31 protein-coding genes and 1 pseudogene are annotated in these 43,473 nt (G+C 72.8%); 20 read left to right on the plus strand and 12 right to left on the minus strand.

The features are described 5' to 3' along the window. Positions 1–378 precede the first annotated feature (378 nt). Positions 379–876 (plus strand): Lrp/AsnC family transcriptional regulator, encoded by a 498-nt coding sequence (locus A949_RS0114875; protein WP_019356808.1) that lies wholly within the window; start codon positions 379–381, stop codon positions 874–876. Positions 877–888: 12 nt separating this feature from the next. Here the strand turns inward: A949_RS0114875 and A949_RS0114880 are convergent, their stop codons facing one another. Next, positions 889–1,524 carry a TetR/AcrR family transcriptional regulator gene (locus tag A949_RS0114880; RefSeq protein ID WP_019356809.1) on the minus strand — a complete coding sequence of 212 codons (636 nt, stop codon included), beginning with the start codon at positions 1,522–1,524 and terminating at the stop codon, positions 889–891. Between the two features lie 229 nt (positions 1,525–1,753). On the opposite strand from A949_RS0114880, the gene paaN reads away from it, so the two are divergent. Further along, on the plus strand, positions 1,754–3,460 hold the full coding sequence (gene paaN / locus A949_RS0114885) for a phenylacetic acid degradation protein PaaN (RefSeq protein ID WP_019356810.1): 1,707 nt from the start codon (positions 1,754–1,756) through the stop codon (positions 3,458–3,460). A 105-nt stretch (positions 3,461–3,565) separates the two neighbouring features. Here the strand turns inward: paaN and A949_RS33510 are convergent. Then, positions 3,566–5,295: pseudogene (locus A949_RS33510) on the minus strand (protein kinase domain-containing protein). 392 nt (positions 5,296–5,687) lie between these two features. On the opposite strand from A949_RS33510, the gene A949_RS0114895 reads away from it, so the two are divergent. Beyond that, on the plus strand, positions 5,688–7,310 hold the full coding sequence (locus A949_RS0114895; protein ID WP_026004655.1) for a protein kinase domain-containing protein: 1,623 nt from the start codon (positions 5,688–5,690) through the stop codon (positions 7,308–7,310). A 156-nt stretch (positions 7,311–7,466) separates the two neighbouring features. Next, positions 7,467–8,498 (plus strand): phosphotransferase, encoded by a 1,032-nt coding sequence (locus A949_RS0114900; RefSeq protein ID WP_019356813.1) that lies wholly within the window; start codon positions 7,467–7,469, stop codon positions 8,496–8,498. A gap of 294 nt (positions 8,499–8,792) precedes the next feature. Here the strand turns inward: A949_RS0114900 and A949_RS0114905 are convergent, their stop codons facing one another. Continuing rightward, positions 8,793–9,458: a response regulator gene (locus tag A949_RS0114905; protein WP_026004656.1), complete on the minus strand. Its 666-nt coding sequence runs from the start codon at positions 9,456–9,458 to the stop codon at positions 8,793–8,795. Between the two features lie 395 nt (positions 9,459–9,853). Here A949_RS0114905 and pdhA point away from each other — a divergent pair, with 395 nt between their 5' ends. The 5 genes from pdhA (at position 9,854) to A949_RS0114930 (ending at position 16,193) form a co-directional block, all read left to right on the plus strand. Further along, positions 9,854–11,329, plus strand: coding sequence for a pyruvate dehydrogenase (acetyl-transferring) E1 component subunit alpha (pdhA, locus tag A949_RS0114910; protein WP_019356815.1), 1,476 nt, complete (start codon positions 9,854–9,856; stop codon positions 11,327–11,329). Beyond that, positions 11,329–12,333 carry an alpha-ketoacid dehydrogenase subunit beta gene (locus A949_RS0114915; RefSeq protein WP_019356816.1) on the plus strand — a complete coding sequence of 335 codons (1,005 nt, stop codon included), beginning with the start codon at positions 11,329–11,331 and terminating at the stop codon, positions 12,331–12,333. The genes pdhA and A949_RS0114915 overlap by 1 nt, the downstream gene beginning before the upstream one ends. Positions 12,334–12,346: 13 nt before the next feature. Next, on the plus strand, positions 12,347–13,870 hold the full coding sequence (locus A949_RS0114920) for a dihydrolipoamide acetyltransferase family protein (RefSeq protein WP_019356817.1): 1,524 nt from the start codon (positions 12,347–12,349) through the stop codon (positions 13,868–13,870). Between the two features lie 296 nt (positions 13,871–14,166). Beyond that, complete coding sequence (locus A949_RS0114925; RefSeq protein WP_019356818.1) at positions 14,167–14,874, plus strand: GntR family transcriptional regulator; 708 nt, start codon at positions 14,167–14,169, stop codon at positions 14,872–14,874. Continuing rightward, entirely contained in the window at positions 14,871–16,193 is a 1,323-nt protein-coding gene (locus A949_RS0114930; protein ID WP_026004657.1) for an MFS transporter, read from the plus strand. Before A949_RS0114925 ends, A949_RS0114930 begins: the two co-directional genes overlap by 4 nt. Positions 16,194–16,378: 185 nt before the next feature. Here the strand turns inward: A949_RS0114930 and A949_RS0114935 are convergent, their stop codons facing one another. After that, the gene (locus tag A949_RS0114935) at positions 16,379–17,212 is read right to left on the minus strand and encodes a maleylpyruvate isomerase family mycothiol-dependent enzyme (RefSeq protein WP_026004658.1); all 834 of its coding nucleotides are present in this window, start codon (positions 17,210–17,212) and stop codon (positions 16,379–16,381) included. Between the two features lie 156 nt (positions 17,213–17,368). Here A949_RS0114935 and A949_RS0114940 point away from each other — a divergent pair, with 156 nt between their 5' ends. Further along, positions 17,369–18,166: a carbon-nitrogen family hydrolase gene (locus A949_RS0114940; protein ID WP_026004659.1), complete on the plus strand. Its 798-nt coding sequence runs from the start codon at positions 17,369–17,371 to the stop codon at positions 18,164–18,166. Between the two features lie 152 nt (positions 18,167–18,318). On the opposite strand, the gene A949_RS0114945 is transcribed toward A949_RS0114940, so the two are convergent. Together A949_RS0114945 and A949_RS0114950 are read right to left on the minus strand one after the other, a co-directional pair. Beyond that, positions 18,319–19,830 carry an FAD-dependent monooxygenase gene (locus A949_RS0114945; RefSeq protein ID WP_026004660.1) on the minus strand — a complete coding sequence of 504 codons (1,512 nt, stop codon included), beginning with the start codon at positions 19,828–19,830 and terminating at the stop codon, positions 18,319–18,321. 76 nt (positions 19,831–19,906) lie between these two features. Then, positions 19,907–20,536, minus strand: a complete 630-nt coding sequence (locus A949_RS0114950; protein ID WP_019356823.1) for an acyl-CoA-like ligand-binding transcription factor — start codon at positions 20,534–20,536, stop codon at positions 19,907–19,909. A gap of 200 nt (positions 20,537–20,736) precedes the next feature. Between A949_RS0114950 and A949_RS0114955 the strand changes: the two genes are divergently transcribed. Together A949_RS0114955 and A949_RS0114960 are read left to right on the plus strand one after the other, a co-directional pair. Next, positions 20,737–22,674, plus strand: a complete 1,938-nt coding sequence (locus tag A949_RS0114955; RefSeq protein ID WP_019356824.1) for an NHL domain-containing thioredoxin family protein — start codon at positions 20,737–20,739, stop codon at positions 22,672–22,674. A 22-nt stretch (positions 22,675–22,696) separates the two neighbouring features. Next, positions 22,697–23,659: a phosphotransferase family protein gene (locus tag A949_RS0114960; protein WP_019356825.1), complete on the plus strand. Its 963-nt coding sequence runs from the start codon at positions 22,697–22,699 to the stop codon at positions 23,657–23,659. A gap of 90 nt (positions 23,660–23,749) precedes the next feature. Here the strand turns inward: A949_RS0114960 and A949_RS0114965 are convergent, their stop codons facing one another. The 3 genes from A949_RS0114965 to A949_RS0114975 form a co-directional block, all read right to left on the minus strand. Beyond that, complete coding sequence (locus A949_RS0114965; RefSeq protein ID WP_019356826.1) at positions 23,750–23,977, minus strand: hypothetical protein; 228 nt, start codon at positions 23,975–23,977, stop codon at positions 23,750–23,752. Between the two features lie 189 nt (positions 23,978–24,166). Beyond that, positions 24,167–25,465, minus strand: coding sequence for a M18 family aminopeptidase (locus A949_RS0114970; RefSeq protein ID WP_019356827.1), 1,299 nt, complete (start codon positions 25,463–25,465; stop codon positions 24,167–24,169). Between the two features lie 139 nt (positions 25,466–25,604). Continuing rightward, entirely contained in the window at positions 25,605–27,431 is a 1,827-nt protein-coding gene (locus A949_RS0114975) for an acyl-CoA dehydrogenase (protein WP_019356828.1), read from the minus strand. A gap of 117 nt (positions 27,432–27,548) precedes the next feature. Here A949_RS0114975 and A949_RS0114980 point away from each other — a divergent pair, with 117 nt between their 5' ends. Then, entirely contained in the window at positions 27,549–28,142 is a 594-nt protein-coding gene (locus A949_RS0114980) for an SseB family protein (RefSeq protein WP_026004662.1), read from the plus strand. A gap of 180 nt (positions 28,143–28,322) precedes the next feature. Here A949_RS0114980 and A949_RS0114985 read toward each other — a convergent pair whose 3' ends face one another. Beyond that, the gene (locus A949_RS0114985; RefSeq protein ID WP_019356831.1) at positions 28,323–30,950 is read right to left on the minus strand and encodes a SpoIIE family protein phosphatase; all 2,628 of its coding nucleotides are present in this window, start codon (positions 30,948–30,950) and stop codon (positions 28,323–28,325) included. A gap of 117 nt (positions 30,951–31,067) precedes the next feature. On the opposite strand from A949_RS0114985, the gene aspS reads away from it, so the two are divergent. The 6 genes from aspS to A949_RS0115015 all read left to right on the plus strand — a co-directional run bounded on the left by aspS (position 31,068) and on the right by A949_RS0115015 (position 39,938). Then, positions 31,068–32,864, plus strand: coding sequence for an aspartate--tRNA ligase (aspS, locus tag A949_RS0114990; RefSeq protein ID WP_026004663.1), 1,797 nt, complete (start codon positions 31,068–31,070; stop codon positions 32,862–32,864). Between the two features lie 445 nt (positions 32,865–33,309). Continuing rightward, positions 33,310–33,573, plus strand: coding sequence for a hypothetical protein (locus A949_RS0114995; protein ID WP_019356833.1), 264 nt, complete (start codon positions 33,310–33,312; stop codon positions 33,571–33,573). 166 nt (positions 33,574–33,739) lie between these two features. Next, the gene (locus A949_RS0115000) at positions 33,740–35,845 is read left to right on the plus strand and encodes a PhoX family protein (RefSeq protein ID WP_019356834.1); all 2,106 of its coding nucleotides are present in this window, start codon (positions 33,740–33,742) and stop codon (positions 35,843–35,845) included. 241 nt (positions 35,846–36,086) lie between these two features. Next, complete coding sequence (locus A949_RS0115005) at positions 36,087–37,427, plus strand: NAD(P)/FAD-dependent oxidoreductase (protein ID WP_019356835.1); 1,341 nt, start codon at positions 36,087–36,089, stop codon at positions 37,425–37,427. Positions 37,428–37,559: 132 nt separating this feature from the next. Continuing rightward, positions 37,560–38,549 carry a zinc-binding dehydrogenase gene (locus A949_RS0115010; RefSeq protein ID WP_019356836.1) on the plus strand — a complete coding sequence of 330 codons (990 nt, stop codon included), beginning with the start codon at positions 37,560–37,562 and terminating at the stop codon, positions 38,547–38,549. Positions 38,550–38,762: 213 nt separating this feature from the next. Beyond that, positions 38,763–39,938 (plus strand): magnesium and cobalt transport protein CorA, encoded by a 1,176-nt coding sequence (locus A949_RS0115015; protein WP_019356837.1) that lies wholly within the window; start codon positions 38,763–38,765, stop codon positions 39,936–39,938. Between the two features lie 104 nt (positions 39,939–40,042). On the opposite strand, the gene A949_RS0115020 is transcribed toward A949_RS0115015, so the two are convergent. Continuing rightward, positions 40,043–41,446: a GntP family permease gene (locus A949_RS0115020; protein ID WP_019356838.1), complete on the minus strand. Its 1,404-nt coding sequence runs from the start codon at positions 41,444–41,446 to the stop codon at positions 40,043–40,045. 43 nt (positions 41,447–41,489) lie between these two features. Then, positions 41,490–42,002, minus strand: a complete 513-nt coding sequence (locus A949_RS33515) for a gluconokinase (RefSeq protein WP_037706466.1) — start codon at positions 42,000–42,002, stop codon at positions 41,490–41,492. A gap of 485 nt (positions 42,003–42,487) precedes the next feature. Here A949_RS33515 and A949_RS0115030 point away from each other — a divergent pair, with 485 nt between their 5' ends. Then, positions 42,488–43,156, plus strand: a complete 669-nt coding sequence (locus A949_RS0115030; RefSeq protein WP_037706469.1) for a FadR/GntR family transcriptional regulator — start codon at positions 42,488–42,490, stop codon at positions 43,154–43,156. The last annotated feature ends 317 nt before the right edge of the window (positions 43,157–43,473 follow it).

A 43,473-nucleotide genomic window follows, 5' to 3' on the forward strand; every position in this document is an offset into this window, starting at 1 on the left:
GGACGCGGTACGGCTCCGCCTCGGGGAGGAGCGGCGCGGCCTCGGTGCGGGGGCGCCACGAGGGGGGAGGGGCGGGGGCGTAGGTTCCTGGCTGCTCTAGGACCGTCATGACGAGCACCTCCTCGTGGGGCGGGCTGCGGCGCGTGCGGGCTGCGGGTACGCCCGGTGCGCGCCGGCCTTCTGGCGCGCCGGCCTGCCGATGGCCGTACCACCGGCAGGCCGGGCCGGTGACCGCGTGGGCCACCCCTACCGATTGTTCGGTCGACGGCACATTTTGGCTACGGGTGGCCTTCGCCTGTGGACAACTGGCCCGCAAAACCGTTCGATGTCCGCAGAGTGTCCATGCGGGGGAGGCGAAGGACCGTGCGGGGTGAACATATGGCCAACGGCCCCGGGGACCCGGACCCACCGGCCGGGCACCGGCTTCCCGCCCGGCCGCTGGACTCCGTCGACCGGGACATCCTGCGGCTGCTGCGCGCGGACGGCCGGGCGTCCGTGCGGTCGGTCGCCGAGCGGGTGCACGTCTCCCGCGCCAACGCGTACGCGCGCATCAACCGGCTGATCGACGACGGGGTGATCCGCGGTTTCAGCGCCCGCGTCGACCAGGAGCGCGCGGGCCACGGAGCCTCGGCCTACATCACCCTCAAGATCGTCCAGGACTCCTGGCGCAGCGTCCGCGAGAAGCTCCGGGAGCTGCCGGGCGCGGCCCACATCGCGCTGGTCAGCGGGGACTTCGACGTGCTGCTGCTGGTGCACACCCCGGACAACCGGGCCCTGCGGGACCTGGTGCTGACCCGCATCCAGTCCATGCCGGAGGTGCTGAGCACCCGCACGCTGCTGGTGTTCGAGGAGACCGACCTGGAGCCGGGCCCGTAGCCCCGCGGGCTCTCAGCCGGTGCGCAGGCCCGCGAAGGCGGTGCGGACGACGGCCTCGGCCACCTCGGCGCTGCTGGTGCCGGTGCCGCCCGCCTCGGGCGTCGTGCCGTCCGCCGCGCCCGGGTGCCCCGCGCGTTCCGGGCGGTACCACTCGGCGATCGAATTGATCATGCCGAACAGCAGCCGGGTCGCGAGCCGGGCGTCGACATCGGCACGCAGGTCCCCGTCCGCCGCCGCCTGCTTGACCAGCTCGGCCACCCGCTGGTCGAACTCCCGGCGCCGGGACATCGCCCAGATCTCCGTCTCGGTGTTCCCGCGCACCCGCAGCAGCAGCGTCACGTACGGCAGCTCGGCCAGCAGCACCTCCACCGTGCGGCGGGTGACGTGCTCCAGCCGCTCCACCGCCCGCCCCTCGCGCGCCCGGGGCTCCTCCAGGACCGCGAACAGCTCGTCGAGCGCCCGGCTTATCCCCCTGCGCAGCAGCTCTTCCTTGCCGCGTACGTGGTGGTAGATGGACGACTTGGAGATCCCGGCCGCCTGGGACAGGTGCTCCATCGAGGTGCCGTCGTAGCCCCGCTCGTTGAACACCCGCACGGCGACGGAGAGCAGCGAGTCGGGCGTGTAGGTGTCGCGCTTGACCGTGGGCATGCGGCCGATGCTAGCCGGGCCGTCCCCCGGTGCCGCCGGGCGCCGGGAGGTGGGACGCGCGCCCCGCGGCGCCGGGCCCCGCGCGGGGTGCCGAGCGGAGTTTTCCACAGCTTCCCGGGCCCCCTTGCACCGACCGATCGTTCGGTAGCAGTATCTACCAGGTGAGCGGCTCCGGCAACGCCGTGCCCACCCCGCATTCCGTCCCAGCTCAGCGAGGAGTTGGTCCTGCGTGACCACCGGTATCGGAACGACCACTGCCCAGCTCGTCGACACCCACCGCCCCACCCTGGACCGCGCGCTGGAGGCCATCGCGGGCCGGGAGTTCTGGACCCCGCACCCCGAGCACCCGAAGGCGTACGGCGAGGGCGCGGCCGAGCAGGGCAAGGCGGCCTTCGACGCGCTGTGCGGCAGCCGCTTCGAGCTGCCCGGCCAGCCGGTCTCCGGCGAATGGGTGGCCACCGAGGTGTCGCCGTACGGGCCGGAGCTGGGTATCTCCTACCCCCGTATGGACGAGGGAGCCGTCGACGCCCTGCTGCCGGTCATGCGCGGCGCGCTGCCCGCGTGGCGGAAGGCCGGGGCCGAGGTGCGCGCCGCGGTGTGCCTGGAGATCCTGGCGCGGATCAGCGCCCGCACCCCGGAGTTCGCGCAGGCCGTGATGCACACCAGCGGCCAGGCGTTCATGATGGCTTTCCAGGCCGGCGGGCCGCACGCTCAGGACCGCGGCATGGAGGCGGTGGCCTACGCCTACGCGGAGCAGGTGCGCACCCCCGCGCGGGTCAGCTGGGAGAAGCCGCAGGGCAAGCGCGACCCGCTGCGGGTCACCAAGGAGTTCACCCCGGCCGGGCGCGGTGTCGCGCTGCTGATCGGCTGCAACACCTTCCCCACCTGGAACGGCTTCCCCGGGTTCTTCGCCTCGCTCGCCACCGGGAACGCCGTGCTGGTCAAGCCGCACCCGCGAGCCGTGCTCCCGCTCGCGCTGACGGTGCGGATCGCCCGCGAGGTCCTCGCGGAGGCGGGCTTCGACGCCGATCTGGTGGCGCTGGCGGCCGAGGCGGAGGGCGACGGCATCGCCAGGGACCTGGCCGTCCGGCCCGAGATCCGGGTGATCGACTACACCGGGGGCTCCGCGTTCGGCGAGTGGCTGGAGTCCCATGCCCGCCAGGCGCGGGTCCACACGGAGAAGTCCGGTGTCAACACGGTCGTCATCGACTCCACCGACGACTACCAGGGCATGCTCGCCAACCTCGCCTTCTCGCTGTCGCTCTACAGCGGTCAGATGTGCACCACGCCGCAGAATCTGCTGATCCCGGCGGCCGGCATCGCCACCGAGTCCGGGCCCAGGAGCTATGACGAGGTGGTGGCCGACCTGGCGGCCGCGGTGGACAAGCTGCTCGGCGACGACGCGCGGGCCAACGCGCTGCTGGGCGCCCTGGTCAACGAGCAGGTGCGTACGCGGCTGGAGGCGGCGCCCTCGCTGGGCGAGGTGGCCCTGGCCTCCCGCACCGTGCAGAATCCGGAGTTCCCCGACGCCACGGTGCGTACCCCCGCGATCGTCAAACTGGACGCCACCGAGCCGGAGTCCGAGGGCGCGTATCAGGACGAGTGCTTCGGCCCGGTCTCCTTCGCGGTGGCCGTCGGCTCCACGGAGGATGCGCTGGAGCTGCTGCGGCACACGCTCCAGGCGAAGGGCGCCATGACGGTCGCCGGATACACCACCTCCTCCGAGGTGGCACGGCAACTGGAGGAGGTGTGCTTCGACGAGCCCGCGCAGCTCTCCCTCAATCTGACGGGTGGCGTCTACGTCAACCAGACGGCCGCCTTCAGCGACTTCCACGGTTCGGGTGGCAACCCGGCGGCCAACTGCACGCTGTGCGACGGGGACTTCGTCTCGGGCCGGTTCCGCGTGGTGGAGGTGCGGCGGATGGCGGAGGACTGACGAGCATGTCCCCGGGTGCGGACACCCGGGGACATGTGAAGGCGCTGCGTCCGTGCGGACCGCGGACCCTGGCCGTCTTACGGAACCCGGCCGCGCGGCCGGACCTCAGTCCGCGGGCTGGCCCGTGGAGACGGTCAGGTCGATCTTGTCCTTGTCCGGGTCGAAGTCGTCGAGGTAGTCCGGGGTCTGCTCCAGGACGGTGTTCTTGCCCCACACGTTCTCGTCCTCGGTGGTCACCTCGCCGAGCTTCCACCCGGCGGCGCGCAGGCACGCCTTGACCGAGGTGAGGTCCTTGTAGGTCAGCTCGGGGACCATGACCTTGCTCTTGTCGCTGTAGGACTTCGTGGCGTCGGTGCAGCGGGTGGAGTCGATGGTGCGGCTGGTGTCCGGGCCCTTGTAGCCGCCCGAGTCCGAGCCGCCGTCGTCGCCGCCGCTGTCCCCGGAGCTGCCCGCGGGGTCGGCGCTCTGGGTGGGCTTCGGCTTGGCGGTGGGCTTGGGGTCGGGGTCGGCCCCGCCGCTGTCGGTGAGTCCGATGATCACGAAGACCAGGGCGACGATGACGGCGACGGCGGCCAGACCGTACCCGGCCATGGCACCGGCCGACGGCTTTCTGCCCGAGCCGCCGTTGCCCGGGCCGGAGCCGGTCGCGTTCATCGTGTAGGGCGGCGGGGTGGCGGGGCCGCCGCTGCCGTAGGACGACTGCGGGTATCCGTAGCCGGGTGCGGGGGAGGTCTGGGTGGGGGGCGGGGGGTGGAGGGCCCGAAGCCCCCGCTGTTGTACGGCCCCGGCTGCTGTCCCGGCTGCCCCTGCGGCTGGTAGGGCGTCTGCACGCCGCCCTGCTGGGGCTGGGAGGCCGCGTCGACCGGCGGGAAGACGGCCTGTCCGACCCCGGCACCGCTGTTGGCGGGCGGTCCGCCGCTGATGATGATCGGCGAGGCGCCGGAGGCGACCCCGGAGCCGCCGATCCGGTTGGCCTCGTCGTGCATGGCCTCGGCGGAGGGGAAGCGCTCGTTGGGGTTCTTCTTCAGGGTCCGGGCGACCAGCGCGTCCACGGCCGGGGGGATGGACTGGTTGATGGAGGAGGGCGTGGGCGGCTCCTCCTGGACGTGCGCGTAGGCGATGGCCAGCGGCGAGTCCGCGTCGAACGGCAGCCGCCCGGTGAGCAGCTCGAAGAGCATGATGCCGACCGAGTACAGGTCGGAGCGGGCGTCCACCCCGCGGCCGAGGGCCTGCTCGGGGGAGAGGTACTGCGGGGTGCCGACGACCATGCCGGTCTGTGTCATGGAGGTCACACCGGACTGCATGGCCCGGGCGATGCCGAAGTCCATGACCTTGACCACACCACGCTTGGTGAGCATCACGTTGCCGGGCTTGATGTCCCGGTGCACGAGGCCCATCTCGTGGCTGACCTCGAGGGCCGCCAGCACATCGCCGGTGATCTTCAGGGCCTTCTCGGCGGGCATCGCACCGTACTGGGTGATGTCCTCGTCCAGGACCGTGCGCAGCGGCTTGCCCTCGACGTACTCCATGACGATGTACGGCACCAGCGCGCCGTCGATCTCGTCCTCGCCGGAGTCGAAGACGGAGACGATGTTGGTGTGGGTCAGTTTGGCGACCGACTGCGCCTCGCGGCGGAAGCGCTCGCGGAAGGACTGTTCCCGGCCGAGCTCGGTGTGCAGGGTCTTGACGGCCACCTGCCGGTCGAGCACGGAGTCGTAGGCGAGATATACGGAGGCCATCCCACCGGCGCCGAGCAGTGAACGGAGCTGGAAGCGCCCCCCGCCGACCATGCGGCCCAAGTAGTTGCCGGCCGCCTGTGCGCCGTCGTCGCTCATCTGACTGCTTCCCCCTCGGCGGCGCTGCCCCCGTGCAGGTACGTTGAGTGATCCTTGACCCTGATACTGGCCCAAGTTTGCCCGGGGGTTCGGTCACGTCAAGTTGGTTGCCCGTTCCGTGACCGAATGCGCATAAGCCCTTCGCGAGCGCAGTCCCGAACGGTTCCACGAGCCTAGAGGGTGCCTCTCAGCAGGCGCGGACAGGGTGTGTGCGGGGCGGTCCGGGGTGATTCCGAGACCGACTTGCGGGGGCGCTTCGGAGCTTGTTGGATGACCGCTCGTTGGCTTCGGTACTCCGTCCCACCCTTTGCACCCCCCGCGTGCCTGTAGCCTCCTCGGGGGGAGTGTCCACCGCGTGAAAGTCCGCGGATTCGAATCTACGGCGAGGACTCATGGCACAGACGCAAGCCGCTGGGGGCCCTTCGGACCCCGACGCGACGGGCGGCGGCTCCCTGCCCGATTCGCCGGAGTTGTGGGGCAACAACGGCCTGGTGGGTGACGGCAGGTACCGCCTGACGCACCGCCTCGGCCGCGGCGGCATGGCCGAGGTGTTCGGCGCCGAGGACGTGCGGCTCGGCCGCACGGTCGCGGTCAAGCTGCTGCGCTCCGACCTCGCCGAGGACCCCGTCTCCAAGGCGCGCTTCACGCGCGAGGCCCAGTCGGTCGCGGGCCTCAACCACCACTCGGTCGTCGCCGTCTACGACTCCGGTGAGGAGCTGATCGGCGGCAACATCACCCCCTACATCGTGATGGAGCTGGTCGAGGGCAGCACCATCCGCGATCTGCTGCTGAACGCCGACGCACCGCCGCCGGACCAGGCGCTGATCATCGTCTCGGGGGTGCTGGAGGCGCTGGCCTACAGCCACCAGCACGGGATCGTGCACCGCGACATCAAGCCCGCGAACGTGATCATCACACGGGGCGGCGCGGTCAAGGTGATGGACTTCGGCATCGCCCGCGCGCTGCACGGCGCCTCCAACACCATGACCCAGACCGGCATGGTGATGGGCACCCCGCAGTACCTCTCCCCCGAGCAGGCGCTCGGCAAGACCGTCGACACCCGCTCCGACCTCTACGCCACCGGCTGCCTGCTGTACGAGCTGCTGACCCGGCGGCCCCCGTTCACCGGGGAGACGCCGCTGTCGGTGGTCTACCAGCACGTCCAGGACGACCCGGTGCTGCCCTCGCAGGTCTCGGACAGCACCCCGCCGGAGCTGGACGGTCTGGTGATGCGGGCGCTGGCCAAGGAGCCGGACGACCGGTTCCAGTCCGCTGAGGAGATGCGCGGGCTGACGCAGTACGCGCTGCAGATGCTGAACGAGCAGGGCGGCCACACCGGCGGCCTGTGGAACACCGGTCCGGTGGCGCAGCAGGGGGCCGCCACCCAGGTGATGGGCGCCGCGGGAGCGGGCGCCCGGCCGCACCCCTCGCACTCCGACACCTCCCAGATGGGCGCTCCGATGCTGGCGGGCTCCCGGGAGGACGACGGTGGTTTCGACGGCGGGCCCCGGCGGGGCGGCCGGGGCGGTGGTGGCGGCAAGGGTGTCCGGTACGCGCTGGTCGCCTTTCTCGCGGTGATCGCCATAGCGGGCGGGATCTTCTTCGCCCTCAACGGGAACGACGCCAAGGACAACAAGCAGGACAAGCCGGACCCCAGTACGACCCAGTCGGAGACCGACAAGCCCTCCAAGAAGCCCTCGTCCACGCCGACGGAGACCGAGGAGGACCAGCCGGGCACCGACCAGGGCAATGGCGACTGGACTCCGACCGACCGGCCCTCCGAGTCGTATCCGAGCGACACGCAGCCGAGTGAGACGCAGCCCTCCGAGACCGGCGACCCGAGCCAGACGGGCAGCGGCAGCAACGGCGGCGGTTCCGGGAACGGCGGCAACGGGGGCAAGCCGACCAAGAGCCAGTCGCCGCCCACCGGGGACGCGGACGGTGGCGGCGGTGCCAACGACGGCGGCAGCGCCGGCGACGGCGACGCCGGTACGGACAGCGGTACCGAGCAGTAGCCGGCGGAGCCGCGTGTGCCGGGGAGGCCGCCACTCGGTGGTCGCGCCCGGCGGATCCGGGGTGAGCGCGCCCGCTGGTCAACTCCGGTTTGACGCCTCGTCCACCGCGGGTTGACGAGGCGGCGCGCGGCCCCCTGGTGGCTCTACGATGCGGCCGTGCAGCCGTCTTCCCCCGCCCTCACGGAGGGCACGCTCCACTCTCTGCTGCGGCAGTACGACGGTGTCGGGGAGCCCCTCTCGTGCACACCGGTCTCGCACGGACTGCTCAACAGGGGCTACCGCCTGACGACCGCCCGCGGCGGCTATTTCCTCAAACACCATCTCGACGGACCGGGTTCGCTCGACCGGATCGAGCGCCAGCACCGTGCCACCGACCGGCTGGGCGAGCTGGGGCTGCCGGTCGTGCCGGTGGTGCCGGGATCCGGCGGCGGGACCGTCACCGTGGCCGAGGGGCGCTGCTTCGCGCTGCATCCGTGGATCGAGGGCACCCACCGGCACGGCACCGAGCTGACCGCGGGGCAGTCCCGGCAACTGGGCGCCCTGCTGGGGCGGGTCCACGTCCGGCTCGCCCGGGCGCTGCCCGACCCGCCGAGCGCCGAGCACGAGAGCGCCGATCCGGCCGCCACGTACGACACGATCGGCGAGCTGCTGGAGCGGGTCCGCAGCCGCCGCAACCGGGACAGTTTCGACGAGCTGGCCGAGCACCGGCTCACCGAGCGCCGCGAACTGCTGCGCCGCCACGCGGACGCCCGGCCGGGTGCGGTCCCGGACCGCTTCACCGGCTGGGTGCACGGCGACTTCCATCCGCTCAACCTGCTCTACGCGCCCCCGGGCCGCAGCCCCCGCCCGGTGGCGATCCTGGACTGGGACCGGCTGGGGGTGCATCCGCGGGCCGAGGAGGCCGTCCGCGGGGCGGCGATCTTCTTCCTGCGCCCGGGCGGCACCCTGGATCTGCGGAAGGTGCGCGCCTTCGCCCGCGCCTACCGGGGAGCCGCGGGAGCCTCCCGCGCGGAGCTGGCCGCCGCCGTGCACCGGGTGTGGTGGGAGCGGCTGAACGACTTCTGGATGCTGCGCTGGCGCTACCAGCTGTGCGATGTGCGGACCGACCCTCAGTTCCCGGCGGCGGCCGCGCTGGTCGTCTGGTGGACCGCCCACTACCCGGCCGTCCGATCCGCCTTCTGCGACTGAAACAGTGCTCCCCTTCACTGCGCACCCCCCCTTCGCGGGGCGCGCGACCCCCTTCGCGGGGCGCGAGTCCGCGGCGTCAGTTCCCCTTCCCCACGGGCGCGTTGCGTTGTGGTGGCACGCCCCCGTCGTGTTCGGCTGCCGCCGAGCGGTCGTGTCGGGGGCGCTGCACCCCCAACGGCCCCCCGCTAAGGGGGTTCGGGGGCGAACGCCCCGACAACGGCGCCGCACCGAGGCGAACAACAGACGGGGGCACCCCGCGAAGGGGGACACGGCGCCCCCGGAAGGGGGCGCGGCTCAGTCGTCGTGGGCCGCGCGGATCCGCGCAATGTACGCGGCGGCCTGAGACCGCCGCTCCATGCCCAATTTCCCCAGCAGCCCGGAGACATAGTTCTTCACCGTCTTCTCGGCGAGGTGGAGCCGTTCTCCGATGGCCCGGTTGGTCAGTCCTTCTCCGATGAGTCCCAGGATCGTCCGCTCCTGGGCGGAGAGCGCGCCGAGCCGTTCGTCCGGGGGGCCGCCGGTGCCCCGGTCGCGCAGCCGGTCCAGGACGCGCCGGGTGTCGGCCGGGTCGAGCAGCGAGACGCCGGCGGCGACCTGGTGTACGGCGTGCAGGAGTTCGCCGCCGGTCAGCCCTTTGAGTACGTAGCCGGAGGCGCCGGCCACCACGGAGGCGAGGAGTGCCTCGTCGTCGGCGTAGGAGGTGAGCATCAGGCAGCGCACGCTCTCGTCGCGGGAGCGCACCTCGCGGCAGACTTCGATGCCGCTGCCGTCGGGGAGCCGTACGTCGAGGATGGCCACGTCGGCCCGGGCGGCGGCGATCCCGGTGAGCGCGGCGGCTGCTGTACCGGCTTCGCCGGCGATCTCGACGCCGGGGTCGGCCGTGAGCATGTCGCGCACGCCTCGGCGGACGATCTCGTGATCGTCGACCAGGTATACCCGGGTTCGTCCATTTTCGGGCATTTTCTCAGTCTCACATATTGATCGGCTCTCCACTCTTCCCGGGCTCCCGCACCCCGGGTTACCGTGCGGAGGTCCGCGGCTCGCGAAGCCGTGACCAGTGATGTCCCGATTCTTCGCACAATTGCTCGGGGTTCCTCGTTCTTACTTGGATATCCGAGCAAAGTTGCAGGTCAGGGCCGCCTCGTGCGTCTATGGAGATGCCAGCCATGGCTGGGGTGTCCCGGCCGGGGTCGGGACAGCGTGGCCGCGACCGGGACAGCAGTCACCGCCCGGTGCCGACCGCGACGCTCCCACCCCGTGCGCCGCACGGGACCGGGCGAGCCTCCCCCCGCCAGTGGGTGGGGGAGCCCCAGGTCACCGGCAATCCCGGCGGCCGGACAGACGGAGGAGCACACGTGACCGTGGAGAGCACTGCCGCGCGGAGCGACGCGCGCCGCAGCGGCACCGGAGGAAAGCGCGCCACCCAGGCCGCCACCGGCAGGGCCGCCGGGAACGGGACGGCCGAGGCCCCGGAGGCCGCGACGGCCGCGGGCACGCCCCGCAAGGCGGCGGCGAAGACGTCCCGCAAGCCGGCCGCCGAGAGCACCGGCGGCACCGGCGGCACCAAGAGCGCCGGGAAGACCACCCGGAAGGCCCCCGCCAAGAGCGCCGCGAAGGCCGCTGCCAAGGCCCCCGCGAAGGGCAGGGCCACCGCGAAGGCCTCCGCGAAGGCCCCGGCGAAGGCCCCCGCGAAGGCCAGGGGCTCGGCGAAGGCCCGCACCCGCGCCCCCGGCGACGGCCCCGGGCAGCCCGAGCCGGAGCTGGTCCAGCTTCTGACCCCCGAGGGCGAGCGGGTCACCCATCCGGACTACGACGTGGATCTGAGTGCCGAGGAGATCCAGGGCCTCTACCGCGACATGGTGCTGACCCGGCGGTTCGACGCCGAGGCCACGGCGCTGCAGCGGCAGGGCGAGCTGGGGCTGTGGGCCTCGCTGCTGGGCCAGGAGGCCGCGCAGATCGGTTCCGGCCGCGCGCTGCGCCCGGACGACTACGTCTTCCCCACCTACCGCGAGCACGGCGTCGCCTGGTGCCGCGACGTGGATCCGACGATGCTGCTGGGCATGTTCCGCGGGGTGAACAACGGCGGCTGGGATCCGAACACCAACAACTTCCACCTCTACACGATCGTCATCGGCTCCCAGGTGCTGCACGCGACCGGGTACGCGATGGGCGTGGCCAAGGACGGCGCCGACTCGGCGGTGATCGCCTATTTCGGTGACGGCGCCTCCAGCCAGGGAGACGTCGCCGAGGCGTTCACGTTCTCCGCGGTCTACAACGCTCCGGTGGTCTTCTTCTGCCAGAACAACCAGTGGGCGATCTCGGAGCCCACCGAGCGCCAGTCGCGGGTGCCGATCTACCAGCGGGCCCAGGGCTTCGGTTTCCCCGGGGTGCGGGTGGACGGCAACGACGTGCTGGCCTGCCTCGCGGTGACCAAGGCCGCCGTGGAGCGGGCCCGCGCGGGTGAGGGCCCGATGCTGATCGAGGCGTTCACCTACCGGATGGGCGCCCACACCACGTCCGACGACCCCACGCGCTACCGCTCCGACGAGGAGCGCACCGAGTGGGAGGCCAAGGACCCGATCCAGCGGCTGCGGGTCTACCTGGAGAGCGCGGGTCTGGCCGACGACGCCTTCTTCGCCGGTGTGGAGGAGGAGAGCGAGGCCATGGGGCGGCATGTGCGGGAGGCGATCCGCACCATGCCCGACCCCGACACCATGGCGATCTTCGAGAACGCCTACGCGGACGGGCATGCGCTGGTCGACGAGGAGCGCGCCCAGTTCGCCTCGTATCTCGCCTCGTTCGCCGACTCGGATTCCCAGGAGGGCCGCTGATGGCCGCCACCGGCACGGCCTCCGCGGCCGCCCAGAAGCTTCCCGTCGCCAAGGCGATCAACTCCTCGCTGCGCACGGCACTGGAGAACGACCCCAAGGTCCTCGTCATGGGCGAGGACGTCGGCAAGCTCGGCGGGGTCTTCCGGGTCACCGACGGGCTCCAGAAGGACTTCGGCGAGGACCGGGTCATCGACACGCCGCTGGCCGAGTCCGGCATCGTCGGCACCGCGATCGGGCTGGCGCTGCGCGGGTACCGTCCCGTGGTCGAGATCCAGTTCGACGGTTTCGTCTTCCCCGCCTACGACCAGATCGTCACCCAGCTCGCCAAGATGCACGCGCGGGCGCTGGGCAAGATCAAGCTGCCGGTCGTCATCCGTATCCCCTACGGCGGCGGCATCGGTGCGGTGGAGCACCACAGCGAGTCGCCGGAAGCGCTGTTCGCGCATGTGGCGGGGCTCAAGTGCGTCTCGCCCTCGAACGCCTCGGACGCCTACTGGATGATGCAGCAGGCCATCGAGAGCGACGACCCGGTGATCTTCTTCGAGCCGAAGCGGCGCTACTGGGACAAGGGCGAGGTCGACCCGTCCGCCATTCCGGCGCCGCTGCACTCCGCGCAGGTGGCCCGGCAGGGCAGTGCGGTGACCGTCGCGGCTTACGGCCCGATGGTGAAGGTCTGCCTGGAGGCGGCGGCCGCCGCCGAGGAGGAGGGCAACTCGCTGGAGGTCGTGGACCTGCGTTCGATGTCGCCCATCGACTTCGACACGGTGCAGCGCTCCGTCGAGAAGACGGGCCGTCTCGTGCTCGTCCACGAGGCCCCGGTCTTCCTCGGTACCGGAGCGGAGATCGCCGCCCGCATCACCGAGCGGTGCTTCTACCATCTTGAAGCACCGGTACTGCGGGTGGGCGGTTTCCACGCGCCGTACCCACCGGCCCGGCTGGAGGACGAGTACCTGCCGAACCTGGACCGGGTGCTCGATGCCGTCGACCGCGCGCTGGCGTACTGAGGAGAGCGTGACGATGACCAACAGCGCACAGACCGGACAGGCGGCCGCCGGAGTCCGCGAGTTCAAGATGCCCGACGTGGGCGAGGGGCTCACCGAGGCGGAGATCCTCAAGTGGTTCGTCCAGCCCGGTGACACGGTCACCGACGGGCAGGTCGTCTGCGAGGTGGAGACGGCCAAGGCCGCGGTGGAGCTGCCCATCCCCTTCAACGGGCTGGTGCACGAGCTGCGGTTCGACGAGGGCACGACGGTCGACGTCGGTACGCCGATCATCACCGTCGACACCGGTGGCCCGGCCACCGGCACCGGCGGCGGGGACGCCTCCGCCGCCCAGCCCGCGATGGAGACCGGGCCCGCGGCGGCCGCCGAGGTCGCGGGTGAGGCGGAGGCCGCGCAGGCCGGCGGCGAGGAGGCCGAGCCCGAGGGGCGGCAGCCCGTGCTGGTCGGGTACGGCGTCGGCGCCAGTTCGACCAAGCGCCGCCCGCGCAAGCCGGCGGCCGGTGCGGCGGACGCGGCGGCACCTGCTCCGGCTCCGGCCGGGGAGCGGGCCACCGCTCCGACGCCCGCTCCGGTACCGGCGAGCAACGGGAGCGGGGCGGCGGCTCCGGTCGCGCCCGGCGGGCCGCGGCCGCTCGCCAAGCCCCCGGTGCGCAAGCTCGCCAAGGATCTGGGTGTCGATCTGAGCACTGTCACGCCGACCGGTCCGGACGGCATCGTCACCCGCGACGACGTGCATGCGGCCGCGGCACCGGCCCGGACCCCCGCGCCGGCGGCTCCCGCACCCGTCGCCGCGGCGGAACCGGCCGCGGAGGCGGCACCGGAGCCCGCGGTCCCCGGCGTCCGGGAGACCCGCATCCCGGTGAAGGGGGTGCGGAAGGCCACGGCGCAGGCGATGGTCGGCAGTGCGTTCACGGCGCCGCACGTCACCGAGTTCGTGACGGTGGACGTCACGCGCACGATGAAGCTGATCGGGCAGCTCAAGCAGGATCCCGAGCTGGCCGGGGTCCGGGTCAATCCGCTGCTCCTCGTCGCCAAGGCGTTCCTGCTGGCGATCCGGCGCAACCCGGACGTCAACGCGTCCTGGGACGAGGAACACCAGGAGATCGTGCGCAAGCACTACGTCAACCTGGGGATCGCGGCGGCCACGCCGCGCGGGCTGGTCGTTCCCAACATCAAGGACGCACAGGAGAAGACCCTGCCCGAACTGGCGTCCGCGCTCGGTGAGCTGGTCGGTACGGCACGTGAGGGGAAGACCAGCCCGGCCGCGATGAACGGGGGCACGGTGACGATCACCAATGTCGGCGTCTTCGGCGTGGACACCGGTACGCCGATCCTCAACCCGGGTGAGTCCGCCATTCTTGCCTTCGGCCGGATCCGCGAGCAGCCCTGGGTGCACAAGGGCAAGGTCAAGCCGCGGCATGTCACCACGCTGGCGCTCTCCTTCGATCACCGGCTGGTGGACGGGGAGCTGGGCTCCAAGGTGCTGGCGGACACCGCGGCGGTGCTGGAGCGGCCCAAGCGGCTCATGACGTGGTCCTGAGAGAGCGATGAGTGACGTGGTCCTGACGGGCCGGCTCATGGCGTGCGCCTGACCGGGCGACCCGTGATGTGGGCTTGACAGGCGGCGGCCGCGAGCCGTGACCGAACGCACCGGGGGTGCGGGGCACTGCCCCGCACCCCCGTTCGCGTGCCCGCGCTCGCACCCCCGTTCGCGTGCCCGCGCTCGCACCCCCGTTCGCGTGCCCCGCCGCCCGGGCCCCGGGCGGCGGGGCACGCTCCGTCCCACATGGCGGATGGCGTCTGCGCAGGCATGCGTGTTGTATCTAAGGTGTGCGCATGACTTCCCCCGCGCCCGCCTCGGCCGCCAAGGACACCCGGCGTACGCCCGCTGCCGAGCGGGTGTACGCGCATGTCAAGCAAGCCGTTCTCGAACGGCGCTACGAGGGCGGCGTGCTGCTGACGGAGGGCGAACTCGCGGAGGCGGTCGGGGTGTCCCGGACCCCCGTGCGCGAGGGGCTCCTCCGGCTGGAGGTCGAGGGCCTCATCCGGCTCTACCCGAAGAAGGGCGCCCTGGTCCTGCCGGTCTCCGCGCAGGAGATCGAGGACGTGGTGGAGACCCGCCTGCTGGTGGAGCAGCACGCGGTGCGCCGCGCGGTGCCCGTCTCGCGTCCGCTGGTCGACCGGCTGGAGGAGACCCTGGCCGAGCAGGTCGCGCACGCGGAGACCGGCGACCTGGCCGCCGTCTCGGCCGCCGACCGCTGCTTCCACGCCACGATCGTCGAGGCCACCGGGAACCAGATCCTCACCCGCCTCTACGACCAGCTCCGGGACCGCCAACTCCGGATGGGGGTCGCGGTGATGCACGCGCACCCGGACCGGGTCGCCAAGAACATCGCCGAGCACGCGGACATCCTGCGCACCCTGCGTGAGGGCGACAGCGAGGCGGCGGCGCTCGCGGTGCACCAGCACGTGAGCCGGGTGCGGCACCTGGTGCGCGGCGAGGACCTGCGCGGGTACGGCCTCGCCCAGGGCGGTCCGCGATGACCACGACACCGTCCGCCGGGGTCAGGCTGCCGGGGGATCCGCCGGGCGGCCCGCGTGCGATGTGGGTGTGGGGCATCGGCGTCGCGGTCTACTTCGTCGCGGTCACCTTCCGTACGAGTCTCGGCGTGGCCGGTATCGATGCGGCGCAGCGCTTCGACATCAACGCCTCGGCGCTCTCCAGCTTCTCGATCCTCCAACTGCTGGTGTACGCGGGGATGCAGATACCCGTGGGCCTGCTGGTGGATCGCTGGGGGACGCGCCGCATCCTGCTGCTGGGCATCCTGCTGTTCACCGCGGGCCAGTTCGGCTTCGCGCTCGCGTCCGGCTACGGCACGGCGCTGGCCTTCCGCGCGCTGCTGGGCTGCGGCGACGCGATGACCTTCATCGCCGTACTGCGCCTGGGAGCGCGCTGGTTCCCCGCGCGCCGGGGGCCGGTGATCGCGCAGGTCGCGGCGCTGATCGGGATGTCGGGCAACCTCGTCACCACGCTGGTGCTGGCCCGGGTGCTGGACACCTTCGGCTGGCGGCCGACGTTCGCCGGGAGCGCGGCGGGCGGTCTGGTCATCCTGCTGCTGGTGTTCTTCTGCCTGCGGGACCATCCGGAGGGGTACGAACCGCCGTCGGTCCCCAGGACCGGCGACGGCGCGCCCGGACCGGGCTTCGTGCGGCGGCAGATCGGCGCGGCCTGGCGGGAGCCGGGCACCAGGGCGGGAATGTGGGTGCACTTCACCTGCCAGTTCCCCGGGATGGTCTTCCTGCTGCTGTGGGGGATGCCGTTCCTGGTCGAGGCCCAGGGCCTGGGCAAGGGGACGGCGGGCGAGCTGCTGACCCTGGTCGTGGTCTCCAACATGTGCTGCGGCCTGGTGTACGGCCAGGTCATCGCACGTCACCACGCGGCCCGTACGCCGTTGGTGCTGGGCACGGTGGCCGCCACCGCGACGGCCTGGGCGACGGTCCTCGCCTGGCCGGGGCAGGCCCCGATGTGGCTGCTGGTGCTGCTGTGTGTGGTGCTCGGCGCCTGTGGGCCCGGCTCGATGATCGGCTTCGACTTCTCGCGGCCGGCCAATCCGCCCGAACGGCACGGCACCGCCTCCGGCATCGTCAACATGGGCGGCTTCACGGCGTCCATGACGACGCTGTTCGCTGTGGGCGTACTGCTCGATCTGACCGGCGACAACTTCCGGATCGCCTTCGCCTGCGTCTTCGTCCTGCAGGCCCTCGGCCTGGCGCAGTTCGCCCGGCTGCGGGTGCGTGCCGTCCGGCGGGAGCGGGAGCGCGTGGTGGCCAGCCGGGTGGAGGCGGTGCACGTCCCCGTGTGAGCGGACGGGCTCCACGGGTGCGGCACGGCCGGCGGGCCAGGACGGCGGACGGCGGACGCGGGCGGCGACACGCCGGGCGCCCAGGCGACCGGCGAACGGGCGGGGCCCGGAACCCGGGGCCCGGAACGCCGGTGCCCGGGGTCAGGCTCCGGCGGGACCGCACCCCATCCGCACGGGGACCGGCGTCACGGTGTCACGGCGAAGTGCTTGAGTACGGCCTCGGCCAGGTCGGCGTCCCCTTCGGTCTTCACGCGGTCCGCGACGGCCTCCGGCCGCACCCGGCCCGCGGCGAGCCGGGAGTAGGTCTCCCAGTCCATGGCCAGGGTGACGGCGGGGCCCAGCGAGACGCTGCTGTCCACGGTCCCGCGGCCGTCCTGGTCCACCCGCACCGTGCGCATGAACTCGACCGGGCCGCTGACGTCGAAGACGACGGCGCAGTTCGGCGGCGCCCCGGCGTCCTTGGCGACGACCTTCGGGAGCCCGGCGAGGAACACGTCCCGGGTCACGTGCGCACCGGGTGAGTCCAGGTTGCCGGGCCTGTCCAGGGCGCGCCGCAGGTCCTGTTCGTGCACCCACACGTCGAACGCCCGCAGCATCAGCTGCCGCTCCAGCGGCAGCTTGCGCGGCCCGAACGGCACCACGCTGTTGACCTCGGCCTCCGCGCTGCGCTTCTCGTTGCGCAACTGGCGTGCGCGGCGGATGAGGGTGTACTCGAACTCGCTGGTCATCTCCGGACCGGTGTGGTGCCGCCGCACGTCCACCTGCACTTCCATGTGCCGGCTGACCTCGTCGCGGACGTGGTAGATGTCGCGGGGGAGGGAGTGGATGGGCCGGGGATCGCCCAGCAGTTCGCATTCGACACCGATGATGTGGGAGACCACATCGCGGACCGACCACCCCGGGCACTCGGTCCGCCCGTTCCACTCCCCTTCCACAAGGGAAGTGACCAGCTCGGATATCGCTTCCATGGACTGCGTCCAGGCGTCAACGTAGGGCTGAAGGCTTGGGTGGTCGGTCACGGGACCCCTCGGCGTTGCGGTTCGTTCGCGGGCTTGTGCAGGGCAGGGTGCTCATGATGGGTGCTCTCAAGTTACGCTGCGCCCAGGCACCCCGGCAGTGGTTTCGGGACGATGCTAGGCCCAATCGCCCCCCTCGATCGCATGGACGGTGGTACGGTGCGCGCTTCGCTTCTGCAGATTCAGGTCGACCCGGACGAGCCGGTGGCTTCCCGGCGTGAGCGGGTGGCCTCTCTGGTACGGGCCCAGGCGGGGGCCGACCTGGTGGTCCTGCCCGAGCTGTGGCCCGTCGGCGCCTTCGCGTACGAGCGCTTCGCCGCCGAGGCCGAGGAGGCGGATCCGGCCACCGGGCCGACGGCGCTGGCGATGTCGGCGGCGGCGCGGGACGCGGGCGTGTGGCTGCACGCGGGCTCCATCGTGGAGAAGGGGACGGAGGGCGGCGCCCTCTACAACACCTCGCTGGTGTTCTCGCCCTCCGGCGAGCTCGCCGCCACCTACCGCAAGATCCACCGCTTCGGCTTCGACCGGGGCGAGGCCACCATGATGTCCGCGGGCACCACCCCGGTCACCGTGCCACATCCGGAGACCGTACTCGGCCTGGCCACCTGCTACGACCTGCGCTTCCCCGAACTCTTCCGGGCTCTGGTCGACGCCGAACCCGAGGGAGCCCAGGTGCTGGTTGTCCCGGCCGGCTGGCCCGCCAAGCGCGCCGACCACTGGACGCTCTTCGCCCGCACCCGCGCCGTGGAGAACCAGTGCTTCGTCCTGGCCTGCGGCACGGCGGGCAGCCACGCGGGCGTCGCGCAGGCGGGCCGCAGCGCCGTCATCGACCCCTGGGGCGAGGTCCTGGCGCAGACGGACAGCACCGAGGAGACCATCGTCACCGCCGATCTCGACCTCTCCCAGGTGGCGAAGGTGCGCGAGTCCTTCCCGGTGCTCAAGGACCGGGTGCTCTGATTCCCGGGTCTTCCGGGCCTTCCGGGCCTTCCGGGCCTTCCGGGCCTTCCGGTCCTTCGGGGCGTTCCGGGGCCCGAGCCCCGGAACGCCGCAGGGCCGGGGGCTCGGGCTCCGCGGGCCGCCGCCCGGTCAGGGCGGTCGGCCCGCTCCGGCTACCGGCCGTCGGCCCGCTCCGGCTCCCGGGCGGCGCCCAGGGGTGCGCCGAACCACCGGTGCAGTGCGGCGCGCAGGCCCCTGACGTCGTCCGGTGCGTGTCCGGTCCATGCCACGTGGCAGTCGGGGCGCAGCAGCAGCCCGGTCGCGCTCGTGCCCTCCGCCGCGGTGCCGCTGACGACGTCGACCCGGTCCTGCCAGGGCGCCGCGGCCTCCGCGAAGCCGCCGCACAGGTCCAGCAGCAAGGGCCGGGCGGTGCGCGTCAGATCGGCCAGCCGGCGGGTGTCCGCGGCGGTGTGCACCACGAGGTCGGGCGCGAAGCCCTCGGTGGTGCCGGCGAGCAGGTGGGCCATGCGCGCGGTGCCGCCGGGCGCGGCCAGCAGGTCGCCGAAGACGTCCCGCAGGGCGCTGACTTCCGGTCCCGGCCGCATCAGCGCCGCCTGGGCCAGAGTCGAGGTCATGACACGTTCGGCTACGGGCCGGCGTTCGGCTTCGTAGGTGTCGAGCAGTCCTTCGGGAGCCCACCCCCGCACCGTCGCGGCCAGCTTCCAGCCGAGGTCGACCGCGTCCTGCAGACCGAGATTGAGGCCGGGGCCGCCGATCGCCGAGTGCACGTGGGCCGCGTCGCCCAGGAGCAGGATCCGCCGGTCCCGGTAGCGCTCCGCCAGCCGGGTGTTGCTGCCGACCAGCCGCCGCAGCAGGTGCGGCCCGGCTCCCTCCGGGGGATCCAGCGGGACGGGGGCGCCCAGTACGCGTTCGGCGCTCGTCCTCATCTCTTCGAAGGTCATCGGGGTGGTCGCGTCGACCGGCGCACCGGTCTCGGTGGTGTGGAACGTGGGCGCACGGCCGGGCAGCAGCCCCCACACGGCTGTGCCGCGCTCCGTGCGCACGTACATCGAGGGCGGCAGGCTGCCGTAGCCGGGAACGAGCAGTTCGCCGTCCGGGCTCAGACACGCGTCCGCCACGGACACGTTGGCGGAGCGGAGCACGAAGTCGTCGGTCGTCACTCCGGGGAAGCCGATGCCGGACAGCCGCCGCACGGTGCTGCGGCCCCCGTCGGCACCGACGAGGTGGCGGGCGGTGAGGGACCCGCCGTCCGCGAGGGTGACCCGGACGCGGTCGCCGTCCTGGTCGAGCTCGGTCACCTCCTGCTCCCTGCGCAGGTCGACGCCGAGCTCCAGGGCGCGGGCGGTGAGGACCTGCTCGATCCGCTCCTGCGGTGCGGGCAGCAGGTACAGGGGGTTCTCGTCGAGGCCGGTGAGGTCCAGCGTCAACGCGCCGAACATGTAGCGGGACGCGGGCCGGGGCGGCTCGCCGGATCCGCTGACGGGCGCGTGGAGCCCACGGCGGTCGAGCATGCGCACCACCTGCCCGACCAGGCCGTTGGCCCGGGGCTCGGTCTTCGGACCGGCGAGGCGTTCCAGCACGGTCGGCCGCACCCCGGCCAGTGCCAGCTCACAGGCCAGCATCAGTCCGTTCGGGCCGCCGCCGACTATGATCACATCAAGCATGATATTTCTCCTCTTCGGGGCATGGAGGGGCGGAGGCCGCGGCCGGCAGCCTCGGTGCGGGGCGGAACGAGTGGTGCTACGGAGTCGAGTGGTCCTCCGGAGTGGGGAGTCCGGTGGCCACCATGCGCAGTGCCCGGGACAGCAGCGTCTCCATCGACTCGTCCGCGTCGCCCTGCACGAACAGTTCGAGGGCGACGTTGTTGGCGGCCATCACGCTCGCCGCCACCAGGCGGGGATGCAGTTCGGCGCCCGAATCCGCGCCCGTGCGCTCGGCGATCGCCGCGGCGAGTTCCTTCTCCGCGGTCTTGCTCGCGCGCAGCATCTCGGCTTCCAGTGCGGGTTCGGCCAGCATCACCCGCAGGCCGGCCGCCCAGGCGTCGGGCTCCTGGGGCGGCATGTGTGCCACTTCGGGGCCGGGCTCCAGCTGCCGCATCGCGGCGTGTGTGATGGCCTCCCACAGTGGCTCGTCGGGCGGCCCGGCGCGGAGTTCGGCCGCGAGCCCCAGGGCGCGTTCGAGGTAGCGGAAGGCGATGGCCTCGGCCTTGCTGGAGAAGTAGTTGTTGTAGGTGCGCGGAGAGACGCCGACCGCCGCGGCGATGTCCTCGACCTTGACCCCGCTCCACCCGTGCTCGACGGTGAGCCGGACCGCGGCCCAGCTCAGCGCTGCGCGCGTGGCCTCCTTCTTCCGTTCCCGCAGACCGCTCATGGCACCCACGCTAACAAAAACTGCGTGGCACGCAAATCTGCGTGGCACGCAATGTTGCCGGGCCGGGCTCCGCCGTGCCGCCGCCCGGGACCGGACGTGGGGCGCCGCCGGCCGCTGCCGGCCGCCGACGGGCTCGCGCGGCACCGCCCGCCGTCCACAGCCCCGACCGCGCGTCCGGGAGGAATGGCAAGCTTGGACCCATGAACGATGCCGCCCCGGCGCCCAGCTCCGCGTCCGTCCCCGAGCCCCGCAGCCGTGCCCGAGTCCGCGCCCCCGAACTGCGGGGACGCTCCTGGATCAACACCGGTGGCGAAGAGCTGTCCCTGGCGGAGCTCCGGGGCCGCACGGTGATCCTCGACTTCTGGACCTTCTGCTGCATCAACTGCCTGCACGTCATCGACGAGCTGCGGGAGTTGGAGGAGCGGCACAAGGACACGGTGGTCGTCGTCGGGGTGCACTCGCCCAAGTTCGTGCACGAGGCCGAGCACGCCGCCGTGGTGGACGCCGTGGAGCGGTACGGGGTGGCGCACCCGGTGCTGGACGATCCGGAGCTGGCCACATGGAAGCAGTACGCGGTGCGGGCGTGGCCGACGCTGGTGGTGATCGACCCGGAGGGGTACGTCGTCGCGCAGCACGCCGGTGAGGGGCATGTGCACGCGATCGAGCGGCGGGTGACCGAACTGGAGGCCGAACACGGGGCCAAGGGGACGCTGCGGCGCGGCCGTGCGCCGTTCACCCCGCCGGAGCCGGTCGCCGGTGAGCTGCGCTTCCCGGGGAAGGTGCTGGCCCTGCCCGGCGGGACGTTCCTCGTCTCGGACACCACGCGGCACCAGGTGGTGGAGCTCGCCGCGGACGGCGAGACGGTGCTGCGCCGGATCGGTTCCGGGGAGCGCGGGCTGGCCGACGGCGCTGCGGAGGCCGTGCGGTTCAACGAGCCGCAGGGGCTGGCGCTGCTGCCGGGCGGCGAAGTGCTGGTCGCCGACACCGTCAACCACGCGCTGCGCCGCCTCGATCCGGCCACCGGCGCGGTGGTGACCGTCGCGGGCACCGGCGCGCAGTGGTGGCAGGGAGCGCCGACCGAGGGGCCCGCGAGGGAGGTGGCGCTCTCCTCGCCGTGGGACGTGGCCTGGTTCGAGGGGCGCGTGTGGGTCGCGATGGCCGGGGTGCACCAGCTGTGGACGTACGACCCGGAGAGCGGCACCGTCGCCGCCGCCGCCGGTACGACGAACGAGGGGCTGGTGGACGGTCCGGCCGCCGAGGCGTGGTTCGCGCAGCCGTCCGGGCTGGCGGTCGCCGCGGACGGCAGCAGGCTGTGGGTCGCCGACTCCGAGACGAGCGCCCTGCGCTGGATCGAACGGGAGCGCGCGCACGGCGCCGGGGGCGCCGGGAGTTCCGGGGCCGACGGGCGCACCGGCGGCGGGTTCGTGGTGCGGACCGCGGTCGGCACCGGCCTCTTCGACTTCGGCCACCGCGACGGCCCGGCCGACCAGGCGCTGCTCCAGCACCCGCTGGGGGTCACGGCGCTGCCGGACGGGTCGGTCGCCGTCTGCGACACCTACAACCACGCGCTGCGCCGCTACGACCCCGCCACCGGTGAGGTGAGCACACTGGCCACCGAGCTGCGGGAGCCCTCGGGTGCGGTCCTGGCGCCCGGCGCCTCGGGAGAGGCGGACGGCGCACCGGAGATCGTCGTCGTCGAGTCGGCGCGGCACCGGCTGACCGGACTGCGACTGCCCGAGGACGCGGTCCGGGTCGAGGGCGTGGCACACCGCACCCAGCGGGCGGCCACCGAGGTGGCGCCCGGCGCCCTGCGGCTGGATGTGGTCTTCCAGGCCCCGGCGGGGCAGAAGCTCGACACCCGGTACGGCCCCGCCACCCGGCTGGTCGTCAGCTCGACCCCGCCCGAGCTGCTCGCCGAGGGCGAGGGCCCGGGCACCGAGCTGCACCGTGAGGTCCGGCTGTCGGGAACGGAGGGCACCGAGGGGGTGCTGCACGTCTCGGCGATGGCCGCGTCCTGCGACGAGGAGGGCGAGTACCCCGCCTGCCATATGCACCAACAGGACTGGGGCGTCCCGGTGCGGCTGACCGCCGGAGGCGCGGACCGGCTGCCGCTGGTGCTGGCGGGGCTGGACGGTTGACCGCACCGACGGAGGCGGCACGGTGACCGGGCACCACGCGGCCGCGTACATCGACCCGTTGACCCTGGCGTGGGTGGGCCGGCATCTGGATCGCGGCGAACGGGTCGTCAGGACCGAGGAGCTGCACGGCGGCATCACCGCCGAAATGCGGCGGCTGACCATCGGCACGGCCGGCGGAGCCACCCGTGACCTGGTGCTGCGAAGCTTCGTCGACCCGCTCTCCGCGAGCCGCGCGCAGGACTGGCTGAACCGGGAGACCGACGCCCTGAACCTGCTCGGGGGGACGGGCGTGCCGGCTCCGGGGCTGGTCGCGGCGGATCCGACCGCCGCGCACTGCGCGTATCCGTCGCTGCTGATGACGCATGTGGCCGGCCGCACCGTCCTCGACGACGAGGGAGTGGAGACACGTGTCCCGCTGCTGGCCCGCCAACTCGTGGCGATCCACGCGCTGCGGCCCGCCGTGCGGCCCCGGGAGTACGAGACGCTGACGACGGCCGACACCGTCGTGGTGCCGAAGGGCGCCGACGCGGCGGCATGGGCCGCGGCCATCGACGTGATCCGCGGCCCCGCACCGACCGGTGAAGGCCGCTTCCTGCACCGGGACTTCCAGCCCGGAAACGTGCTGTTCGACATACCGCCCGCGCGTCCGGCGGCCGCCCGGATCACCGGCGTCGTCGACTGGGCGGTGGCCTCCTGGGGCCCGGCGGACCTCGATGTGGCGCACTGCTCCACCGTCCTCGCGCTCCTGCACGGCCCGACGTGGGGTCTGCGGTTCACCGAGGCGTACCAGGAGGCCGGCGGGGTGCTGGCGGCGGCGCCGGGCGAGCGGCTGTACTGGCAGGTGCGGGACGGTCTGGCGTGCTCGGAGGAAGTGCGGGCGGTCGCCCGGCCCTGGCGGGAAGCAGGCAGGACGGAGCTGACGACGCGAGCCGTGGAGGAGCGGCTGGACGCCTATCTCACGGCTCTGATGGACGCGTCGGTCTGACGGGGGTGCGCCCGGCCGGTACGGCGGGCGGGGACCGAGGGGCCGCGTACCCGTCCCGGAGAAGGGAGAGGAGCGAGGGGGCTGCTCGGCTCACTCCAGGTGGTGGCGGTTGTACTCCTCGACGACCGGTGCGCCGGGGGACGGGGGCTGCACCCGGCGGCGCTTGAGGATGCTGATGTAGGCGCACAGTCCGATCGTGCCGACGATCAGCAGGATGATGCCCATCAGGTCGACGTTGATCCCGCTGATGTCGATGTCGACCGCCAGGGTCAGAATCGCCCCCAGGGCCATCATGCCGATGCAGATGACGATGCCCATGCGTTGCCTCCAAGCGCGGTTGAGCCGTCTCGGCTCGTTCGGGCCGAACTGGCTCTTCGGCCGGGCGGATTCGCTTGCCGCGCGCGGGTACCCGGTTCGGTCGGAGGCAATCACCGTGCCGTGCGGTGCCGGGCCCCGCACGGCAGCGGGGTCCGGGACCGGCGGCCGGTCACCGGGTCGGGGGCCGGGTCACTCGCCGAGGAACGCCGTGAGGCAGTTGGCCAGCAGGTAGGGGTCGTCGGCGCCGCACAGCTCCCGGGCCGAGTGCATGGAGAGGATCGCGACGCCGATGTCGACGGTGGTGATGCCGTGGCGTGCGGCGGTGATCGGGCCGATGGTGGTGCCGCACGGCACGTCGTTGTTGGAGACGAAGCTCTGCCACGGGACGTCCGCGCGTTCGCAGGCCGCGGCGAAGACGGCGCGTCCGGAGCCGTCGGTGGAGTACCGCTGGTTGACGTTGACCTTGAGGATCGGGCCGCCGTTGGGCAGCGGGTGGTGGCCGGGCTCGTGCCGCTCGGGGTAGTTGGGGTGCACGGCGTGCCCGGTGTCGGAGGAGAGGCAGACGGTGCCGGCCCAGGCGCGGGCCCGGTCCTCGTAGGAGCCGCCGCGGGCGAAGACGGAGCGCTCCAGCACGGAGCCCAGCAGCGGCCCGTCGGCGCCGGTGTCGGACTGGCTGCCGTTCTCCTCGTGGTCGAAGGCGGCGAGCACGGGGATCGCGGTGGGCTCGGCGTCGGCGCCGCGGCCCGCCGCCGCGGTCAGTGCCGCGACTCCGGCGTGCACGGACAGCAGGTTGTCCATCCGCGGCCCGGCCACGAGTTCGCGGTCCCGTCCCAGGTAGGCGGGGGGCTCCACGCTGTGCGTCATCAGGTCCCAGCCGGCGATGTCCTCCACCGGCAGCCCGCTCTCCTCGGCGAGGAAGCGCAGCAGGTCGCCCTCCTCGGTCCGGCCGAGGCCCCACACGGGTGTCATGTGGCGCTGGCGGTTCAGCTTGAGGCCGTCGTTGACCTGCCGGTCGAGGTGGATGGCGAGCTGCGGTACGCGCAGCAGGGGGCGGTCCACGTGCACCAGGTGGGTGGAGCGGTCGCGCAGGGTCAGCCGGCCGCTGAGGCCCAGGTCGCGGTCGAGCCAGGTGTTGAGCAGGGCGCCGCCGTAGATCTCGACGGCGATCTGCCGCCAGTTGTGGGCGCCGGTGTCGGGCACGGGCTTGACCCGCAGGTTGGGCGAGTCGGTGTGGGCGCCGACGATCCGGAAGGGGGTGCCCGGCAGCGCGCCTTCGGGGACGTACCAGGCGATGAGCGCGCCGCCGCGGAGGACGTACTTGCCGCCCGGGGCGGCGTCCCACGTCTCGGTCTCGCGCACCTGCCGGAAGCCGGCCTTCTCCAGTTGCGCGGCCGCGTTCGCCACCGCGTGGTAGGGGGAGGGGCTGGCGGCGAGGAAGGACAGCAGACCGTCGGTGTGCCCGCGGTCGAACGGCGTGGCGTTGCTCATGGGCCCACCTTACGGCGCGGTGTCCGGGCGCCGGGCGTGCGGTCGTCCCCGCTCGGGACGGGCGGCGCCCCGCTCCCGGGGCGGCGGGAGCGGGGCGCGGGGGCCGGGTGGCGGCCCGGCGTCAGGGTCGCGGGAGGGCTCAGAACGCCTTCTCGTCGAGCTCCATGATCGAGAGGTCCACCGTGTCGGCCAGCTCGCGCTGGACGGCTACCTGCGGCAGCACGTTCGCGGCGAAGAACTTCGCCGCGGCGATCTTGCCCTGGTAGAACGGCACGTCCTTGGCGGCGGCGCCCGCCAGCTTCTCGGCGGCCACGGCGGCGCCGCGCAGCAGCAGGTAGCCGATGACGACGTCGCCCGCGGTCAGCAGGAAGCGGGTGGTGTTGAGCCCCACCTTGTAGATGGACTTCACGTCCTTCTCGGTGGCGGCCAGGTCGGTCAGCATGGTGCCGACGATGGCCTCCAGCTCCCCGGCGGCCTTGGCGAGGTGGTCGCGGGAGGCGGCCAGCTCCTCGCCGCCCTGCGCCTCGGCGAGGAACTTCTTGATCTCCTCGGACAGCGTGGTCAGCGCCTGGCCCTGGTCGCGGACGACCTTGCGGAAGAAGAAGTCCTGGCCCTGGATGGCGGTGGTGCCCTCGTAGAGGGTGTCGATCTTGGCGTCCCGGATGTACTGCTCGATCGGGTACTCCTGCAGATAGCCGGAGCCGCCCAGGGTCTGCAGGGACTGCGCGAGCTGCTCGTAGGACTTCTCCGAGCCGTAGCCCTTCACGATCGGCAGCAGCAGGTCGTTGAGGCGGTGGGCCGCGGCGGCGTCCTCGCCGTTGTGCTCCTTGAGCAGGATCTCGTCCTGCACCGTGGCGGTGTAGAGGACGAGGGCGCGCATGCCCTCGGCGTACGCCTTCTGGGTCAGCAGCGCGCGGCGCACGTCCGGGTGGTGGGTGATGGTGACCCGGGGCGCGGTCTTGTCCGTGAACTGGGCCAGGTCGGCGCCCTGCACCCGCTCCTTGGCGTACTCCAGCGCGTTCAGGTAGCCGGTGGAGAGGGTGGCGATGGCCTTGGTGCCGACCATCATCCGGGCGAACTCGATGATCTTGAACATCTGCCGGATGCCGTCGTGCTTCTCGCCGAGCAGCCAGCCCTTGGCGGGCTGGTTGGCGCCGAAGGTCATCTCGCAGGTGTTGGAGACCTTCAGGCCCATCTTGTGCTCGACGTTGGTGGCGTGGACGCCGTTGCGCTCGCCCAGCTCGCCGGTCTCCCAGTCGAAGTCGTACTTGGGCACGATGAACAGCGACAGGCCCTTGGTGCCGGGGCCGTGGCCCTCCGGGCGGGCCAGTACGAAATGCACGATGTTCTCGGACATGTCGTGCTCACCGGAGGTGATGAAGCGCTTCACGCCCTCGATGTGCCAGGTGCCGTCGGCCTGCTCGGTGGCCTTGGTGCGGCCGGCGCCGACGTCCGAGCCGGCGTCCGGCTCGGTGAGCACCATCGTGGAGCCCCACTGCTTCTCGGCCATCAGTGCGGCGATCTTGTGCTGCTCCTCGGTGCCCTCCTCGTGCAGCACGCCCGCGAAGGCCGGGCCGGAGGCGTACATCCACACGGCCGGGTTGGCGCCCAGGATCGTCTCGGCGAAGCCCCACAGCAGGGAGCGCGGCGCCGTGGTGCCGCCGATCTCCTCCGGGATGCCCAGGCGCCACCACTCGGCGTCCATGTACGCCTGGTAGCTCTTCTTGAAGGCGGCGGGCACCGGTGCGGTGTTGGTGTCCGGGTCGAAGACCGGCGGGTTGCGGTCGCCCTCCTCGTAGGAGGCGGCCAGCTCGTTCTCGGCCAGGCGTGCGATCTCGGACAGCACGTTCTTGGCGGTCTCGACGTCCATCTCCGCGAACGGTCCGGTGCCGTACACCGTGTCGCGCCCGAGCACCTCGAAGAGGTTGAACTCGATGTCGCGGAGATTCGACTTGTAATGCCCCATGGCGACGGCTCCGTAGTGGCTCGCTCGTACTTGTCGGTAGTCCCATAGATGATGCTACCCGTCGGTAATAAGAAGCAACCCCTCACCACCCCTCTGTGACTCGTTACTCTTTTCGCTATGTACGGTTACGACCAGACCGGTGCGCCCCCCGGACAGGGCCATGGGCCGCCCCCCGGACAGGGCCACGGGCAGGGCCACGGCGGGCACGGCTACCAGCACGCCGGGCATGGCCCGCATCCCGGTCAGCAGGGTCACCAGGCGCCGCCCCCGCCGCCGTACGGAGCGCATCAGGGGCCGCCGCAGTACGGCCAGCCGGGAGGGCAGCAACAGCAGCCGCTCTACCCCGAGCCGTCGCCGCCCTCCCTCCAGGAGTCGATCCGTGCCTTCACGACGGGCTCGATGAGCGCCGAGGACTTCCAGGGCATCTTCTCCACCTCCAAGGTGTACTGCCCGCGCGGCGACACCCCGGGTTTCCTCGCGCTGCACAACACCCAGCAGCCGGTCATCCCGATGTTCAGCACCCTCAAGGAGCTGCGCGCCTACGCCGGCAAGGAGTCGAAGTACTTCGTCATCACCGGTGCCGAGGTCCTCGACCTGCTGCCGTCCGGCTACGGCTTCGTGCTCGACATGGAGGGCGAGCACCGCGTGGTCTTCGACGCCAAGGCCGTCGAGGAGATGGTCGACTTCGCGATGCGGCGGATGTACGGCTGAGCCCCCGGACGTACGGCTGAGCCGACCGGCGCGCGGCCGTCCTCGCGCGCGGGCACGCGCCGGCGTGCGCCCCGCCGACGCGCGTCCGTCGCCGGGCTGCCGTGGCCCGCCGGGCTGCCGCGAGCATCCGCGGCTCTTCCGCCGGCCGCGCAGGCAGCTGCGCTCGGCGGCCCGGCGCCCTCAGCCCTCGTGCGGCAGCGGCGGCAGCGGGACCTCCGCGTCCAGGTCCTCCCACCGGTCCAGGGAGGGCTCCCCGGCGCTCTCCAGGATTCCCCCGCCGGAGCCCGCGGCTCCCCCTGTCGCACCGGCGGCTCCCCCGGCTTCCCCGCCCGCACCGGCGGCCGGGTCCCGTTCGTGGATCTCGAACCAGGTGCGCTTGCCCTCTCCGCGGGGGTCCACACCCCACCGGTCGGCGAGCATGCCCAGCAGCATCAGCCCCCGCCCCGAGGAGGCGAGCTCGCCCGGGCTGCGGCGGTGCGGCAGCTCGTCGCTGGGGTCGGAGACCCCGACCCACAGAGTGCGGCCCTCGCCCTGCCGCGGCACGGTGATCTCCGCCACCAGCACCGCGTCCCCGTCCGTGTGCACGAGGACGTTCGTCAGCATCTCCGAGAGCATCAGGACGGCGCCGTCCACCTGGTCCGGATCGCACCAGTCGTGCAGCAGGTCGTGGAGCTGGTGGCGGGCGTCGGCGATCCGGTCCGGCTGGGCCTGCGCGACGGTCAGCACCGTGCGCCGGGTGGTGACGCGTGCCCCGGCCGCCGGGGCGCCCGCGCCGGTGGCGCTGCGGGAGAGCAGCAGCAGCGCGATGTCGTCCTCGCGCCGGTCGGCGGGCGCACCTGTCGGGTCCCAGGAGGTGTCGCGGTCGCCCTGCACGGCCTGGACGAGGGCGTCGGCGAGCTGTTCCAGCGCCGGACTCCCGGTCGTCCGCCCGTCCTGCCCGGCCAGTTCCTCGGCGACCCGGCTGATCCGCTCCCATCCCGTCCCCAGGTCGTGGCCGCCCGCCTCGATCAGCCCGTCGGTGCACATCAGCAGCCGCTCCCCGGGCTCCAGCACCAGCCGGCTGACCGGGTACTCCGCGTCGGGTTCGATGCCCAGCGGCAGGCCCCCCGCGGTGGCGCGGACCAGCAGCGGGCCGTCCGGCAGCTGCACCGCGGGGTCCGGGTGTCCGGCGCGGGCGACGTCCAGCGCCCCGGTCTCCTGATCCACCTCGACATAGAGGCAGGTGGCGAACCGCGGCTCGGGGTGGTCGGCGGGTTCGGGCCCGGCCGTACCGGGCGCGGGGTCCGCCGTCTCCTCGGCCGGGGCGGTGGGGGGCGGCGCGTCGAGGCGTTCGCCGGCGCCCATCCCGTGCAGGAAGCGGGAGGCGCGGGAGAGCACCGCGTCCGGGTGGTGCCCCTCGGAGGCGTAGGCGCGTACCGCCACCCGCAGCCGGCCCATGATGCCGGCCGCGCGGACGTCGTGGCCCTGGACGTCGCCGATGACCAGCGCGGTGCGGCCGGAGGGCAGCGGGATGACGTCGTACCAGTCGCCGCCGATCTGCAGCCCGCCTCCGGTCGGCACGTACCGCGCCGCCAGGTCCATGCCGGGGACGGCCGGGCTGTGCGCGGGCCGCGTCACCCTCCCCCGGACTTCGTCCGGGGGGACCCCCAGCAGCCGGGCCGACAGCTCGCGCTCGGACTCGTCGAGCATGGCCCGCGAGAGCGACTGGGCCAGCATCCGGGCCAGCGTGGTCAGCAGGGCGCGTTCGTCCGGGGTGAAGGCGACGGGCCGGGCGAAGGCCGCCATCCACGTGCCGATGGTGCGCCCGGCGGCGGTCAGCGGCAGGAAGGCCCACGCGGCGTGCCCGGGCTGGGACCCGGCGGGGCGTGCGGCGGGGAAGCGGCCGGTGTACTCGGCGGGGTCGTGCAGGTAGACGGCGCGGCCGGTGCGTACCGCCTCGGCCGCCGGGTCCTCGTCCCAGAGATGCAGCCGGGAGCCGCTGCCGCGCGGCCCGTAGCCCCCGCCGGGCACGGTGGGGTGGCCGGGCCGCGGTGGCGCGCCGGGGGAGGCGCCGTAGACGGTGAGTCGGTCACCGCTGACGACGAAGACGGCCAGTGCCTCGGGGGAGAAGCCCGGCATGGCCAGCGACGAGGCGACCCGCAGCACTTCGGAGGTGGTGTGCGCCTCGGCCAGCGCCCGCCCGGTGTCCAGCAGGAATGCCTCGCGGTTGCGCCGCCGGTCCCACTCGGCGGCCACCGGTCGCGTCCGGCGGGCGGCCCCGGGGGCGGGACGCGAGGGCCGCGCTCGGGCGGCTTCCGCACCCGGCGTGCGGCCCCCGGGGTCGCGGGCCGCCGCCGGGGGGTGCCCGGGCTCGTCCGGCCGCGCGGCGCTCTCCGGTTCGGGCACCTCGTAGAGCAGCCCGGTCAGTGCGGTGGCGGTCTCGGGCGCCCCGGCGCCGCGCGCAGGGGCGACAGGGCCGGCCGGGGCGACAGGGGTGGCCGGGGGCAGGGGGCGCAGCACCACGCGGACGGTCCGCCGTACCTGCCCGTCGGCGTCCACCACCCGCAGCAGCGTCTCGGCGGTGGTGTTCTCGGCCAGCGCGAGGGTGACGATGCCCTGGAAGCCGACGTAGTCGACGGCGTGCAGGTGGGAGCGGACGGCGCTGCCGGCGAGGGTGTGGGCGCGGTGGGTGCCGGTCTGCGCTTCCGGCGGCTCCTCGGGGATCCCCAGGAGGCGGGCCGCGCGGGCGTCGAGGGTCACCAGACCGGTGGTGTTGTCCCAGGTCCAGAGCCCGGCGCCCAGGACAGCCAGGGCGTCGTCGGTGCGCATTGCACCACTTTATGCAGAGTCGTCGGGTTGGGGAAACGGGGCGAGGCGGGGTGGCCCAGGGCGGTACTCTGAGGGGCACTCCACTGTGACCCCTGAGCCGAACGACTTGGATGAATGATGCATCGGTACCGGTCCCACACCTGCGGCGAGCTTCGCGCCTCGGACGTCGGCACTGACGTCCGGCTGAGCGGCTGGCTGCACAATCGCCGGAACCTTGGCGGCATCCTCTTCATCGATCTGCGCGACCACCACGGCATCGTCCAGCTCGTGGTCCGGGACGAGTCGAGCGAGATCGACGAGCGGCTCGGCTCGCTGGCCAAGGAGACCGTCCTGCGGGTGGACGGCAAGGTCACGGCCCGCGGTGCGGAGAACGTCAACCCCGAGCTGCCCACCGGCGAGATCGAGGTGGAGGTCACCGAGGTCGAGGTGCTGGGCGGGGCCGAGCAGATCCCGTTCACCATCAACGCCGAGGACGGCGTCAACGAGGAGCGGCGGCTGGAGTACCGCTTCCTCGACCTGCGACGGGAGCGCATGCACCGCAATGTGATGCTGCGCAGCAAGGTCATCGCCGCCATCCGCGAGAAGATGGTCGCCCAGGGCTTCAACGAGATGGCGACGCCCATCCTCTCGGCCACCTCTCCGGAGGGGGCCCGCGACTTCCTCGTCCCCTCCCGGCTGCACGCGGGCCGGTTCTACGCGCTGCCGCAGGCGCCGCAGCAGTTCAAGCAGCTGCTGATGATCGCCGGGTTCGACCGCTACTTCCAGATCGCGCCCTGCTTCCGCGACGAGGACGCGCGCGCCGACCGCTCGCCGGGCGAGTTCTACCAGCTCGACATGGAGATGAGCTTCGTCGAGCAGGAGGACGTCTTCCGGGTCATCGAGACGGTGATGACCGAGCTGTTCCAGGAGCTGGGCGAGGGCCGCGAGGTCACCTCGCCGTTCCCGCGCATCCCGTTCCGCGAGGCGATGGTCAAGTACGGCTCGGACAAGCCGGATCTGCGCGCCCGGCTGGAGCTGACCGACGTCTCCGCGCTCTTCGCGGGCTCCGGGTTCAAGGCGTTCGCCGACAAGCACGTACGGGCGCTGGCGGTGCCGGACACCGCGGCCCAGCCGCGCAGGTTCTTCGACTCGCTGGGCGACTTCGCCGTCGAGCAGGGCGCCAAGGGCCTGGCCTGGGTGCGGGTCGGCGAGGACGGCTCGCTGGCGGGCCCGATCGCCAAGTTCCTCACCGAGGACGACGTCAAGGCGCTCACCGACACGCTGGGCCTCGTCCCCGGCCATGCGGTCTTCTTCGGTGCCGGCGAGTTCGACGAGGTCTCCAAGATCATGGGTGCGGTCCGCGTCGAGGCCGCCAAGCGCGCCGGGCACTTCGAGGAGAACGTCTTCCGGTTCTGCTGGATCGTGGACTTCCCGATGTTCGAGAAGGACGAGGAGACCGGCGAGATCGAGTTCTCGCACAACCCGTTCTCCATGCCCCAGGGCGGTCTGGAGGCGCTGCGCACCAAGGACCCGCTGGATGTGCTGGCCTGGCAGTACGACATCGTCTGCAACGGCGTCGAGCTGTCCTCGGGGGCGATCCGGAACCACGAACCGGAGATCATGTTCGAGGCGTTCGGCATCGCGGGTTACTCCGAGGAGGACGTCGAGCGCGAGTTCGGCGGCATGCTGCGTGCCTTCCGGTTCGGCGCCCCGCCGCACGGTGGGATCGCGCCGGGCATCGACCGCATCGTCATGCTGCTGGCGGACGAGCCCAACATCCGCGAGACCATCGCGTTCCCGCTCAACAACAACGCGCTCGACCTGATGATGGGCGCCCCGAGCGAGGTCGACGAGGCGCGGCTGCGCGAACTGCATCTCTCGCTGCGCAAGCCTCCGCAGGTCAAGCAGGCCGAGAAGGCCAAGTCGGCCGAGTAGGTCGAGCGGGCCGAGCAGGCCCGACCGGTCGAGTGGGCCGGGCAGGCCGTGCGGGGCACAGCAGGCCGCCCGGTCCGGGCGGGCACGCCCGTGCTCCCTCCGCGTCGGACACGGTCCCCTCCGTACACATACGGAGGGGGCCGTGTCGTTTTCTGCACCCGGGCGTCAAGCGGCCGATCGAGCGGTCACTCTTGGTGGGGAGCGTGGCAGAGGAAGAACAACGGTCATCGATCGGCTACATATGTGCACGGAGACGACGACGAGCGCTCCAACCCGGACGCAACCCGGGCACGATGCAACAGGGGTGGTGGTCGGCCCGCGTCGCGGGACGTGTGCCGCCGCGTACGGCGCCCCGGCCGAGGGCGTCACGCACGGTGATACACCGCAGGTGTCGTGTGCAATGTGGCGGTCGAGCGACGAGAGTGACGGCGAAGGAGGTGGCGGCGTGCACGCCGAGGGCCCCAACCCGGGCACGTGTTGCCGCTGCGGTCTGCCGGTGCGGCACCGGGCCCTGATCGCGATCATCGAGACGGGTTCCGGACCCGGCGGCAGCGCGTACGCGTGCCTGCCCTGCGCCCGCGACTACGCCAAGACCTCACTGGCCCCCGAGTGGATCGGCGAGACGATCGCCCACGCGGAGGCGATGCGGCTGGCCTGGGACGAGGAGCACGAGAACGGCAGCCGCCGCGGCGGCCGGCCCCCCGTCTGACATCCACAGGAGCATCCTCCCGTCCGGTCGGCGGGCGGTTGCGGGCGACGGCGCCGTATTCATCCGCGGTTCATTCCGCGGTCGCCCTGCCGCGTATCCGCGGCCTTAGCGTCACGGCGGCGTACGGCGTACAAGCGCATCCCGCGCCCGGACCGGAGGAACGACCATGCGAAAGCCGCTGCCGCTGCTCACCGCGCACCCGACGGGAAGGTCGGCGATGACCTGCCGCTACCGCTGCGGCGACGCCTGCTTCCACGAGGTGCCCAACACCAGCATCAACGAGTACGCGGGTGACGTCATCGCCCGGGCCCTCACGCGCCGCTCGGTGCTGCGCGCCGGTGCCGTCGTCGGGGTCGCCGCCGCGGCCGCGGGCGCCGGGATCGCCGGTCCCGGCGCCGGGAGCGCCGTCGCCGCGCCGCAGGGCAGCGGGCACCACCCGCACGGCGGGCCGCACGGCAAGCCGGCCAAGGGCCTGCGGTACGAGCCCGTCGCGCCCAACACCGCGGACACGGTGACCGTCCCGGAGGGTTACGGGCAGAACGTCGTCATCCGCTGGGGCGAACCGATCCTGCGCGGGGCGCCGGACTTCGACCCGGCGCGGCAGAGCGCGAAGGCCCAGGCGGGGCAGTTCGGCTACAACAACGACTTCCTCACGCTGCTCCCGCTGCACCCCCGGCACCAGGGCCACAGCCACGGACACGGCGCCGACCAGCTCCTGGTGGCCAACCACGAGTACACCGACGAGGAGCTGATGTTCGCCGGGTACGACCCGGAGCAGCCCACCCGCGAGCAGGTCGAGATCGCCTGGGCGGCGCACGGCCTGTCCGTCGTCGCGGTGGCCGGTGAGCGGCGTACCGGCGCGCTGCACGCCGTGCCCCGCCACCCGCTCAACCGCCGGGTCACCGCCACCACCGAGTTCCAGGTCACCGGCCCGGCCGCGGGCAGCGCGCTGCTGCGCACGAAGGCCGACCCGAGCGGGCGCCGGGTGCTGGGGACGCTCAACAACTGCTCGGGCGGCACCACGCCGTGGGGCACGGTGCTCTCCGGCGAGGAGAACTTCAACCAGTACTTCGCCAACGCGGAGCGGGTGACCGACCCCGAGCGCGTCGCGACGCTCAAGCGGTACGGCATCTCGGGCGGCGCCAGCGGGCGGCGCTGGGAGGAGTTCGACGAGCGGTTCGACCTGACCGCGGAGCCGAACGAGGTGCACCGCTTCGGCTGGGTGGTGGAGCTGGACCCGTACGACCCCGACTCCACACCCCGCAAGCACACGGCGCTCGGCCGGTTCAAGCACGAGGCGGCCCAGCCGCGGCTGTCCCGGGACGGGCACGCCGTCGTCTACATGGGCGACGACGAGCGTTTCGACTACTTCTACAAGTTCGTCTCCAAGAACCGGATGCGCCGCGGGAAGAGCGCCGAGGACCGGCGGCACAACCTGTCCCTGCTGGACGAGGGCACGCTCTACGTCGCCAAGCTGACCGGTGACAGCCCGGCGGACGAGATCGACGGCGCGGGCACCCTGCCCGAGGACGGCGAGTTCGACGGCACCGGCCGGTGGATCCCGCTGGCCGCCGGGGACCGGTCGTTCGTGCCGGGGATGAGCGCCGAGGAGGTGTACGTCTTCACCCGGCTGGCCGCCGACAAGGCCGGTGCCACGAAGATGGACCGCCCCGAGGACATCGAGCCCAGCCCCCGCACCGGCCGGGTGTACGTGGCGCTGACCAACAACACCGACCGCGGCAAGGACGGCAAGCCGGGGCCCGACGAGGCCAACCCGCGCAACGCCAACAAGCACGGCCAGGTGCTGGAGTTCGCCGAGCGGCGCGACGACCCGACCGCGCGGACCTTCTCCTGGCGGCTCTTCCTGGTCTGCGGCGACCCGGAGGACCCGGGTACCTACTTCGGCGGCTTCCCCAAGGAGCAGGTCAGTCCGATCTCCTGCCCGGACAACGTCACCTTCGACGACTACGGCAACCTGTGGATCTCCACGGACGGCAACAAGCTCGGTTCGCACGACGGGCTGCACGGTGTCGCCACGGCCGGGCCGCGGCGCGGTGAGGTACGGCAGTTCCTGACCGTTCCGACCGGCGCGGAGACCTGCGGGCCGCTGGTGCAGGACCGCCGGGTGCTCGTCGCGGTCCAGCACCCGGGCGAGGTGGACGGCGCCTCGGTGGAGCAGCCCGCCTCCACCTGGCCGGACGGACCGGGCCACTATGTGCGCCCGGCGGTGGTGGCCGTCTGGCCCGAGGACGGCTCCCACGTCGGACGCTGACCCCGGCCGCCCGCGCGGTCGGGTGGCGCTGGAGCCGGACAGCAGGAGCGCGGGCCCCGTCGGTGACGTCCGGCGGGGCCCGGCCCGGTCCGGCACCCGCGGCCGCGGGTGCTGTGGGGGTGTGCGCGGTGGCGGGGCCCACGGACCCGTGCGAGGGTGACGGCAGGGCATTTGCGACGGAGATGCCGAAATCAGGCGGAACGCCTCCCATCACGCCAACCTCGCGGGTGCAGGTGCAGTCATGGAGCGAACCAGGATTCTGATCGTCGGCGGCGGCTTCGCCGGAGTCGAGTGCGCACGCGGACTGGAGCGGGGACTGCGGCCCGAAGAGGCGGAGATCAGCCTGGTCACGCCCGCCAGCTACGAGCTGTACCTCCCGCTGCTCCCGCAGGTCGCCGCCGGGGTGCTCACCCCGCAGTCGGTCGCGCCGCCGCTGCGTAGGCTGGTGCACCGGACCTCGATCGTCCCCGGCATGGTCATCGGGATCGACCCGCACGAGCGGATGTGCGTGGTCCGCCTCATCAGCGGCGAGACCGTCAACCAGCCCTACGACCGGTTGATCCTCACCCCCGGCAGCGTCACCCGCAGCTTCGACATCCCGGGTCTGAACGAGCAGGCGCGCGGGATGAAGACGCTCGCCGAGGCCGCCTATGTGCGCGACCACGTGATCGCCCAGCTCGACCTGGCGGCGGCCAGCACCAACGAGCAGGAGCGGGCGGAGCGGTTGCAGTTCGTGGTGGTCGGCGGCGGCTACGCGGGCACCGAGACCGTCGCCTGCCTGCAACGGCTGACCAACTCCGCCGCCAAGCGCTATCCGCGGCTCGATCCGGACCTGATCAAGTGGCATCTGCTGGACATCGCCCCCAAGCTGATGCCGGAGCTGGGCGAGAAGCTGGGGCGGCGCGCCCAGCAGATCCTGCGCGAGCGGGGGACGGACGTGTCGCTGGGGGTCTCGGTCGCCAAGGCGAGCGAGCGGCGGATCACGCTGACCGACAACCGGGTGCTGCCCTCGCGCACCCTGATCTGGACGGCGGGTGTCGCCGCCAGTCCGCTGATCAGCACCCTCGACGCCGAGACGATCAAGGGGCGGCTCGCGGTCAACGCGGACTTCACGGTGCCCGGCCACCCCGGTGTGTACGCGCTGGGCGACGCGGCGGCGGTGCCGGATCTGACGAAGGTCGGCGGCGCGGTGTGCCCGCCCACCGCGCAGCACGCCGGGCGGCAGGGCAAGCACATGGCCCGCAATCTGATCGCCGCGCTGCGGGGCGAGCCCATGGTGCCCTACCGGCACAAGGATCTCGGGCTGGTCGTGGACCTCGGCGGGACCAATGCGGTGGCCCGTCCGCTGGGGTACGAGTTCTCCGGGTTCCCCGCGCAGGTCATCACCCGCGGCTACCACCTGACGGCGCTGCCCACCTTCACGGCGAAGGTCCGCACGGTGGCGAACTGGAACCTCAACGCGCTGATGGGTGACGACTTCCTGCGCACCGGCTTCCTCTCGCGCCGTCCCGCGACCCTCCAGGACATGGAGGCCACGGACGCCTACCTCACCCAGGAGCGGGCGCGCGAGCTGACACCGTGAGGCGGGGGCGCGGCGGGCCGCGGTGGACCCCGGCCGGCCGCGGCGGACGCGATGCTTTGACTTGAAGTTAAGTTCAAGTAGCAGGGTGGGGGTCTCGCAGCCAGCGAGAGTCCCCAGCCGGAAGGCATCGCCATGCACGCCGTCGTCCTGCACACCTTCGGCCCCGCCGAGAACCTCCGCCACGAGACGCTGCCCGACCCCGAACCCGGACCGGGCCAGGTCCGGATCGCCGTCCGCGCGGCCGGGGTCCACGCCGTCGAGACCGCCCTGCGCGCCGGGGTGACCGAGGGCCTCGTGCCGCCGCTCCCCGAGCTGCCCGCCGTGTTCGGCGGCGAGGTCTCCGGGCGCGTCGACGCGGTCGGCCCCGACGTCGGGGCCGAGTGGCTGGGCCGCGACGTGGTCACCGCGAAGGGCTCCCCCGGCGGCTACGCGGAGCTCGCCGTCGCGGACCTCGCCGAGGTGCTGGAGCGCCCCGCCGGGCTCGACCACGAGGCCGCGGTCGCCGCGATCGTCACCGGCGGGACGACCGTCGCGGTCCTCGCCCGGGCCGGTCTGGACGAGGGCGACGTGGTGCTGGTCAACTCGGCGGCGGGCGGCATGGGACGGCTGCTGGTCCAGCACGCCCGCGCGCTGGGCGCCGTGGTGATCGGTGCGGCCGGCGGCCCGGAGAAGACCGCGGCGGTCCGGGAACTCGGCGCGGACCTCGCCGTCGACTACACCCTTCCCGACTGGCGGCGGACGGTCGCCGACTGGCCGGCCGGGCCCGGCGGCGGACGCTCCGTCACCGCCGTACTGGACGGGGTCGGCGGCGAGCAGGCCCGCACCGCCTTCGGGCTGCTCGGCGCCGGCGGCCGCTTCGTGACCTACGGCGCGATCTCCGGTGCCGAGTTCACCCCGGCCGCCGACGAACTGGCGGCCCGCGGCGTCACCCACATCGACGCCCTGCGCAGCATGCTGGCCCACCCCGAGCACCTCGCGGACCACCGGGCCGAGGCGCTCCGCCGCACCGCCGCGGGCGACTTCACCCACACCACCCACCCGTTCCCGCTCGCCGAGGCCGCCCGCGCGCACAGGGCCCTGGAACGGCGCGAGACCACGGGGAAGGTCGTCCTGATCCCCTAGCGATGTCCCCGGCCGCGGGAGGCCGGCACCGCGGCGTCCCCGGGCGGTCGGTTCCGGTGGCCGGTTCCGGTGACCGGCTCCCGCGTGCGGTGCCGGCCGTGTGGGACGCCGCCGGACGTGTGCGGTGCGACCGCGTGGGGGCACGCATTCGGTGGGGGAATCCGGGCACAGTTGGGGGAGAGCAAGGAACGACGAGCAGTCCGAGGAGCCCCCATGCCCACGGTGCCGGTGGTGCGCAGCCTGCGCAGGGTGGTGCGGCCCCGCGTGCCGCGCCCTGTGGTGGACCTCTCCCACCCGGCGCGCTCCCCGCTGGGCACCTCCGTGGTGAGCTGTGTGGCCTACGACCGCGAGGGCACCCGGCTGATGGCGGAGTGCGGCGTCGCGGAGGCGCTGGCCTGCGTCCGCAAGGGCGGCGCCGCAGGTGACAGGGACGCCGGCGACGGTGGCGGCACGGGTGACGGCGGCTTCGTGTGGATCGGGCTGCACGAGCCGGGAGAAGCCGAGTTCGAGGGCATCACCGAACTGTTCGGGCTGCACCCGCTCGCGGTGGAGAACGCACTGGAACCCCATCAGCGGCCGAAGGCGGAGTGGTACGGCGGCGAGATGATGTTCGCCGTCTTCAAGACCGTCAGCTATGTGGAGCACGAGAAGGTGTCCACCACCAGCGAGGTGGTGGACACCGGCGAGATCGTCGTCTTCACCGGCGCCGACTTCGTGATCACCGTCCGGCACGGGCGGCACGGCTCCCTCGGCCCGCTCCGCGAGGAGTTGGAGTCCGATCCCGAGCGGCTGGCGCAGGGCCCGGGGGCGGTGCTGCACGCGATCGCCGACCGGGTCGTGGACGACTATCTGCTGGTCGCCGACGAGGTGCAGACCGACATCGACGAGTTGGAGAGCCAGGTCTTCGCCTCCGCGGCGCCCTTCGGCGGCAGCGGCAGCGGGGGCGGCTCCGGCACCAGCCGGGTCTACCAGATCAAGCGCGAGCTGCTGGAGCTCAAGCGCGCCACCCTCCCGCTGGCCCGGCCGCTGGAGCTGCTGTCCGACCGCCCCAACCGGCTCATCGACCCGGAGATACGCAAGTACTTCCGGGACGTCGCCGACCACCTCGCCCGGGTCACCGAGCAGATCGCCTCCTTCGACGCGCTGCTCGACTCGATCCTCCAGGCCCATCTGGCGCAGGTCTCCACCGCCCAGAACGAGGGCATGCGCAAGATCAGCGCCTGGGTCGCCATCGTCGCCGTCCCCACGATGGTCTGCGGCATATACGGGATGAACTTCGACCGGATGCCGGAGCTGCACTGGCGCGTCGGCTATCCGCTGGTCCTGGTCGTCATCGCCGTGACCTGCGTGGCCATGTACCGCGCGTTCCGCAGGAACGGCTGGCTGTGAACCGCGCGGCACCCCCTCCGGGAACCCCGGGGCACCGCTTTCCGGAACGCCGGGAGGGCGCCCCGCGGTGAGGGGCGCCCTCCCGGGCGGGTACCGGCGGGGTGCTAGAGCACCAGCGACAGCAGCAGCAACAGCACCAGCCCGACGACGGAGATGATCGTCTCCATCACCGACCAGGACTTCAGGGTCTGCCCGACGTTCATCCCGAAGTACTCCTTGACCAGCCAGAACCCTGCGTCGTTGACGTGGCTGAAGAAGAGCGAGCCGGCGCCGACCGCGAGCACGACGAGGGCCGTCTGCGGCGTGGACATGTCGGCGGTGAGGGGGCCGACGAGCCCGGCCGCCGAGACGGTGGCCACCGTCGCGGAGCCGGTCGCCAGCCGGATGCAGACGGCGATCAGCCAGCCGAGCAGCAGCGCCGGGATCGACCAGTCCTCGGACAGGTCCAGGATCATCTGCCCGATGCCGACGTCCACCAGGGTCTGCTTGAAGCCGCCGCCCGCGCCGACGATCAGCAGGATGCCCGCGATCGGGCCGAGCGAGCTCGCCACGGTGGAGGACATCCGGTCCTTGGTGAAGCCCGCGGGGCGTCCCAGGGTGAACATCGCGACCAGTACCGCCACCAGGAGCGCCGTCATCGGGTCGCCGATCACGTCCATGACCCGCTGGACGGTGTCCTCGGGGTCGTCGACGACGATGTCGGCGAGCGCCTTGGCGAGCATCAGCACGACGGGCAGCAGCACCGTGGCCAGCGTGCCGCCGAAGCCGGGGCGCCGGTCCGGTTCGGCGTCGGCCCGCTCGGGCACGACCCCTTCGGGCGGTGTGGTGTCGACCCAGCGTGCGGCCACCTTGCCGAACAGCGGACCGGCCACGATCAGGGTGGGGATGCCGACGACGAGGCCGAGGGCCAGCGTCACGCCCAGGTTGGCGTCCATCGCGTCGATGGCGACGAGCGGGCCGGGGTGCGGGGGCACCAGCCCGTGCATCACCGACAGTCCGGCGAGCGCGGGGATGCCGACGCGCATCACCGAGTAGTTGCCGCGCTTGGCCACCAGCAGTACCACCGGGATCAGCAGTACCAGTCCGACCTCGAAGAACATCGGCAGCCCGACGATGCCCGCGATCAGCGCCATCGCCCACGGGATGCTGCGCCTGCTCGCCCTGGCCAGGATCGTGTCCACGATCTGGTCGGCACCGCCGGAGTCGGCGAGCAGCTTGCCGAGGATGGCGCCCAGCGCGATGAGCACGCCGACGCCGGAGACGGTGTCTCCGAGGCCGGTGCTGAAGCTGGCGATCACCTTGTCCAGCGGCGCGGCGGCCGCGCCGCCCAGCGCGAGGGTGCCGACGGTCAGCGCCAGGAAGGCGTGCAGCTTGAACCGGGTGATGAGTACGACGATGACGGCGATGCCGACGAGGGCGGCGATCCCCAACTGGACGTTGCCGGCGGAGGTGATGGGGTCCGGTTGCTGCGACCCCGCGGCCAGCATCTCGGCACTGAGATGGCGCACGGCTCTTCCTTCTTCGTGGGTGGTGATGTGTGGCGGGAACGGGTCAGGGGTTGCTGACCAACTGGTCGGTATGAGTGGGGGAGAGGCGGCCCAGCGTCGCCAGGGCGTGCCGGGTGACCGCGGGGGGTCCCGGCGCGACGTCGACGGCGGCGCCCGGCTCGTCCGGTGCCAGCGGTTCGAGCGTGGCGAACTGCGAGTCCAGGAGCGTGACGGGCATGAAGTGGTCCGACCGCCCGGCCATCCGCTCGGCGATCAGCGCGCGGTCGCCGGTCAGATGCAGGAAGACGACACCGGGTGCCGCGGCCCGCAGCCGGTCGCGGTAGCCGCGCTTGAGCGCCGAGCAGCTCACGACCCCGCCGCGCCCCTGGTGGCGGTGCGCCCAGGCGCCGATGGCGTCGAGCCAGGGTGCCCGGTCGGCGTCGTCGAGCGGGGTTCCGGCGGACATCTTGGCGACGTTGGCGGGCGGGTGGAAGGCGTCGGCCTCGGCGTAGGGCACGTCGAGTGCGTCGGCGAGCAGGCGTCCCACGGTGGTCTTGCCGGTGCCCGCCACTCCCATGACGACGACCACGGCGTCGGCGGCGGGGTGCACCGCCGGGTCGGCCGTCGGGCCGGTCGGCCCCTCGACCGGCTCCACCGCCGGTCCGGGTGCCGTGTCGGCCACCGGGTCGAGCCCCGTGTCCTGCTCGGACCTTTTGCTCCGCACCGCTCTCACCGTCCTCGTCGACCTCGCTCGGCGCGCAGGACACTCAACCCCATAGGTCACATGTATTCAATAGCTGGAAGCGATGTAGTCATACTTATTCGCCGTGACGAGAAGCACGTAGGCTGAGCGTCCCGGGCACTCGTCGAGTGCGCGGGGAGGGGTGGAGACAAGTCGGGAGAGGCATGACCAGCCAGGACGACGGCGCCGACCGGGAGTACGGCCCGGTGGACCCGCACCGCGGGGACGGCGGGGACGGTGCGGACGGGCCGGACGCCGCGGGTGCGGACGGCGCGAAGCGCGGTCGGGGGGTGCGCCGCGAGCGCGGGCTGCACGCGCGGATGCTCGCCTCGCTCGGCCCGGCGATCACGGCCGGTGAGTACCCGCCCGGCACGGTGCTGCTCACCGAGGAGCTGGCCGCCCGCTACGAGGTCTCCCGCACGGTGGCGCGGGAGGCGGTGCGGGTGCTGGAGTCCATGCACCTGGTCGAGTCGCGCCGCAGGGTCGGGGTCACCGTGCTGCCGACCGAGCAGTGGAACGTCTACGACCCGCAGGTGATCACCTGGCGGCTGGCCGGTGCCGACCAGGGGCGCCAGTTGCGCTCCCTCACGGTGCTGCGATCCGCCGTCGAGCCGGTCGCGGCCCGCCTCGCCGCCGAGCAGGCCACTCCGGAGGAGTGCGCCGCACTGACCGAGTACGCGCTGGGCATGGTCGCCACTTCGCGCGGGCGGCAGCTCGACAACTACCTGGTGCACGACATCGCCTTCCACCGCGCCGTGCTGCGGGCCTCCCGCAACGAGATGTTCGCGCGGCTCGGCGACGTCGTCGCGGCTGTCCTCACCGGCCGGACCCAGCACGAGGTGATGTTCAGCGACCCCCGCCAGGAGGCCGTCACCCTGCACGTCCAGGTCGCGGAGGCCGTCCGGGAGGGGGACGGTGCCCGCGCGGAGCGCGTGATGCGCACCATCACCGAGGACGCGATGGCCGAGCTGGACGTGCTGGCACCCTGATCGCCCGCCGGGGCGCCGTCCCCGGTGCCCGGCCCGGTCCCGGCCCGGTCCCGGCCCGGTCCCGGCCCGGTCCCGGCCCGGTCCCGGCCCGGTCCCGGCCCGGTCCCGGCCCGGTCCCGGTTCCCGTCCCGCCGCCTCCGGTCCGGTCCCGGCCGGGCCGCGGGGACGTCGTCCCGCCGGGTACGGGGCATCCTGTCGCCTTCGGGCATCGTCGGGCGCGGTTGCGGCGTCCGTCTCGGTGACGGCGGTCGGCGCGTTCCCCGGGGTGGTCCGGCCGCCGCCCACTGGTTAAGCTCACACAGAAGTTCTCTTGCGGA

The organism is Streptomyces sp. AA1529, assembly GCF_000280905.1.
Lineage (GTDB): Bacteria > Actinomycetota > Actinomycetes > Streptomycetales > Streptomycetaceae > Streptomyces.

Excerpts from the sequence above, each read along its gene's own strand:
- A949_RS0114965 (WP_019356826.1), bottom strand. The coding sequence starts at position 23,977 with ATGGGCATCGTCATCTGCATCGGCATGATGGCCCTGGGGGCGATTCTG.
- A949_RS0114950 (WP_019356823.1), bottom strand. The coding sequence starts at position 20,536 with ATGAGCGGTCTGCGGGAACGGAAGAAGGAGGCCACGCGCGCAGCGCTG.
- A949_RS0114945 (WP_026004660.1), bottom strand. The coding sequence starts at position 19,830 with ATGCTTGATGTGATCATAGTCGGCGGCGGCCCGAACGGACTGATGCTG.
- A949_RS0115000 (WP_019356834.1), top strand. The coding sequence starts at position 33,740 with ATGCGAAAGCCGCTGCCGCTGCTCACCGCGCACCCGACGGGAAGGTCG.
- A949_RS0115030 (WP_037706469.1), top strand. The coding sequence starts at position 42,488 with ATGCTCGCCTCGCTCGGCCCGGCGATCACGGCCGGTGAGTACCCGCCC.
- A949_RS33515 (WP_037706466.1), bottom strand. The coding sequence starts at position 42,002 with ATGGGAGTGGCGGGCACCGGCAAGACCACCGTGGGACGCCTGCTCGCC.
- A949_RS0114920 (WP_019356817.1), top strand. The coding sequence starts at position 12,347 with ATGACCAACAGCGCACAGACCGGACAGGCGGCCGCCGGAGTCCGCGAG.
- A949_RS0114925 (WP_019356818.1), top strand. The coding sequence starts at position 14,167 with ATGACTTCCCCCGCGCCCGCCTCGGCCGCCAAGGACACCCGGCGTACG.
- A949_RS0114915 (WP_019356816.1), top strand. The coding sequence starts at position 11,329 with ATGGCCGCCACCGGCACGGCCTCCGCGGCCGCCCAGAAGCTTCCCGTC.
- A949_RS0114880 (WP_019356809.1), bottom strand. The coding sequence starts at position 1,524 with ATGCCCACGGTCAAGCGCGACACCTACACGCCCGACTCGCTGCTCTCC.
- A949_RS0114895 (WP_026004655.1), top strand. The coding sequence starts at position 5,688 with ATGGCACAGACGCAAGCCGCTGGGGGCCCTTCGGACCCCGACGCGACG.
- A949_RS0114970 (WP_019356827.1), bottom strand. The coding sequence starts at position 25,465 with ATGAGCAACGCCACGCCGTTCGACCGCGGGCACACCGACGGTCTGCTG.
- A949_RS0115015 (WP_019356837.1), top strand. The coding sequence starts at position 38,763 with ATGCCCACGGTGCCGGTGGTGCGCAGCCTGCGCAGGGTGGTGCGGCCC.
- A949_RS0114905 (WP_026004656.1), bottom strand. The coding sequence starts at position 9,458 with ATGCCCGAAAATGGACGAACCCGGGTATACCTGGTCGACGATCACGAG.
- A949_RS0114980 (WP_026004662.1), top strand. The coding sequence starts at position 27,549 with ATGTACGGTTACGACCAGACCGGTGCGCCCCCCGGACAGGGCCATGGG.
- A949_RS0115005 (WP_019356835.1), top strand. The coding sequence starts at position 36,087 with ATGGAGCGAACCAGGATTCTGATCGTCGGCGGCGGCTTCGCCGGAGTC.
- aspS (WP_026004663.1), top strand. The coding sequence starts at position 31,068 with ATGCATCGGTACCGGTCCCACACCTGCGGCGAGCTTCGCGCCTCGGAC.
- A949_RS0114955 (WP_019356824.1), top strand. The coding sequence starts at position 20,737 with ATGAACGATGCCGCCCCGGCGCCCAGCTCCGCGTCCGTCCCCGAGCCC.
- A949_RS0114975 (WP_019356828.1), bottom strand. The coding sequence starts at position 27,431 with ATGGGGCATTACAAGTCGAATCTCCGCGACATCGAGTTCAACCTCTTC.
- A949_RS0114875 (WP_019356808.1), top strand. The coding sequence starts at position 379 with ATGGCCAACGGCCCCGGGGACCCGGACCCACCGGCCGGGCACCGGCTT.
- A949_RS0115010 (WP_019356836.1), top strand. The coding sequence starts at position 37,560 with ATGCACGCCGTCGTCCTGCACACCTTCGGCCCCGCCGAGAACCTCCGC.
- A949_RS0114985 (WP_019356831.1), bottom strand. The coding sequence starts at position 30,950 with ATGCGCACCGACGACGCCCTGGCTGTCCTGGGCGCCGGGCTCTGGACC.
- A949_RS0114930 (WP_026004657.1), top strand. The coding sequence starts at position 14,871 with ATGACCACGACACCGTCCGCCGGGGTCAGGCTGCCGGGGGATCCGCCG.